49 protein-coding genes (2 of these 49 running past the window's edge) are annotated in these 57671 nt (G+C 40.2%); 25 read left to right on the top strand and 24 right to left on the bottom strand.

The genetic code is table 11. The annotated features are described in order from the left end of the window. Both IM797_RS08355 and IM797_RS08350 read right to left on the bottom strand, forming a co-directional pair. On the bottom strand, positions 1 to 145 hold the start of the coding sequence (locus IM797_RS08355; RefSeq protein WP_194126638.1) for an NAD(P)-dependent oxidoreductase. 506 nt of this gene lie to the left of the window's left edge; 145 of the gene's 651 nt are visible here — the first part of the coding sequence; it begins with the start codon at positions 143 to 145; its stop codon lies off the left edge, out of view. Between the two features lie 81 nt (positions 146 to 226). Then, entirely contained in the window at positions 227 to 637 is a 411-nt protein-coding gene (locus IM797_RS08350) for an Rrf2 family transcriptional regulator (RefSeq protein ID WP_194126637.1), read from the bottom strand. A gap of 208 nt (positions 638 to 845) precedes the next feature. Here IM797_RS08350 and IM797_RS08345 point away from each other — a divergent pair, with 208 nt between their 5' ends. From IM797_RS08345 to IM797_RS08310, 8 genes are all read left to right on the top strand, one after another. After that, entirely contained in the window at positions 846 to 2015 is a 1170-nt protein-coding gene (locus IM797_RS08345) for a FecR family protein (protein WP_194126636.1), read from the top strand. 91 nt (positions 2016 to 2106) lie between these two features. Next, the gene (locus tag IM797_RS08340; RefSeq protein ID WP_194126635.1) at positions 2107 to 2673 is read left to right on the top strand and encodes an RNA polymerase sigma factor; all 567 of its coding nucleotides are present in this window, start codon (positions 2107 to 2109) and stop codon (positions 2671 to 2673) included. 325 nt (positions 2674 to 2998) lie between these two features. After that, positions 2999 to 6394, top strand: a complete 3396-nt coding sequence (locus tag IM797_RS08335; protein WP_194126634.1) for a SusC/RagA family TonB-linked outer membrane protein — start codon at positions 2999 to 3001, stop codon at positions 6392 to 6394. A 29-nt stretch (positions 6395 to 6423) separates the two neighbouring features. Then, positions 6424 to 7905, top strand: coding sequence for a RagB/SusD family nutrient uptake outer membrane protein (locus IM797_RS08330; protein ID WP_194126633.1), 1482 nt, complete (start codon positions 6424 to 6426; stop codon positions 7903 to 7905). Positions 7906 to 7912: 7 nt separating this feature from the next. Then, positions 7913 to 8833 (top strand): DUF4465 domain-containing protein, encoded by a 921-nt coding sequence (locus IM797_RS08325; protein WP_194126632.1) that lies wholly within the window; start codon positions 7913 to 7915, stop codon positions 8831 to 8833. 24 nt (positions 8834 to 8857) lie between these two features. After that, positions 8858 to 10063 carry a TlpA disulfide reductase family protein gene (locus tag IM797_RS08320; protein ID WP_194126631.1) on the top strand — a complete coding sequence of 402 codons (1206 nt, stop codon included), beginning with the start codon at positions 8858 to 8860 and terminating at the stop codon, positions 10061 to 10063. A 104-nt stretch (positions 10064 to 10167) separates the two neighbouring features. After that, the gene (locus IM797_RS08315) at positions 10168 to 11214 is read left to right on the top strand and encodes a hypothetical protein (protein ID WP_194126630.1); all 1047 of its coding nucleotides are present in this window, start codon (positions 10168 to 10170) and stop codon (positions 11212 to 11214) included. Continuing rightward, on the top strand, positions 11144 to 13417 hold the full coding sequence (locus IM797_RS08310; protein ID WP_194126629.1) for a hypothetical protein: 2274 nt from the start codon (positions 11144 to 11146) through the stop codon (positions 13415 to 13417). The genes IM797_RS08315 and IM797_RS08310 overlap by 71 nt, the downstream gene beginning before the upstream one ends. A gap of 3 nt (positions 13418 to 13420) precedes the next feature. On the opposite strand, the gene IM797_RS08305 is transcribed toward IM797_RS08310, so the two are convergent. Beyond that, a complete protein-coding gene (locus IM797_RS08305) occupies positions 13421 to 14389 on the bottom strand; it encodes a FecR family protein (RefSeq protein WP_194126628.1) in 969 nt (322 codons plus the stop codon). A 157-nt stretch (positions 14390 to 14546) separates the two neighbouring features. Here IM797_RS08305 and IM797_RS08300 point away from each other — a divergent pair, with 157 nt between their 5' ends. Together IM797_RS08300 and IM797_RS08295 are read left to right on the top strand one after the other, a co-directional pair. After that, complete coding sequence (locus tag IM797_RS08300; RefSeq protein WP_194126627.1) at positions 14547 to 15410, top strand: methylated-DNA--[protein]-cysteine S-methyltransferase; 864 nt, start codon at positions 14547 to 14549, stop codon at positions 15408 to 15410. Next, entirely contained in the window at positions 15407 to 15898 is a 492-nt protein-coding gene (locus tag IM797_RS08295; RefSeq protein ID WP_194126626.1) for a hypothetical protein, read from the top strand. The genes IM797_RS08300 and IM797_RS08295 overlap by 4 nt, the downstream gene beginning before the upstream one ends. Before the next feature lie 13 nt (positions 15899 to 15911). Here the strand turns inward: IM797_RS08295 and IM797_RS08290 are convergent, their stop codons facing one another. Continuing rightward, a complete protein-coding gene (locus IM797_RS08290) occupies positions 15912 to 16598 on the bottom strand; it encodes an RluA family pseudouridine synthase (RefSeq protein ID WP_194126625.1) in 687 nt (228 codons plus the stop codon). Further along, the gene (gene panB, locus IM797_RS08285) at positions 16598 to 17413 is read right to left on the bottom strand and encodes a 3-methyl-2-oxobutanoate hydroxymethyltransferase (protein ID WP_194126624.1); all 816 of its coding nucleotides are present in this window, start codon (positions 17411 to 17413) and stop codon (positions 16598 to 16600) included. The genes IM797_RS08290 and panB overlap by 1 nt, the downstream gene beginning before the upstream one ends. A gap of 317 nt (positions 17414 to 17730) precedes the next feature. Here panB and carA point away from each other — a divergent pair, with 317 nt between their 5' ends. The 5 genes from carA to IM797_RS08260 all read left to right on the top strand — a co-directional run bounded on the left by carA (position 17731) and on the right by IM797_RS08260 (position 23004). Continuing rightward, positions 17731 to 18843 carry a glutamine-hydrolyzing carbamoyl-phosphate synthase small subunit gene (gene carA / locus IM797_RS08280; protein WP_194126623.1) on the top strand — a complete coding sequence of 371 codons (1113 nt, stop codon included), beginning with the start codon at positions 17731 to 17733 and terminating at the stop codon, positions 18841 to 18843. A 99-nt stretch (positions 18844 to 18942) separates the two neighbouring features. Continuing rightward, positions 18943 to 19710: an ABC transporter ATP-binding protein gene (locus tag IM797_RS08275; RefSeq protein WP_194126622.1), complete on the top strand. Its 768-nt coding sequence runs from the start codon at positions 18943 to 18945 to the stop codon at positions 19708 to 19710. Positions 19711 to 19721: 11 nt separating this feature from the next. After that, positions 19722 to 20813, top strand: a complete 1092-nt coding sequence (locus tag IM797_RS08270; protein WP_194126621.1) for an ABC transporter permease — start codon at positions 19722 to 19724, stop codon at positions 20811 to 20813. Between the two features lie 462 nt (positions 20814 to 21275). After that, positions 21276 to 22571, top strand: a complete 1296-nt coding sequence (gene eno / locus IM797_RS08265) for a phosphopyruvate hydratase (RefSeq protein WP_194126620.1) — start codon at positions 21276 to 21278, stop codon at positions 22569 to 22571. Between the two features lie 133 nt (positions 22572 to 22704). Next, positions 22705 to 23004 carry a septum formation initiator family protein gene (locus IM797_RS08260; protein ID WP_194126619.1) on the top strand — a complete coding sequence of 100 codons (300 nt, stop codon included), beginning with the start codon at positions 22705 to 22707 and terminating at the stop codon, positions 23002 to 23004. Here the strand turns inward: IM797_RS08260 and IM797_RS08255 are convergent. After that, positions 23001 to 23612, bottom strand: a complete 612-nt coding sequence (locus IM797_RS08255) for a trimeric intracellular cation channel family protein (protein WP_194126618.1) — start codon at positions 23610 to 23612, stop codon at positions 23001 to 23003. The two genes, IM797_RS08260 and IM797_RS08255, sit on opposite strands and share 4 nt — an antisense overlap. Before the next feature lie 16 nt (positions 23613 to 23628). Continuing rightward, a complete protein-coding gene (locus IM797_RS08250) occupies positions 23629 to 25713 on the bottom strand; it encodes a vWA domain-containing protein (protein ID WP_194126617.1) in 2085 nt (694 codons plus the stop codon). Positions 25714 to 25763: 50 nt separating this feature from the next. Between IM797_RS08250 and IM797_RS08245 the strand changes: the two genes are divergently transcribed. Beyond that, a complete protein-coding gene (locus IM797_RS08245; RefSeq protein ID WP_228098760.1) occupies positions 25764 to 26525 on the top strand; it encodes a murein L,D-transpeptidase family protein in 762 nt (253 codons plus the stop codon). Between the two features lie 59 nt (positions 26526 to 26584). Here the strand turns inward: IM797_RS08245 and fabG are convergent, their stop codons facing one another. The 8 genes from fabG to IM797_RS08205 all read right to left on the bottom strand — a co-directional run bounded on the left by fabG (position 26585) and on the right by IM797_RS08205 (position 34592). After that, positions 26585 to 27328 (bottom strand): 3-oxoacyl-[acyl-carrier-protein] reductase, encoded by a 744-nt coding sequence (gene fabG / locus IM797_RS08240; protein WP_194126616.1) that lies wholly within the window; start codon positions 27326 to 27328, stop codon positions 26585 to 26587. A gap of 25 nt (positions 27329 to 27353) precedes the next feature. Further along, positions 27354 to 28424, bottom strand: a complete 1071-nt coding sequence (locus tag IM797_RS08235) for an agmatine/peptidylarginine deiminase (RefSeq protein ID WP_194126615.1) — start codon at positions 28422 to 28424, stop codon at positions 27354 to 27356. 21 nt (positions 28425 to 28445) lie between these two features. Then, positions 28446 to 29321, bottom strand: coding sequence for a carbon-nitrogen hydrolase (locus IM797_RS08230; protein ID WP_194126614.1), 876 nt, complete (start codon positions 29319 to 29321; stop codon positions 28446 to 28448). A gap of 87 nt (positions 29322 to 29408) precedes the next feature. Next, positions 29409 to 29612, bottom strand: a complete 204-nt coding sequence (locus IM797_RS08225) for a cysteine-rich CWC family protein (RefSeq protein WP_194126613.1) — start codon at positions 29610 to 29612, stop codon at positions 29409 to 29411. Between the two features lie 120 nt (positions 29613 to 29732). Continuing rightward, positions 29733 to 32111, bottom strand: coding sequence for a ribonucleoside-diphosphate reductase subunit alpha (locus IM797_RS08220; protein ID WP_194126612.1), 2379 nt, complete (start codon positions 32109 to 32111; stop codon positions 29733 to 29735). Between the two features lie 105 nt (positions 32112 to 32216). After that, a complete protein-coding gene (locus tag IM797_RS08215) occupies positions 32217 to 33191 on the bottom strand; it encodes a ribonucleoside-diphosphate reductase small subunit (RefSeq protein ID WP_194126611.1) in 975 nt (324 codons plus the stop codon). 386 nt (positions 33192 to 33577) lie between these two features. Continuing rightward, positions 33578 to 34012 carry a septal ring lytic transglycosylase RlpA family protein gene (locus IM797_RS08210; protein ID WP_194126610.1) on the bottom strand — a complete coding sequence of 145 codons (435 nt, stop codon included), beginning with the start codon at positions 34010 to 34012 and terminating at the stop codon, positions 33578 to 33580. Positions 34013 to 34121: 109 nt separating this feature from the next. Continuing rightward, positions 34122 to 34592 (bottom strand): methionine-R-sulfoxide reductase, encoded by a 471-nt coding sequence (locus IM797_RS08205; RefSeq protein WP_194126609.1) that lies wholly within the window; start codon positions 34590 to 34592, stop codon positions 34122 to 34124. Between the two features lie 96 nt (positions 34593 to 34688). Between IM797_RS08205 and IM797_RS08200 the strand changes: the two genes are divergently transcribed. Beyond that, on the top strand, positions 34689 to 35366 hold the full coding sequence (locus IM797_RS08200) for a glycosyltransferase family 32 protein (RefSeq protein WP_228098759.1): 678 nt from the start codon (positions 34689 to 34691) through the stop codon (positions 35364 to 35366). Positions 35367 to 35440: 74 nt separating this feature from the next. On the opposite strand, the gene sucD is transcribed toward IM797_RS08200, so the two are convergent. Both sucD and IM797_RS08190 read right to left on the bottom strand, forming a co-directional pair. Then, entirely contained in the window at positions 35441 to 36313 is an 873-nt protein-coding gene (sucD, locus tag IM797_RS08195) for a succinate--CoA ligase subunit alpha (protein ID WP_194126608.1), read from the bottom strand. Between the two features lie 87 nt (positions 36314 to 36400). Then, a complete protein-coding gene (locus tag IM797_RS08190) occupies positions 36401 to 36985 on the bottom strand; it encodes a TMEM175 family protein (protein ID WP_194126607.1) in 585 nt (194 codons plus the stop codon). 58 nt (positions 36986 to 37043) lie between these two features. Between IM797_RS08190 and IM797_RS08185 the strand changes: the two genes are divergently transcribed. Further along, entirely contained in the window at positions 37044 to 37475 is a 432-nt protein-coding gene (locus tag IM797_RS08185; protein ID WP_194126606.1) for a hypothetical protein, read from the top strand. Here IM797_RS08185 and IM797_RS08180 read toward each other — a convergent pair. The 7 genes from IM797_RS08180 to IM797_RS08150 all read right to left on the bottom strand — a co-directional run bounded on the left by IM797_RS08180 (position 37472) and on the right by IM797_RS08150 (position 48170). After that, complete coding sequence (locus tag IM797_RS08180) at positions 37472 to 38158, bottom strand: ABC transporter substrate-binding protein (protein ID WP_194126605.1); 687 nt, start codon at positions 38156 to 38158, stop codon at positions 37472 to 37474. The two genes, IM797_RS08185 and IM797_RS08180, sit on opposite strands and share 4 nt — an antisense overlap. Positions 38159 to 38420: 262 nt before the next feature. Continuing rightward, entirely contained in the window at positions 38421 to 39737 is a 1317-nt protein-coding gene (locus IM797_RS08175) for a DUF4302 domain-containing protein (RefSeq protein WP_194126604.1), read from the bottom strand. A gap of 2 nt (positions 39738 to 39739) precedes the next feature. Then, positions 39740 to 41068, bottom strand: a complete 1329-nt coding sequence (locus tag IM797_RS08170) for a putative zinc-binding metallopeptidase (RefSeq protein WP_194126603.1) — start codon at positions 41066 to 41068, stop codon at positions 39740 to 39742. A gap of 46 nt (positions 41069 to 41114) precedes the next feature. Further along, positions 41115 to 42590 (bottom strand): RagB/SusD family nutrient uptake outer membrane protein, encoded by a 1476-nt coding sequence (locus IM797_RS08165; RefSeq protein WP_194126602.1) that lies wholly within the window; start codon positions 42588 to 42590, stop codon positions 41115 to 41117. Between the two features lie 12 nt (positions 42591 to 42602). Next, entirely contained in the window at positions 42603 to 46205 is a 3603-nt protein-coding gene (locus tag IM797_RS08160; RefSeq protein ID WP_194126601.1) for a SusC/RagA family TonB-linked outer membrane protein, read from the bottom strand. 138 nt (positions 46206 to 46343) lie between these two features. Next, positions 46344 to 47492 (bottom strand): FecR domain-containing protein, encoded by a 1149-nt coding sequence (locus IM797_RS08155; RefSeq protein ID WP_194126600.1) that lies wholly within the window; start codon positions 47490 to 47492, stop codon positions 46344 to 46346. Between the two features lie 90 nt (positions 47493 to 47582). Beyond that, a complete protein-coding gene (locus IM797_RS08150; protein WP_194126599.1) occupies positions 47583 to 48170 on the bottom strand; it encodes an RNA polymerase sigma-70 factor in 588 nt (195 codons plus the stop codon). Between the two features lie 197 nt (positions 48171 to 48367). Here IM797_RS08150 and IM797_RS08145 point away from each other — a divergent pair, with 197 nt between their 5' ends. The 7 genes from IM797_RS08145 to IM797_RS08115 form a co-directional block, all read left to right on the top strand. Continuing rightward, positions 48368 to 48970, top strand: coding sequence for an RNA polymerase sigma factor (locus IM797_RS08145; protein WP_228098758.1), 603 nt, complete (start codon positions 48368 to 48370; stop codon positions 48968 to 48970). 73 nt (positions 48971 to 49043) lie between these two features. Then, positions 49044 to 50201 (top strand): FecR family protein, encoded by a 1158-nt coding sequence (locus IM797_RS08140; RefSeq protein ID WP_194126598.1) that lies wholly within the window; start codon positions 49044 to 49046, stop codon positions 50199 to 50201. A 190-nt stretch (positions 50202 to 50391) separates the two neighbouring features. Further along, positions 50392 to 53775, top strand: coding sequence for a SusC/RagA family TonB-linked outer membrane protein (locus IM797_RS08135; RefSeq protein WP_194126597.1), 3384 nt, complete (start codon positions 50392 to 50394; stop codon positions 53773 to 53775). Positions 53776 to 53877: 102 nt separating this feature from the next. Further along, positions 53878 to 55296: a RagB/SusD family nutrient uptake outer membrane protein gene (locus IM797_RS08130; RefSeq protein ID WP_194126596.1), complete on the top strand. Its 1419-nt coding sequence runs from the start codon at positions 53878 to 53880 to the stop codon at positions 55294 to 55296. A 34-nt stretch (positions 55297 to 55330) separates the two neighbouring features. Then, a complete protein-coding gene (locus IM797_RS08125) occupies positions 55331 to 56125 on the top strand; it encodes a DUF4843 domain-containing protein (protein ID WP_194126595.1) in 795 nt (264 codons plus the stop codon). 6 nt (positions 56126 to 56131) lie between these two features. Next, complete coding sequence (locus IM797_RS08120) at positions 56132 to 57643, top strand: PKD-like family lipoprotein (protein ID WP_194126594.1); 1512 nt, start codon at positions 56132 to 56134, stop codon at positions 57641 to 57643. 2 nt (positions 57644 to 57645) lie between these two features. Beyond that, positions 57646 to 57671 carry the 5' portion of a TlpA disulfide reductase family protein gene (locus IM797_RS08115; protein ID WP_194126593.1) on the top strand. Its footprint extends 1168 nt past the window's final position, so only the first 26 of its 1194 coding nucleotides appear in the window; the start codon lies at positions 57646 to 57648; its stop codon lies off the right edge, out of view.

The following is a 57671-nucleotide window of genomic DNA, read 5'->3' as shown; positions in this document are numbered from 1 at the left end:
GTGTTTTAACCGTTAACTTTTCATCTTCAACTTTTATTTTGTCTGCATCCCTTACTATGGCTGTTACCTCATGGCCACGGTTTAATAATTCTGTTAAAACACTGGCCCCTACAAAGCCACTTGCTCCAATGAGTGCTGTTTTCATAGTTATTCTTATTTATATTTATAGTAATCGTTTACACCTTTATATTGTAATATATTTTATTACAGTTTTAACTAAAAAAAATCAATCAAATTTCATGCTAAATTCGGCCAGGCTTTTTCCAGAAAGTTCTTTAATCAAGGCCGCCTCTGTAGCTTCGTATAAATTATTCAAATGAGTATTGATCTGCTTACCTACCGGACAATGTGGATTGGGTGTGTTTTTAGAAGTACCCAAAAGATTATTTTGCCTGACCGACAAATAAACAGCTGACAATAAGATACTATGCGCAGGTTTAGCCAAATAACTCCCTCCATTTTTACCTTCTTTGCTAGCCACAAAACCATGGTTCCGTAAATTACTGAGTTCTTTACGTACCAGTACCGGATTGATATTGATACTCCCTGCAATATAATCAGAAGACAACAGTTCTTCCTTTGCTTTATCAAGCAGGGTAAGGATGTGGAGTGATATGGCAAATCTTGCGTTGTTCATTCTGTAATTATTTTTATTACAGTACAAAGGTAATGCCATTATTTTAATATTTCAAAGAAAGCGAACTTATTTCTTCCATAAATCCCAGCTTAGTGCCAGCACAGATCGAAATAATTTGACATTGATAAAATATCTTTATATTTTACTACTACCTGAGCCCTATTCAGCCGACTTATTAGTAAACAAGTCTGACGCGTTTAAAATATTTATGACCAAACATATTGCTAAAGAGCTATTAGAAAAATACCTTCAAGGAAGCTGTACCGGAGAGGAACAGGCAATTGTAGAAAGCTGGCATCTTAATAATTTAGAAAAAAGCACTTCTGAGCCTGGTAAAGAACAGATAGCGGAAGCCTCTCAAACCATATGGAATTCCATCACAGCTAAAGTTGAGCTGCAAAAAAGAGCAAATCAAACAAAAAGTAAAATTTACCGCTATACGTCTGCAGCAATTTTATTTATTGTCCTGTCAATAGGGTTATTGTTCTTAACTAAAAAACTAACAAAACATCCGTCAATTTCCGATCAACTTGCAAAAACAGGTAAAGATTTTATTCCTGGCGGAAACAAAGCTATTCTTACCCTGGCCGATGGAACTAAAATTTCTTTAACAGATGCAATCAATGGAAAAATTAGTCAGCAAGCGCAGATCACAATTACAAAAACTGAAGATGGACAGATCATTTATAGCGTTGACGATCACGTTTCAGCAAATTCTGAAGCTGTAGGCAAACAACAACTCCTGAATACCATCGCTACCCCGCGGGGTGGAAAATATCAAATCATTTTACCTGATGGAACAACCGTCTGGCTAAACGCGCAATCTTCGTTAACCTATCCAATGACTTTTAATGATTCAAAACGAAAGGTAGAACTGACAGGAGAAGCTTATTTTGAGGTTACCAAAAACCATAAACCTTTTGTTGTAGTGACAGCCAATCAGGAAGTTGAGGTATTGGGAACTCATTTTAACATCAACAGTTATGCAGATGAGCGCAGTACAAAAACAACTTTATTAGAGGGCGCTGTTAAAGTACGGCAAAGCTCAACGGGCAATTTTAAAATCTTAAAACCGGGAGAACAAGCGCAAGTTAATGCCACCCAGGCTGCCCCAGTAGTATCGTCAGTAGATCTTGAGAGCGAAATGGCCTGGAAAAATGACCTTTTTATTTTCAAAAATGAAAAAATAGAAAGTATTGCCCGTAAACTGTCCAGATGGTACGATGTAGACATTACATTTGAGGGAAATCCTTCCAATCTATCTCTGGTTGGTGTAGTATCCCGTACCAAGAATATATCCAGCGTGCTTAAATTAATAGAAGAAACCGGCAATGTTCATTTCAAAGTTGAGGGCAAAAAAATCATAATCGTCAACTAATACGTTCTGGTGCATTTGTCTGCATAGGTATGTAATCACCAAAAATTAATACTTTGTAATTAATTGTTATATTCGCCTTGGGGATAACGCCATGTCAGCTTACACCAAATTTTCAGATCATGATCTACTTCGTTTGCTCAGCTCCGGAGAAAAGGATGCATTTAACGAGATTTACGAGCGTTATGTTGGCTTACTGTATGTTTACGCCTTCAAGCTGACAAACGACAATGAAGATGCCAATGACATTGTACAGGAAGTATTCTTATCCCTGCTTACTAAAACAAATCTCCAGATTAAGAAGACGCTCTCTTCCTATTTATATTCAGCCATTCGCTATAAGGTATTTGATCTTTTTAGTCATAAAAAAGTAAGGGCAGGATATCTAGAATCTTTTCAGGAGTTTATTGACAAAGGGGAACACCTGACAGATAATTACATCCGCGAGAAAGAGCTAGCGGCTCTTGTTGAAAAAGAAATCGGCTTATTGCCTCCTAAAATGCGGCAGATATTCGAATCCAGCAGAAAAGCCGCTTTATCACAAAAACAAATCGCTGAAAAATTCAACATCTCTGAAAAAACAGTTAAAAAACAGATCAACAACTCCATTAAAATATTGAAGTTAAAACTAGACAAACTGATTTTTTTCCTATTTATTTAATTTTCTCTTTTTTCTTCTACTACCTGGCTAATTCTGTGCCGACATATTAGTATACACCCCCTGATAAGGGATGTAGTTGGAACCACTGTACATATTAAAAGCAAAAGAAAGGAGAACCACAATTATGACCTAAAACTACGTAACTGTAATCCAAAAAAAACCAGGTACCGATTCGAGCCGGTCCCTGGAAAAAAGCCTGGGTTACAATAAATTATTGCGGACACAACAAATATCAACAACCCAAAACCCAAACAAATGTATGAAATTTCACCATTTATTTAAGTCTGGCCCAAGTGCGCGCAGACTAAATCAAATACGGCGTATTATGAAGCTAACCATCATCATAATCACCACCTTCCTCTTACAAGTCAGTGCAGCAGGCTTCGCTCAAAAGATTACCTTAAGTGAAACCAATGTATCATTAGAAAAAATCGTAGACGAGATCAGAAAACAAAGTGGCTACGATTTTATAGTCAATGCCAAATCCCTAAAAGAAGCCAAATTAGTAAGCATTCATGTAAAGGCTGTGAGCTTGCAACAGGCACTGGATCTCTGTTTTTTAAACCAGCCTTTAACTTACAGGCTGGATGAGATGACAGTCGTGATCAAAGACAAGCCGCGAACATTCATAGAGCGTATTGCAGAGCTGATCTATGCCACTGACATCAGAGGAAAAGTAGTGGATGAAAAAGGAAACGCCCTGGCTGGTGTGACCATAACTGAAAAAGGAACAAACAACCGCAGCTTTAGCCGTGACAATGGAGAGTTCATCTTGCGAAATGTCAGAGAAAATGCAACCCTCATTTACTCTTTTGTTGGCTATAAAACCCGGGAAATAAAAATCGGTTCAAAAACTGTTTTCAGCATTTCGCTGGAACAGGATATTCCAAGTCTGGATCAACTGGTTGTAACAGCCTATGGTACAGCCAAAGTTAAAGACATCACCGGCTCTGTAAGTCGACTGGGAGAAAAAGACATCAAAAATTCGCCAATGGGCGCAACCATCCAAAGTCTACTTCAGGGTAAGGCTTCCGGAGTAAATGTTGCGATCCAATCGGCTTCCCCTACCTCGCCTATTAGTGTAATTATCCGCGGCGCTTCCTCATTATCTGGCAATAACCAGCCACTATGGGTAATTGATGGGGTTCCGGACTACTCCACATCAACCACAGGCAACATCCAGAATTCCCTGTACAACCTGAACCTGAACGACGTAGAAAGTGTCGACATCCTGAAAGACGCTTCTGCTACCGCATTATATGGCTCCCGTGCGGCCAATGGTGTAGTCATTGTAACGACAAAAAGAGGGGTAATCGGACAAAAGCCGACCATCGAAATCTCCAGTCGGTTAGGTTATATGCAACAGGATTTTAACGGCTACAAATACATGGAGGCACCAGAATACATCCGGTTTGCAGATGCTGCGGCCAGAGAGGAAGCCTACAGAGCAGGTACTTTCGACTATTTTACCCGTCTCTACCTGGATGAGCAGGCGTTTTTCAAACTCAATACCAGTGAAATTAACCGCAATTCTTTTAAAATACTGCCTGGAGCCTATTATGAAGGTAATACCAACTGGCTGAAAGAAATGACCCAAAACCCATTAACCCAACAACATGATATTTCTTTGAGGGGTGGCACGGAAAACATCGCCTACTATGTGTCTTTAAACAATACCAATAACCAGGGCATTGTTAAAACAGGTAGTAGTAAAGTATATGGAGGAAGGGTGAATCTGGAAGCCAATATCCGCAAAAGTTTAAAATTCGGACTCAATCTGAGCGGATCTTCACGCAAAACGGATGACAAGGATTACATGCTAACAGTATTGAAGCAAATCCGTCCCGATATTCCCGTATACAATCCTGACGGTTCACTCTTTACCAGAGATGCTTATACGGAAAATCCTTACACAACCCTGTTAAATACACAAACAGCAAATGGACAGATTTTCAATGGCACAGGTTATCTGGAATATGCCATCATACAGGGCCTGGTTCTCAAAACCGCTTATACTGCCAATTACAACAATTCACAAAGCCTGACTTACAAACGTAAGGGCAGCACATTTAACACCACAGGAAGCCGGACCTGGAGCAACCCGAAAATCCAGACCAATGTATGGGAAAACACACTCACATATGCAAAAAACTTTGGTAAGCACGACATTACTGCCCTTGTTGGCTACTCCATGGAAAAAAACAATGCTTTAACGTATAGCATGAACGCTACCAATTTTCCTGATGACGATATCCTAAATGACTTTTCATCAGGTGCTACCCGTGGTGCGCTGGGAGAAACATTTTCAGAAAATGCATTGATCTCTGAATTTGCACGTGCCCATTACAAATACAACAACAGATACATCATTTCCGGTACCATTAGGAAAGACGGTTCATCACGTTTCGGACCCGACAAACGTTGGGGTACTTTTCCTTCGGGAGCTATCGCCTGGCTGCTTTCTGAAGAAGACTTCATGCAAGGGAAGAAACTAAAAAAGATCGTCAATTATATCAAAATCAGGGCATCCATTGGTAAAGCAGGATCACAGAATCTTGGAAATTACGACTGGATCACCCGCGTTGGTTCTTCCCGATACAATGAAAATCCGGCCATTGCGCCCAGTTCTATTGGCAACTATGGACTGCAATGGGAACAGACTTTAATGAAAGATGCGGGAATTGATTTCGGCCTATGGGATGACAGGATCAGGGGTAGTTTCGGACTTTATCAAAAAAACACCGATCACCTGATCTATAACCTGCCACTGCCTCCAAGTTCTTCACTTAGCAACATCAGTGCAAACGTTGCTTCCTTGAAAAACAGAGGTGTCGAATTCGACATCAGAGTAGACGTAGTCCGTAAAAATGACCTCACCTTTACTGTTGATTTCAATGCATCAAATAACGTGAACAAGATTTTAAAAATCAACGGAATTACCAAACAGCTCAATTTCCCAGACGATTATTCGCCGTTTATGACGGTTAAAGAGGGACAACGAACTGGCGAATGGTTTGGTTTTCAAACTGCAAGGCGGTTATTTGTAACACCAGAAGAAATCATTGCCCTGCAAAAAACAAATCCTGCTACGGGTGCGAAAGTGTACTACCGGACAGCTACTGAAAACGTCGGTGATCTTTATTTCATCGATCAGAATGGTGATGGTGTAATTAACAATGACGATAAGGTGAAGCTCGGTAGTGCCGATCCAAAAATTTATGGTGGTTTTGGAATGAGCCTTTATTACAAAAACTTCATGATCAATACCACCTTTACCTATTCTTATGGAAATACAAGGTTGTGGAAAATGCCTCTGGATGATGTAGGCTATGTCGGCAATTACAACCACAGTAACCTGATTGCAGGACAAAGCGCCACCTTACTTAGCCCCTATGAGGCCAGTATCCCACGAATGACCCATTACGGTGACGGAGACAACGGTACATTTTCTGATTTCTTTTTGTATGATGCATCCTATATCCGCCTAAATGCCCTGAACATCAGTTACCGCATTCCCGATCATATTTTCAAGAACAACCTGATCCAGGGTATTAACCTGACTTTCCAGGCTACCAATCTTTTCACGCTCACCAAATACCCAGGTTTCGATCCTCAGGGCAATTGGTCCAGCAGTGCGATTGGAACAGGAATGGGGGTAGACAACAGTTATTACCCCTCTGCCAGGATATACAACCTGGGGGTTAAGTTCACTTTTAAATAATGGTTATGAATCACAACAACCGCATAAACATGAAAAAGACCATATACACCCTAATATTTTTAAGCAGTTTATTCACCCTATCCTGCAAAAATTACCTGGATATCCAGCCCATCCATAACCTAACGGATGCCAATGCCATTAAAGATCAGGCTACTGCCAAAGCTTCACTTGGCGGTATCTATGCCAGCTTTCAGAACGACGAATGGTCGGGCGCCCTTTATGCTGCCCAGGCTTCAAAAGCTGGCTTCGTTCGTTTCAGCGTTCCGGAGTATGACATGTCCTACAACCAGACAACCATTAGTGCCACTGCCTGGACAGCTTATTATAAAAGTTTGAATGCTGCCAATTTCGCTATCGCAGGGATCAGTAAATTACCAGAAGCAGCCTTAAGCACCAGCGATAAAAATCTGCTCATCGCCGAAGCACGCTGCTTAAGAGGCTGGATCAATGCGAACCTGCTCTGGAACTACACACATTGGTGGGCAGACGATGCCGATCCTTCTGGATTACTTTACAGAGACGAGGTAGTAAGCCTGGATAACATCAGGAAAGCCAGGATCTCTGTAGGTGACAGTTATAAAAAAATATATGAGGACCTCGATTTTGCCATAACCAACCTATCTGATCTGAGCAGCCCGCGTTATGTATCCAAACAATTCGCCAAAGCGCTGAAGGCTAAATTACTGCTTTACCGTGCCGGGTATAAAGGTTCTGTCCCCGATCTTCAAACTGCACTTGTTCTGGTAAATGATGTAATCAGTAACCACCCATCCAGTTTTAATATGGAGGCCAATCTCTCAGATGTCTATGCCAATTCCTGGGATTCCAAAGAAAACCTGTTCGTACGATATCTTGAAAATGATGGTACACGATCAACCAAAGGCGGATATTTTTATACCTATTACCTTTCCCAGATTGGAGGCAATGCACTTCCACTTCCTACAGGCGGAGTAGCTACCGCAGGTCTGGTTGCGGGACTAGACTGGTTTAGTACAGATCCCAGATGGCCGGTGGTTACGGGTCCGGTACGTGGAGCAGAAACCTGGGACAATACCATGCGTTTTACTTTTAAGAAGCTGGCAAGATTGGGCAGGTATGCCGGACAAATTGCCAGCCCGCCCGACGAGAAGTATGCAGCCTATTACTTCCGCTTTCCGGAACTCTACATCATGAAAGCAGAACTATTGGCCCGTACCGGTGCTTCGATAAGCCAGTCTATTGCTCCAATCAATGAAATGCGCGCAAAAAGGGTTACCCCGGTACTTCCAGCACTAAACCCTACCAATGCCGACGAGCTGATGGACCTCATCTTCAAAGAACTGGTTACTGAAACTTTTATGGAGAACGGAAGTGAGTTTTTTGCATCCCTGCGATTTAAAAAGAACGGTCAGCCATGGATTGTAAACCTGAAAAACGGGAAAATATTAGAAGAAAACAAGTTGTGCAGACCAATACCGAACTCCGAAATCGTAAACAATCCACTCATGGAACAAAACCCTGATTTAAAATAGTATAATTATGAATAAATACATCCTCTTTTTGATGCTGGCCATGAACAGCATCATTTTCTATTCCTGCAAAAAAGACAGTAAAATACTCATTCCGTACCCGGAAGACATTACTTTTGAAGATCAGCAACTGACTGATTTTACATTCAAAATCCCAACGGCCCCTTTTAAATCGGGTGATAATAAATCGGGAATACTCACTTTTAATGTAAAGAACAATCCAGATGGGTCTTTTTCTGGCTTTGCAGTATCCAACAAAAACTGGCGCTCTTTTCCCTGGAGCCTGAGCCCGGACTTTCCCCCCGCAGGTGGCCTTACCCCGGCAAAGACCAAGTCTTGCATAGACTCCTGTATTTTCAGTGTTTACAGCACCAAACCCAATCAGACCAACAATTTCCTGGTGGCCGCTGTAAAAGACGAAGATGCATCTTTTAGCATAGATAAACCTACAGTAGTTGAGCATATACTGGTAGCCAATACCACCTATAACTTTCTATTGGAAACTTACGGTTCGGTATACTCAGGTACATTGAATGCGACTACCCAGCAATATGACATTAACGGCGCTAAGGTTAAAAACATCAATATAGCGAATCCTTCGACTGCACTTTATGGAAGATTTACACTGCCGGGCCCTGGTGGACAAAACCTGACAAAATTAACCACAGGTTATGTAAAACTTACAGTAAAGGGCTATAATGGGAGCTCGGCGACTGGCTCAGTCGACTATTATCTGGCCATTCGTCCCACTGCAGACCCAGCCAATCCTACCGCCAGTTACATCTTGCCAAACTGGGATAAGGTAGACTTAACTGCACTCGGTCCCATAACCCGTGTGGTTTTCAGTTTATCATCTTCCTATCAGGATGGTACAGGAAAAATGCTTGTTCCACCCTACTTCTGCCTGGATGGCATCAGATTAAAAAAATAGACCATTCATTCAAAATATACAATCATGAAAAAAGCAACTATCATCTGTATTCTTTTTACTGTACTAAACCAATTTAAAGGATACAGCCAGACAAAAAACAGTTTTACCATTCAAGGAACCGTTACCGGAATCGCCGAAGGGCGAAAAGCTTACCTGATTGCTGACGAAACATCAGCTAAGCCACAGGACAGCACCGTTGTTAAAAATGGGACATTTGAATTTAAAGGTAGTGTACCCTACCCCCAATATTACACCATTGTTTTTGACAGACTTCCCAAACAAAGGTTCAGGTCAGCCATTCCCTTGTTTATAGAAAATAAAAACATCAGTGTGCATGCCCCTATAGACAGTAACCTGTCCGAGCTGGAACTTAACTATTCTGGCGGTTATCCTTACGAAAAAGTAAAAGTGAAAGGCTCGGCCGCACAGGATCTGTTTTTAAAATACATCAATGGTTATGAACCTTTAAAGAAACTAAACAGCACGGCCTTTGATGCATATATCAGTTATCTGAATCCTGGAAAGGACAAACCGAAGGCGCCCATATCAGTAGGAATCAAACTAGTGGATGCCATTGATGTAACTAAAGAAAATTTACTTGTTTACGTACGTAATTTCATCAAACAGAACAATGCAAGTCCTGTTGCACTATATGTTGCGAAAAAGAACATTGGCTCTTTTAATGCAAAGCAAATAGACGAAACCCTGGCTACGCTTTCGCCTCAACTTAGAAGCACTGCAGGTGGTAAAAACCTGGTTGAAAAAGCAACCGCAATTAAAAAAACTGCGGTAGGTTCAAAATTTGTTGATTTTGCTTTCCAGGACAAAGATGGTAACCCGGTAAAATTATCAGATCATGCCGGCAAAGGAAAGTATACGCTGTTAGAATTCTGGGCTTCCTGGTGCGGGCCATGCAGGGCAGACATTCCGCATTTAAAAGAAGCTTATGAACTGTACCATCCTGCGGGGTTTGAAGTGATCAGCATCTCAATGGACGATGATAAAGCCAAATGGCTAAAGGCCGTTGCAGATGAACAGATGACCTGGTTACAGGTATCCGATTTAAAAGCATTTACAGGTGATTTCTCTAAAATCTACAATTTCAATGGCATTCCAACCTGTGTATTACTTAACCCTAATGGAGAAATTGTGACGAGAAATATGAGGGGACTTTGGATGGATAAAAAACTGATCGAACTTTACGGAAATAAATTCGGAGCAAAATTTTAAGGATTACATTTATTTATAGCAAGATAGCAAAGGGGTGGTTTACAGCTGCCCCTTTGTCATTGTTAAAGACTTAAACTTGGCGGAATTATTGAACACCTTAAAACATGTCCAATAATTTGCCATGTTTACGCCATCTCAAGATCATCTGTCTCATTTCATTGACAGTATTTTGCGATTCCTGTACAAAAAACAGCCAATCTAACACGGCATACTATTATTGGAAACAAAATTTCAAACTCAACGCCGCACAAACAGAACTCCTGGAAAAAACCGGAAACAACAAACTCTATATCCGTTTTTTTGACATCAAATGGAATACAAAAACCAAGCTTCCTTATCCCGAAGCAATTGTTAATTTCCAGACCACTACCCCGGGTCGTCACATTACACCCGTAATTTTCATTACCAACCAAACCTTTGAAAAGCTTAGCCCGGCAGGCATCGACAGCCTGGTGCGCAATAGCAACCAATTATTGGAACAGTTGGCCCGCAAAAACCATATCGTATATCAGGCTATTCAAATCGATTGTGACTGGACGTTAAGCACCAAAGCAACATACTTTAGCTTTTTAAAACAGTTGCGTACAATTAGTAAAAAGAAACTGGAAGCAACCATCCGTTTACACCAGATCAAGTACCAGTTTAAGACTGGTGTACCGCCTGTAGACCGTGGAACATTGATGTTTTACAACATGGGAAAATTATCTGCCGATCCTAAAACACCAAATTCCATTTACAATACAAAAGATGCAGCTGCCTATATTGGCACGCTAAATCAATACCTACTCCCCCTGGATGTTGCACTACCTGTATTTTCCTGGTCATTACAAATCCGTTCCGGAAAAATCATACAGGTATATGCTAAGATCGGCGTGGCAGAACTGGAAAACAAAATGCGTTACAAACCCACGGTCAATGAAAATGTTTATGAGGCAATTGATAACTTTTTTACAGCTGGGGTTTACGTAAAAACAGGCGACCTCTTTAAACTGGAAGAAAGCACACCGCAATTGTTACAACAGGCAGCGCAACAATTATCTACTCATTTAAATACAGATACAACAAGAACAATTATCTATTATGAACTCGGCAACCTCAATTTATCAGCATTTAAAGCAAAAGATTTCCAGGAAATTTCTGCTCGTTTTTAGCTTTTGCTCCCTATCTGTTGGAGGAATAGTATGGGCATGTGCCGACTATGGATACGATTACCAGTACTCTAGCTTTAGTCCGGAGGCCTTTGTTTCTCCGGAGTACACTCCTTTTTTTTATGCAGAATATATCAGTTATTACGGTGGCGGTTACGATTCACCTTATGACAAAAATACGGAACGTTACAATGATCAGGTGGTGAGCGACTGGTATAGCTACTTCGATAAAAAAGTAGACTCGGGCATTCTGAACCATTTACTGTTAAAAGCATCCGCAGCCGGTATAGATTCAGCCTATCAATCCAATAGTTTAAAAGCAGACAAGAAAAAATTAAAAGCCTTTTTTGATTATTTGTCGCTAGCCAAATCTGCCGAGAAATTCGCCGCTACCGATGTGATGTACTCCTGGGAGCCTCAACCTGCCGTAAAGCCTCCTGTTGAATTTGAAGCGAGCCTGGTTAAAAGCTTCAAAAAATCAAAAGATGCCTTTATCAAACAACGCCTATGGTTTCAATTGGTACGGTATTATTATTTTTCAGAAAAAAGTGACTCGACCTTACTACCTGAGGCTTCAAAAACCTTGAAAACGTTTGAGGCCAGTAAAAACAGCTTCCCGCAAAACATGATGCATTACAGAACATTAGGTTACGTGGCGGGTTGGCATTATCAACATAAAAACTATGCAGTTTCCAATTACCTGAACAGCCTGTGTTACAATTACTCCGTGGAAGCCAAAATCCCAAGTGAATGGAGTTTTCATCCCCAGGAAGAGGCAGACTGGAATAAGACACTCACCTTAGCTAAAACCAATGAAGAACGTGCCACCTTGTGGCATATGCTGGGTATCAATTACGACCCATTAAGGGCTATTGGTCAAATTGAAGCGCTAGATCCAAAATCAGACAAGTTAGACTTACTGCTGGCTAGAATTATTAACATTACTGAATATCACATTAGTGGAGGCAATGGTTTAAGCTCTTTAGATAGTGCTGAAAAGAGAGAGTTGAAACAAAATACTACAGCGATCAGCAATATTGCTTTAAAAAACAACACGGCCAAGCCTTATTTCTGGAACCTGGCTGCCGGGTATCTCAATTACCTATCGCACAATTATACCGCAGCAAAGACATTTTATCAGGCTGCAAAACCCCAGTTACCTCCAGGCGATAAATTGGTTATGGCCCAATATCAGATTCTGGACTGGGTTCTGTACGTAAAAGAACTTAAAAAAATAGATCCTGAAGTTGAAGCAAAAATGGTAGCGCCATTAAATTGGTTTGCAGATCTCAAAACCGGTAAAGACACCATATCTTCTTTACGTTTTGCTTATGCACTAGATTCCAGTTTACACCAGATTGCAGGTATTTATAAAAAACAGGGAGAATTGGTCAAAGCCAATGCCCTGGAAAACTACACGGATTTCTACATTCAGAACAACAATATAGAACAAATGAAAACGCTCTTGCAGAAGCCCAACAAAACAGCTTTTGAAAAAACCATGCTGCGTTATTATCCATTTGATTTGCAGGATCTCTATTACCACCAGGCACAGGTATTGGCGTATCAGGATAAAATTGACGAAGCCATTGCCATGATGACAAAAAGTGAAAGCGAGGGTGACAAAATGCTGGCCAATCCCTTTACGATGCGGATTAACGATTGTCACGATTGTGACCATCAGCGGAAACAAAGTAAAGAAATATATTCCATGGATGTGCTCAAGACCATACAACTGATGAAATCGCAAATCAAAAAGGGAACAAATGTATATGAAAATGCCATCCTGATTGCCAATGCCTTTTATAACATGAGTTTTTACGGAAATTCCAGAATATTCTATTCAGGAGAAGTGATGCAGTCTGGTGGAAACACCCCATTCGAAATTCCTATAGCTTTCAGAAGCATGTTACTTTCCAACAAAATTGCAGAAAAGTATTATTTAATCGCGCTACGTGCTGCCAAAACAAACGAACAAAAGGCCCGTTGTACTTTTATGGCCAGTAAGTGCGAGAAAAATGAGAGCTACAATCTGGTTTATACTAAACCTGAGAACAGCAATGGCAACGAATGGACCGTAACTATTGAACCGGTGTTTTATGGAGCATACTTTTCCATTTTAAACAATGAATACGACAATACCAAGTTTTACCAGGAAATCATCAAGGAGTGTGGGTATTTTAAGAGTTATGTAAACGAACATTAGATTTTAAAGTCCGGTTGCCAAAATCCGCCCTTCTTCTATTTGAAAATGTACACCGCCAGACAATTCCAATTGTTTTAAGACTGTCGATACATTTTCAGCGCATGGGGCGGTCGCGGTATACAACTTGTTCTTATCAATATTCATGTAAACTACATCCACATCATACCAACGGGAGATTTCTTTCATGATGCTTTCCAGAGGAGCTTCTTTGAAAACAAAGATTCCATTTTTCCAGGCTAAAACATCGGCTAAATCAATGTTGAGCAGTTGAATAGTTCCCTGATTAACAATAGCCTGCTGACCAGGAACAAGGGTGACCGGCTGGGAAGTTGTGAGGCCAACCTTTGCTGATCCTTTAAAGAGTGTTACTTTTGCCCACGTCTCGTCAAGGTAGCCGTTGATGTTAAAATGTGCCTCATTAACATGTACTTCGCCTCGGTTTGTCATCACCTTAAAAGCCCTGGCTCCGTCTGATACGATCTCAAAATAAGCTTCACCACTTAAAGTTACGCGTCTTTCCTTCATGCCATAAAATGATGTCGGGAAAGACAACTTCGATGCCGCATTGAGCCATACCCGGCTACCATCCGGCAAAGTAAGCTGATAAGTACCTCCATTTGGCGTGGCAATCGTATTCATCACGCCAGTCTGTACGGGAATATCAGCCTCCTTATGAAAGGTTAATTCACCATGACCAGTTTTAGTGACCTCAACTCCGGATTGATCAGCTAACTTCCCATTAGGCACTTCATTTAGTGTAATGGTTTTCCCATCTTCCAATGTCAAAACGGCCTTGTTACCACCGGGAGGAACATCATGAGTAACCAGCTGATCAGGGAAGTTTTTAATCTTACTACCAGGCTGGTTGTTGTGAAACATTGCAGCTATGCCTGTAAAAATCAAGGCAGCGCAAGCTATGCTGAGATAAATAAAGGCGCTTCTCTTATAAAATGGAGTTTGCGGAATTTGCATGTATAATAACCAGTTATAATTATTTTAGATAAGATTAGTAGACAACGATCGTCCCATCAATTTATATATAATTTCTCAAATATGCGTAATAGTTCGCAAGTTTCGGGTTTTATCCCTTCATTTGCCGGGCTAAATTTGTTGAACGATACATCGCTATATGGAACCTTTTAATCTGACCGACTACAACAGAATTGCAGCAGCCATTGCTTATTTAAAACAACATTTTAAAAACCAGCCTTCCTTAGCTGAAGTTGCTGCCCAGGTAAATCTGAGCCCTTTTCATTTCCAACGCATGTTCAGCGAATGGGCTGGGATCAGTCCCAAAAAGTTTGTCCAGTACTTAAGTATCGAATATGCAAAAAACATATTGAAAGATCAGCGAGCTACATTATTTGATGTGGCTTACGAAACGGGCTTATCCGGCACCAGCAGGTTACACGATTTGTTCATCAATATAGAGGGGATGACTCCTGGTGAATATAAAAATGGAGGCGAACACTTACAAATCAATTATAGCTTTGCAGAAAGCCCTTTTGGAATGCTTCTGGTAGCTACAACCGCCAAAGGGATTTGTCACCTTTCATTTGCCGACGATCAGCTAGAAGCCCTGAACCAGTTGAAAAGGACTTTTCCCAATGCCCATTACCATCAAATGCTGGACATGTTACAACAAAATGCCCTTTATGTTTTTACGCAGGACTGGAACCAGCTCGGTGAGATCAAACTGCACCTCAAGGGAACAGCTTTCCAATTGAAAGTCTGGGAAACCCTGATGAAGGTTCCCATGGGTAGATTAACTACCTACGGTACTATTGCTTCAAAATTAGGTAATGAGGGCGCCAGTCGTGCCGTTGGCACAGCAATTGGCAACAATCCGGTTGCTTTTTTAATTCCTTGTCACCGGGTAATTAAATCAACAGGTTTAATTGGGGAATACCATTGGGGTAGTACCAGAAAAGCCGCAATGATTGGTTGGGAAGCGGCAAAACAAAACATTCCGGAAATTGTTAAGAAAGCATGAGACATCAAATTTTAATTCCTGTTTTGTTGGCCGGCTTTGTGATATCCTGCAACAGTGAAAATGCGAATAAAACAACGGGAGATAGTACAGCAATTGTTAAAACAGACACCACCACTATGCCGACTAAGACAGTGGTTAATACGTCCGATTGCTATGGGTACACCAAGAACAGAGATACCGCATCCCTAAAATTAAATATTGCCGGGGATGAACTGACGGGTGAACTGAGCTACAAGCTTTTTGAGAAAGACAGCAATAAAGGAAAAATTGCCGGTGAATTAAGAGGCGACACCATCATTGCAGAATACACTTTCGATTCGGAAGGAATGAGATCTGTACGGGAAGTTGTTTTTGTAAAAAAAGCAGATGGGAAACTTTATGAAGGTACAGGCGAAGTTGAAGAAAAAGGTGGCAAAACACGATTCAAAAACAAATCTGCTTTAAAGTTTGATCAATCGATCGTTTTCTCTAAAGCAGACTGTAAATAATATTTAAGACCGGTTAAAATCCTTCAAATTTTTCCCAGAAGCCATCCACTGGCAACCTGGCAAAAATGTTTACAGGTTCTTTTTTTACCGGATGTAAAAATTGCAATCTGCGGGCATGTAAACAAATGCTCCCTTTGCGGCTGCCACGGGGATAGCCGTATTTGTTATCGCCTACAATTGGACAGCCCAGCGTTGACAGTTGTACACGAATCTGGTGTGATCTGCCCGTGAGGGGATCTACTTCAATCAGGTAGTAACCGTTCAGTTCGCCGATCAGCCTATAGCTCAATTCAGAACGCTGACTCCCCGGCACCTCAGTATTGTAAGGTGTAACCACATTTTTTTGCGGATTTTTAATTAACCAGTGGACCAATGTTCCAGATGGTTTCGCAGGCTTATTGCGTACAACAGCCCAATATGTTTTTTTGACTTCCCTGTTTTTAAATAGGGCATTTACCCTTTCCAGGGCTTTACTCGTTTTGGCAAAAAGAATAACGCCACTTACAGGCCTGTCCAAACGATGAACTACGCCTAAAAAGGCACTGTTCGGTTTATTATATTTAATAGCCAGGTATTTTTTTACCTGCTCATCTAAAGGCTCATCACCGGTTTCATCGACCTGAACAATGTCTCCTGCACGTTTCATTACCGCAATCAGGTGATTGTCTTCGTATAATATATCTTTATCAGTTACCGGCATTAATACTGCTCCTTTTCATTTGGAAAATCATTCCCTTTCACATCTTTGATATAAGACTGCGCAGCCGCTTTTATGCCTTCATACAAATCAAGGTATTGCCTTAAAAAACGTGGCTTAAATCCTTTGGTTAAGCCAATCATATCGTTAACAACCAATACTTGTCCGTCGCAGGATGGGCCGGCCCCGATTCCTATAGTGGGGATCAACAGGCTCTCAGAAACTTCCTTACCCAGTTTGGCAGGAATTTTTTCAAGCACAACAGCAAAACATCCGGCATCTTGCAAAGCCTGGGCATCAATTTTCAATTTATCGGCTTCTGCTTCATCTTTGGCCCTAACGGTATAAGTTCCAAATTTGTAAATAGACTGAGGTGTTAGCCCCAAATGTCCCATTACAGGAATACCAGCAGTTATGATGCGTTGTATCGAATCAACGATCTCTGTGCCACCTTCCATTTTCACACCATGTGCACCGGATTCTTTCATGATACGTATCGCAGAATTCAAAGCTTCTTTGGAGTTCCCCTGGTATGAACCGAAAGGAAGATCAACGACTACAAAAGACCGTGCGGCACCTCTAACTACACCTTGCGCATGATAAATCATTTGATCTAACGTAATTGGCAATGTTGTTTCATGACCAGCCATTACATTCGAAGCCGAATCACCAACCAGTAATACGTCTAGTCCGGCATCATCTAAAATGGTTGCCATAGAATAATCATAAGCCGTTAACATGCTTATTTTTTCTCCGCGCTGCTTCATTTCCTGAAGGATGTGGGTCGTTATCCGTTTTACTTCTTTATTTACAGACATGCTTAAATCGTTTTGTTCGAAACAAAATTAGTTTTTACATTCGAAATAACGGGATTTTTATTGTTTTTGTGACACAATACCTTTGATCTCCACGATGGAAATCTGTAAACTTTATTGTCCTCATTTTAAGTATGAACCTATTCTAATAATTTTCTTAAAAAAGTCTTGAATAGAACCTTACAAAATCCTATCTTTGTACCCCGAAATGAAGGGTTTAATTAACAGCACATTTGTTAAAAACATAATCGGTGTAAATACCGCAGATAAATCCTCATTTTTTCTAATTTTCACACCCATAATTTCTCATTATAATTACCATGACTAACTACACCAAGTTACCTGCTATCTTGTTATTGGCTGATGGAACTGTATACTATGGCAAAGCTGCCGGAAAGATAGGTACAACTACCGGCGAAATTTGTTTTAATACCGGAATGACAGGATATCAAGAGATTTTTACAGATCCTTCTTATTTTGGTCAAATCATGGTAACCACCAATGCACACATTGGAAATTACGGTATACACCGTGAAGAAATTGAATCAGACAGCATCAAAATTGCCGGATTGGTTTGTAAAAACTACAACATTGGCTATAGCCGTAAAGAGGCTTCTGAATCGATCCAGGATTACTTCCAAAACGAAAACATTGTTGGTATTTCAGATATTGATACCCGTGCTTTGGTACGTCACATCAGAAATAAAGGCGCAATGAATGCCATCATTTCGTCTGAAATCACAGATTTGGAAGAACTGAAAAGTAAATTGGCCGAAGTACCATCTATGGATGGCCTGGAGCTTTCTTCACAGGTATCAACCAAAACACCTTACTTTTATGGCTCTGCTGATGCGACTATTAAAGTAGCGGCTTTAGACCTGGGTATTAAGAAAAACATTTTACGTAATTTCTCTGACCGCGATGTCTACGTGCAAGTATTCCCTGCAAAAACTACTTTTGAAGAAATGGAAAAATGGGGTGCTGATGGCTACTTCATTTCTAATGGCCCTGGCGACCCTTCAGCCATGCCATATGCGATTGAAACTGTTAAAAAAGTATTGGCCGCCGACAAACCCATGTTTGGGATCTGTTTAGGACACCAGTTACTTGCCGAAGCCAACGGAATTGGTACCATGAAAATGTTCAATGGTCACAGGGGATTGAATCATCCGGTAAAAAATATCATCAAAAACCATTGTGAAGTAACTTCACAAAACCATGGCTTTGGTGTAATTCCTGATGAAGTTAAAAAATCAGATAAAGTAGAGATCACACACATCAACTTAAACGACCAGTCGATTGAAGGAATCCGTGTAAAAGGCAAGAAGGCATTTTCGGTACAATACCACCCGGAATCTTCTCCTGGCCCGCACGATTCACGTTATCTGTTTGATGATTTTATTACGATGATCAAAACAGAGCTTGCCTGGTAAATTACAGTTTCGTCTGTTTTAACATCATCTCACCGACATATATTAAGGTTTAGCGGGAAATCACTTTCGATTCCTTCTAAACCTTATTACATTTATAACATGGATAGAAATAACGCCATTATCAGTGTAAAAAACCTGGTAAAAAAATACGATGACTTTACGGCTGTACATGGAATCAGCTTTGATGTTTATGAAAATGAGATCTTTGGACTTCTTGGGCCTAATGGCGCCGGAAAAACAACTACACTGGAAATCATCGAAACGCTGCGTGAGAAAACTTCCGGAGAGATTTTGGTGAATGGTTATTCTGTAGACAAAGATTCGAATAAGATCAAAGGAATTATCGGGGTTCAGTTGCAGACAGCAGGTTATTATCCAAACCTAAATCTGGTTGAACTGATGGAGCTCTTTTCTGGTTTATATGGCTCTGATGTTAAGCCCATGGAAATGTTGGAAAAAGTAAATCTTCAGGATAAAGCCAAGGCGAAATACAAAGCCCTTTCTGGTGGGCAAAAACAACGTTTCTCTATTGCAACAACCTTAATTAATTCACCAAAAATCATTTTTTTAGATGAACCTACCACCGGTCTGGATCCCCAGGCGCGGAGAAATCTATGGGACCTGATTACCGAGATCCGGAATAATGGCACCACAGTGGTCATCACGACACATTATATGGACGAGGCTGAACAATTGTGTGACCGGGTCGCTTTTGTAGAGCATGGCCGGATCATCGCACTCGATACACCAGACAATTTGATCGACAAACTTATCAGCAGTGGTTTTGAAAGAACAAAAGAAGTTAAAAAAGCGAATCTGGAAGATGTTTTCATCAACCTGACCGGTAAAGAATGGCGCGAAGGATAATAAATACAAAAATGAGCAAACCTTATAATCATACAAAAGCTACCCTGGCCCTTGCAAAAGCAAGTTTCCGTTCCATCATGCGTAGCCCATCGGCTGTTGTTTTTACCCTGGCCTTTCCTTTAATTTTCATCCTGGTATTTGGCTTTCTCGGTGGTGGTGGCATCAAGGTAAAACTGGCAGTTGATCCACAATCAGATGTTCAAAACCCGATCATTGCTGCGCTTTCCCATAATCCGGTCGTTAATCTGGTAAAAGATAAAGATCAGGGGGAGATCAAAACTGGTTTGGAAAAAGGAAATATCGATGCCCTGATTAACATTAAAAAGAATGAAGCGGGTAAGCCTGCCTATATCGCAAATGTTCAATACACTTCTGCCTCGATTGACAAAGGAAGTATCTTGAAATCCGTTTTAAACAACCTGATGTATACGTTAAATACCAGGGACATCGTGCCTACTGTGGCGGAGATTAAAGAAAGTACTGTAGAAGGCAGAACCTACCGGACCATTGATTTCATTTTACCTGGCCAATTGGGCTTCTCTTTACTAAGTACAGGTGTATTTGGTACTGCATTTGTGTTTTTCAGCTTGCGACAGACCCTGGTGATCAAACGTTTTTTTGCCACCCCGGTAAGAAGATCGAGCATTGTTTTTGGGGAGGGTATAGCCAGAATTGGATTTGCCTTACTTGGCGCCATCTTCATCATCCTGATCGGACATTTCTTTTTTCATTTTACTTTAATTAATGGAGTAGTCACCATTTTAAACATGCTGGTACTGGCCATTATCGGCCTCATTGTCTTTATGGGATTTGGATTTGTGGTTTCAGGTATCGCCAAAAGTGAAAGTACCATTCCTCCGATTTCCAATATCATTACACTGCCCCAGTTTTTGTTATCAGGCACCTTCTTTTCTATCGATGCCTTTCCTACCTGGCTACAGCCAATCAGCAGGGCTTTACCACTAACTTACCTGAACGATGCCATGAGAAAAGTAGCATTTGAAGGCGCCGGACTTTGGGATGTCAAACACCAGATCCTGATTATGATCATCTGGGGAATTGGCATCTATGCGGTAGCGGTTAAGGTGTTCAAGTGGGAATAAAAAATCAAATCAGATGGCACCAAATTATTTTAAGGATTTGGGGCCTGACATGCAGCTTTGTATGAGCCTTTAGCAGAGTCGAATGTTAGCCTGACTTTCTCCGACTCTCCTCCTACTCTTGTTCGACAAAACTAAACCAATAGTTATACAAAAGCAGGAGCATATTCAGACTATTTTCGGGCGTGCCATTAGCTCACTCACAGATCCCATAAAATTACCGGAGTTCTAAGATCTTTGCTGTAATTAAATAAAGTATTTAAATTAAAAAACGTGAAAACACAAAAAATTTGTTTAGACCCATCAGCACTCATTTTTTAACACGTAACTGTATCTTAACTAAGGCTTAATTCAAAAAAAATCATTATCAATCCCTAAAATTTAAAATTTATTATAACTTTGAGTATCGCTTAGTAATTGTAAATTTTACACTAAGCTAATTTCACTAAAAACCAATATTAAAAAATGAGTTTAATAATCGATGTTCATGCGCGTCAAATACTTGACTCCCGCGGTAATCCTACAATTGAAGTAGATGTAATGACAGAAAATGGTGTCCTGGGTCGCGCTGCCGTACCATCAGGTGCTTCAACTGGCATACACGAGGCTGTAGAGCTTCGCGACAATGACAAATCTGTATATATGGGTAAAGGTGTTTTAAAAGCAGTTGCCAATGTAAATGATAAGATTGCTGATGAATTGAGAGGAATTGATGTATTTGAACAAAATGCGATTGATAGCTTATTGATTAAATTGGACGGAACAGAAAACAAAGGTAATTTAGGTGCCAATGCCATCCTTGGTGTATCTTTGGCTGTAGCTAAAGCTGCTGCACAAGAAAGCCGCCAACCTTTATACCGCTATATTGGTGGTGTAAATGCAAACATCCTTCCAATCCCAATGATGAACATCGTTAACGGTGGTTCCCACTCGGATGCTCCGATTGCTTTTCAGGAATTTATGATCATGCCTGTTGGCGCATCTTCTTTCTCTGAAGCATTAAGATGGGGTACCGAAGTATTTCATAACCTGAAAGCCATTTTGCATGACAGGGGTTTATCTACTGCAGTAGGTGATGAAGGTGGTTTTGCACCAACATTTGACGGTACTGAAGATGCTGTTGAAACCATTATTAAAGCGATTGAAAAGGCAGGTTACAAAGCTGGTGAGCAAATCTTTTTAGCATTTGATTGTGCTGCTTCTGAATTTTACAAAGACGGCAAATACGACTATACTAAGTTTGAAGGCGAAAAAGGAGCGATCCGTACCAGTGCAGAACAAGCTGAATACCTGGCTCAGTTAACTCAAAAATATCCTATCATTTCTATTGAAGACGGAATGGGTGAAGATGACTGGGATGGCTGGAAATTGTTAACGGAGAAAATTGGTGATAAAGTTCAATTGGTTGGTGATGATTTGTTCGTAACAAATGTAAAAAGATTACAAACCGGTATTGACAACAATACAGCAAACTCAATTTTGGTGAAAGTGAACCAGATCGGTTCATTGACTGAAACCATCAATGCGGTATCCCTGGCACAAACCAATGGCTATACTTCAGTAATGAGTCATAGAAGTGGAGAAACAGAAGATACAACTATTGCTGATTTAGCCGTTGCATTAAACTGTGGTCAGATCAAAACCGGTTCAGCTTCCCGCTCAGACAGGATCGCTAAATACAATCAATTGCTGCGTATTGAAGAAGAATTGGGTTCTGCTGCACGCTTTATTGGCAAAGACTTTAAATTTTTGAAGAAATAACCGGTATCCAAAGGAACCATAAAGACCAGGCGGAATCATAATGATTCCGCCTTTTTTTGTACAGGCATTTTCTGATTCAATAAGAACATACAGCCTTGTGCAGATATCAGTTTTTTTCCTATATATTTGTATCATGAATCGCGTATTAGATCTTGTCCGCAATAAATACTTCCTATCCGTAGCTGCTTTTGCAGTATGGATGTTGTTTTTTGACAGGAACGACATGATTTCTCAATATGAATTCCGGTCGCAGGTAAATAAGTTACAGGAAGAAAAGGATTTTTATACCAGGGAAACTGCCCAGGTAAAGAAAGACCTGAATGAGCTGAGTACCAATTTAAACACGGCTGAGAAATTTGCACGGGAAAAGTACTTCATGAAGAAAGATAATGAAGATGTCTTTGTCATTATAAAAGAAGCACCTAAAAACTAATATCCAAATTTAGGTAAGGTAAGCTTATACTTAACCACAACAACCCTCAAGGTAAATATGAAGGCGATCACAATAATGGTTGCTACATCCTGCTTTAAATTAAAATATTGAAGGCTAAAGTAAAGTATCCCGCCCAGAATACAGGCTGTTGCATAAATTTCCTTGTGGAAAATTAAAGGAATTGTATTCAGTAAAGTATCCCTGATTACACCTCCAAAACAGCCGGTAATGGTTCCCAATGCAACGCAAATACCCGGACTTAAACCAAACATAATTCCTTTTTGGATGCCCAGCATGGTAAACAAGCCCAGGCCCATAGAATCAAACAAGAATAAGGTGACTTTAAACTTTTTAACGTGTGTTTTAAAAAATATGGTTCCCAAGGAAGTCAGTAAGATCAGCAAACAATAATTTACGTCGCGCATCCAGGCTACAGGTGTATCGCCAAGTAACATATCACGTACCGTACCACCGCCAATGGAGGTTACAAATGCAATGATGAGCACTCCAAAAGGATCCAGTCGGCGCTGCATGGCCGCAAAAGTGCCAGAAACAGCAAAGGAAATGGTTCCAAGCGTCTCGATAGTCTCCATGGTACTGATCTGCATCTTCGTTTAATTTAAATTACATTTCGCCGTTCCGCTTTCTGAAAAACCATTCTGTAGTTAACAGTACCATAATCAAAGCAAACAGCCATTTGAAGTTAATCAATTCCTGGTATTTTCGGTCTTCATAACTTACGGTTTTAATTTGTTCATTGTTTTTGATTACCTCAGCCAGTTTACTTATGTCCTGAGGCATATACATGGCAGCATTGGTTTGTTTGGAAATGGTATTTAACAACTGATGGTTGGCGGCCGTTTGCTGATATTCTGCGATCAGTGCATGAACATAAAACATACCCTTTGCGGTGTATTTTTGATTGCCAAAAGTTGTGCTTGCCATATAAGAATAGCTACCTGAAGGTAAGGCTCCCGCATTAAGTTGATAGGCATTTTCTGTTCTGGAGCATAAAAAATTATAGGTTTTACCGTCCTGACTTTTGATCTGAACAGCTACATCAGGTGTATTTACAGGTACGTAACTATCGGTATACAATACCGCATTGATCAGTATTGGTTCATTTTCATCGAAAGCATTTTTGGTTGTATATGCCTTGAACTTACGCTTATCGTCTTTTACGGAAAGATATTGGATGCTTTTAGAAATCAGATCGTTAAAAACAGAGGTTTCTTTTTGTGTCTCTGCTTCTGAGAGTTTCCACCTCCATAAACCCTCTCCTATCAGATAACCGGTTTTACGTCCATTGTCTGACATAAAAAACAACTGAGGGTTCTCTGTATCGATTTTACCAATTCGCTGATTTAAAACCACCATAGCATTTCCATTGAACTGCACCTTTCCGAAAGGCATGAGTAAGGGATCATAAGCCTCGATTTGCTTTACAGCCTGATCATCTAGATTGAAGGCTGTAAAGCCAGTATTTACGTGACTATAGGCCTCTTGTAATGGAGCATTGGCATTTACGATATGAACCTCTTTTTGAATTTGATTGAACGCATTGAAATTACTTTGAGCACCTAAAATATGCCAGATGGAGACATTCGTAAGTTGTAACTTGTTCAAAAAACCTGTAGCATCATAGCTAACTGATGGCAATTGATACAAAACAACCAAACCGTAGTCTTTAAGATTAACCGAATTCAGATCATCGGCCAAAGCAATTTTCACTTCGTAATTTTTATTTTGTGCAATCACCTGCTTTAAAGCAGAAATATCTGGATGCGGGCCCGCTGCCGCAATCAGAATTTTTTGCCTGGCATCTATAACTTCTATAAAAACACTTTGGGTATTGTTCTTCTCCGAAACCTCATGCGCAAGCGGGCTAAGGTTGATGGTATATTTTTGAAGTCCCAGCTTACTTGCTTTTAACTTAACCTGTATATTTTTAACGAAAGCATTTTCATTGATCTGCACCTGTTCTTCAAATACATTACGGCCGTTATCAAGCACCGACAAAGTAGTATGCATCCCTTTACTGTCAAATGCCTGTACCTGGATAGACAAGATGAATTCATTATTGAGATAAACCAGGTCATTGTAATTTATACTGGCGATCATGAGGTCTTTTTTAGCTACTGAATCGCCTAAGGCAATGGTATATACCGGAGCTTTTAATTTGTTCACCTCATACAAAGGTGTCCCGCCACGGTTAAAAATGCCATCAGTTGCTAAAATTACGGCTCCTATATTCCGGTTTAAATACGCATCATTTAACTGAGTGATCAGCTGAGATGCATTGGTTAATTTACCCTTGTAGCTGAAATCAAAACCCGGACTAACCACATCACTAAAATTATAGACTTTTACCTCATAGTCATCTTCCAGTTGTTTCGCCAGGTCTTTGAGGTTTTTTTCATATTGCTGCTTGTTAAACCCTGCAGGTTCAATGTTTCCTGCCGAAATGGAATTGTCTTGTGCAATCAGGATGATTGGCTTTTCTAGGTTGTATGAAACACTTCTGATTAAAGGAAAAGCAAGCAGACAGCCGATCAGACCAAGAGCAACGGTCCGGATGGCAAACAACGCATATCTTAAGCGTCGATCTAAATGCTCCGTTTTTCTGTACAGCAACCAGGCCAACAGTAAAGCTACCCCAAAACAGGCAACTAAAGATAAGGCCGTATACACTGTAAAGGAATCGCTCATACGCATTTGGGTAAAGATGCTAAATTTTAAAAAAATAAGCCTAATTTCAGATGCAAAACATTTTTTTTCCGACAAATATGAAAACCTGGACCAAAACCTTGTTAATCAGCATCATGACATTACCAGCATTTGCTCAATCCGGATTTAAAGCTCAACAACTGAAATTCGACCGCGTAAAAACAGCCTATGATGAAAAATGGTCTGGCTTGCAGAAGGAATTGAAGGCTGCAAAATTCCCGGAAAATTTCAGCCTGTTTCTGGCTGCGTATAAAACCGAGGGTAAATTGGAGGTTTGGCTCAAAGCCGCTGATCAGGATGAATATAAACTGTTTAAAACGTATAATTTCTGCGCACACTCCGGCACTTTGGGACCAAAAATTAAAGAAGGAGACTTACAAACTCCTGAAGGGTACTATGTCATCAATGCATTCAACCCCCAGAGCAACTTTCACCTTTCTTTAGGGATAAACTACCCGAATAAAATAGATCTGCTCAGGAGCGGCTCGCAAAGGCCTGGAGGAGACATCTATATTCATGGCAATTGTGTAACCGTAGGTTGCATACCACTCACAGATGATAAAATCAAAGAGCTATATCCAATCGCAGTAGAAGCAAAAAACAACGGACAACAACAGATTCAGGTTTATATTTTTCCATTTAAAATGACTGTAGCCAATGTGACGAAATACACCAAACAATTTCCTCAGCAAGAAGTATTTTGGCGTAACCTGAAATCAGGTTATGATTATTTTGAAAAACACAAAACACTACCAGTGGTTACACAAAAAGGCACACAATATGCCTTTAAATAATAAAGCTTGTATCAAAGTAAATTGATACAAGCTTTATTTATCAGTTTAAATCTGTTTTCTTATAGCATACCACCGCAAACCGACAAAACCTGTCCGGTCACATAAGCACTCATTTCTGAAGCTAGGAAGACACAAACATTTGCTACATCTTCAGTTTCACCAGCTCTTTTCAGTGGAATACCTTCTTCCCAACCTTTAACTACTTTAGGATCCAGTACATCTGTCATTTCCGTACGGATAAAACCCGGGGCAACTACATTGGTACGGATGTTACGAGATCCCAGTTCTTTCGCTAAAGATTTAGAGAAACCGATAATACCGGCTTTTGAAGCTGCATAATTGGCTTGTCCAGCATTTCCCTGTACACCAACTACTGAACTCATATTGATGATAGAACCTTTACGCGCCTTCATCATTACCTTAGAAGCAGCCTTACATACGTTGAAAACGGATTTCAGGTTGACATTGATCACCTCATCCCAATTCTCTTCACTCATGCGCATCAATAAACCATCTTTCGTAATTCCCGCGTTGTTAACTACAATGTCCAGGCTACCAAAATCGGCGACAATGTTATTGATCAATTGCTCAGCTTCATCAAATTTAGAAGCGTCAGAGCGATAGCCTTTCACCTGAGTACCGAACGACTGCAACTCCTGCTCCAGGGCCAGACCTTTTTCAACAGAAGATAGATAAGTAAAAGCAACATTAGCTCCCTGTTCTGCAAACTTCTCCGCAATTTTACGCCCTATTCCTTTAGAAGCACCAGTGATCAGTGCTGTTTTTCCTTCTAATAATTTCATTATATCGTATTGTTTGGTTATTGATCTATTTAATTAATGCTGGCTCCTGCTGACTTAAGCAATGAAAACTTCCCAATCCCCAGATGATGTCTGTAGAATCGATTCCAACTACTTTTCTATCAGGAAAAACGTCTTGTATTATTTTCAAGGCTTTTTCATCATTTACATCTCTGAAAGTTGGCACAACGACCGCAGCATTAGCGATATAAAAATTGGCATAAGATGCTGGTAAGCGCGTGTCTTCATGAATTACCGGTGAGGGCATTGGCAGTTTAACAATATTTAAAGCCTTACCATTTGGCAGACGCATCTGTTTAAGTGCTTCCAGGTTTTCCTGTAGCAGGATATAATTTTCATCCAGAGGATTACTTTCTACTACAGTAAGCACAGTATCTTCATTAACAAAGCGGGTGATGTCATCGATGTGTCCGTCTGTATCATCACCTACAATGCCATCTCCCAGCCAGAGGATCTGTTCCGCACCATAAAACTGCAATAAATAATTTTCTATTTGTTCTTTATTGAGATGTGGATTACGGTTTTCATTTAATAAACAAGCGGTAGTGGTTAAGATTGTACCTGCACCATTGAATTCAACAGATCCACCTTCCATCACGATATCAGGCGTATACAAGGGCAAGTCAAAATGTTGTGCTATTTTAGTCGGGATCACATCGTCCAGATCAAAAGGTGGGTATTTACCACCCCATGCATTATAGCCCCAATCCACAACAGATTTTTGGGTACCATCAGCATTCAATAAAAATGCAGGGCCGTGATCGCGGCACCAGGCATCATTGGTTGGATTCAGATAAAACTCTACATTAGCCAGGTCTGCCCCAACTTTCTCCAGCTCTTGTATGGCAAAAGCTTTAGTTTCATCGTCGTTGATATTGATTCGTACCTTTTCGCCTTCAGCTACAATTTTTATAAACTGGCAATAAGGTTCGTATATGGTTTCAATTTTACCTGGCCAGGAAGCTTCTTTATGAGGCCAGCTTAACCAGGTTGCTTCGTGTTTAGCCCATTCCGCTGGAAAAGCATAGCCTGCTTTTTTTGGCGTATGGTTAAATATTACTTCGTTAAATGATGACATGCTCAAATCTTAAACGTTCTCTTAATCTTCGTCAATAAACCTTTTGGTGATCGGCTGATAAGAGTCTATTCTGCGATCTCTTAAGAAGGGCCAGTGTTTGCGGAAAAAATCAGATTCAGATAAATCCAGCTCTACAACTTTCGTCTCTTCCTCATCGTGTGAACCCAGGTAAAGTAACCTGCCCTGCGCATTGGTGGCAAAACTTCCGCCCCAAAATTTCATCGCTCCGTTCTGCTCAAGACCAACACGGTTTACACTTACCACTGGCACCCCATTAGCTACCGCATGTGAACGCTGAATGGTTTGCCACGCATTGTATTGGTCTTTATTTGTTTCTTCGTCCTGATCTGTTGCCCAACCAATTGCCGTTGGATAAAACATGATCTCGGCACCCATTAAGGCAGTTATACGCGATGCCTCAGGATACCATTGATCCCAGCAGATCAAAATCCCGATTTTGGCAAATTTTGTCTGAAAAACCTTATACCCCAAATCACCAGGGGTAAAATAGAATTTCTCATAAAAAGCAGGATCGTCCGGAATATGCATTTTACGGTACTTACCCAAATAGGTACCATCAGCATCTAAGACGGCAGTGGTATTGTGGTACAAACCAGCTGTGCGTTTCTCAAACAAGGAAGCAATGATCACTACGCCCAATTCTTTTGCAATAACCTGTAAGGCATCGGTGGATGGGCCAGGGATAGCCTCAGCCAAATTGAAGTTTTCGTAATCTTCAACATCGCAAAAGTATAAAGAAGTAAAGAGCTCCTGTAGACACACAATTTGTGCTCCTTTTGCCGCTGCTTCCCTAATTTTAACGATTGCTTTATCTAAATTTTCTTGTTTATTATTGGTACAACTCATTTGTACCAATCCAACTTGTACTTTAGCCATTCTCTATCAACAAATAATTTGCTGCAAAGTTAGCCAAAAAAAATAAAAGATTGTCCGGGAATCAGGATTGTCCTCTTAAAGGGCTGTCTAGGAAGCGATGCCATCGCGATACTCCTGCTGCAATTCAAACAGACATTTGGCGCAAAGGCAGCCTTCATACAGCTCGCTAATGTATTGCACTTCATTTAAATCCAAATGAACCACACTACACTGGCATTTGGTATAGGAATTGGCTTTACACTCTATTGGTGTGCCGCATCGCTCGCAAGGTATGATTTCGTGTTTAGCCATCGAACTACAAATATACTAGAACTCAAAGAACCCCATTTCACAAATAAGTAAAATATTGTGCATTAAAAAAGGGAGTAAGAACTTAATCTTACTCCCTCAATATGTATCTGATTCCGGTAATTAACCTGAACAGCTAATGCAACCTTCTTCCATTGAACAAACTGGTCCTTCAACGATTTCTTCTGCACTTTGCTCAATATGCTCCGGAATTACCGGCTCCATATTTTTTCCAGCCTGATTCTCTACCGTAAATTTCACGGCCTGAGAAGCTGCTTGTGTACGCAAATAATACATACCTGTTTTCAAACCTTTTTTCCACGCATAGAAATGCATTGAGGTTAGTTTCGATGTATTTGGTGCATTGATAAATAAATTCAAAGATTGAGATTGACAGATATAAGCGCCACGGTCAGCAGCCATATCAATAATGCTACGCATTTTAATTTCCCAAACTGTTTTATACAATTCTTTGATGTAATCAGGTATTTCAGCAATATCCTGGATGGAACCATTAGCCAGGATAATTCTGTCCTTCATTGCTGGAGTCCACAACCCTAAAGCTACTAAATCCTTTAACAAGTGTTTATTTACCACAATAAACTCACCACTCAACACCCTTCTGGTATAAATATTAGAAGTATATGGTTCGAAACATTCGTTGTTGCCTAATATTTGAGAAGTAGATGCGGTTGGCATCGGTGCAACCAATAAAGAATTGTACACACCATCTTTAACCACTTTTTCACGCAGACTTTCCCAGTCCCAACGACCGCTATCAGGTTGTACATTCCAAAGATCAAACTGGAATTTACCTTTAGATAAAGGCGAACCTTCAAAAGTTTCGTACGGACCATGTTTAACTGCAAGATCATGCGAAGCAGTCATGGCTGCAAAATAAATGGTTTCAAATATTTCTTTATTCAGAATACGGGCACCTTCACTTTCGAAAGGCAAACGCATTAAAATAAAGGCATCGGCTAATCCTTGTACACCCAAACCTACTGGTCTGTGACGCATGTTGGAGTTTTTGGCTTCTTCTACCGGATAATAGTTGTAGTCAATGATCTTATTTAGGTTTACTGTAGCCTGGTAGGTTACATCGTATAATCTTTGGTGATCAAACTCCCCATTGATCACGTACCTTGGTAATGCCAATGAAGCTAAGTTACACACTGCAACTTCGTCCTTAGCGGTATACTCGATTATTTCAGTACACAGGTTAGAACTTTTAATGGTACCCAGGTTTTGTTGGTTTGATTTGCTGTTGGCAGCATCTTTATACAACAAATAAGGGGTACCTGTTTCAATCTGCGAATCCAGAATTGCAAACCAAAGTTCTTGTGCTTTAATGGTTTTACGGGCACGACCTTCTTTTTCGTAACGCTCATATAGCGCTTCAAATTCTTCACCAAAGCAATCTGCCAATCCAGGAGCTTCATGCGGACAGAATAAACTCCAATCCTCATTTGCTTCTACACGTTTCATGAACAAATCACAAACCCAAAGTGCATAGAACAAATCACGTGCACGCAATTCTTCCTTACCATGGTTTTTACGCAAATCCAGGAAGCTGAATACATCAGCATGCCATGGCTCTAAATAAATGGCAAAAGCACCTTTACGTTTACCTCCGCCCTGATCTACATAACGTGCAGTATCATTAAACACTTTAAGCATCGGTACAATTCCATTACTGGTACCATTTGTACCGCCAATATAAGAACCTGTAGCTCTGATATTGTGTATGCTTAACCCAATACCACCGGCACTCTGCGAAATTTTAGCCGTTTGTTTCAGGGTATCATAAATACCTTCGATACTATCGTCCTGCATGGTCAACAAAAAGCAGGATGACATTTGAGGTTTAGGCGTTGCTGCGTTAAACAAGGTTGGTGTAGCATGTGTAAACCAACGTTCGCTCATTAAATTGTAAGTTGCAATTGCACTTTCAATATCACCTTTATGGATACCAACAGAAACGCGCATAAACAAATGCTGGGGACGTTCTACAATTTGACCTTCCACTTTTAACAAGTATGATTTCTCCAATGTTTTGAAACCGAAATAATCAAAACCGAAATCTCTGTCATATATAATGGTACTGTCTAAAATATCAGCATTCTTTTCAATGACTTCCCAGACATCATCAGCAATTAATGACGCTGGTTTACCTGTTTTGGCATCGATATAGTTGTAAAGCATTTCCATCGTTTTTGAAAACGATTTGGTGGTGTTTTTATGTAGGTTTGATACCGCGATGCGGGATGCAAGCAAGGCATAATCTGGATGCTTGGTAGTTAAAGAGGCTGCTGTTTCTGCAGCAAGATTGTCCAATTCAGAGGTTGTAACACCATCATACAAACCTTCAATTACCTTCTTGGCAACATCAATCGGATCTACAAGTTCAGCGTTAAAACCGTAGCACAGCTTTTCAATGCGCGCTGTTATCTTGTCAAATCTCACCGCTTCTTTGCGGCCATCTCTTTTTATTACAAACATATTTCTTAGGTATTTAGGTGCATATTATCTACAGTATAAGATAGCATCGGCACCAGTTATTCAAATATTTATCTATTTACGCCGGCCAGGGTATGGCCTGAAGCACTAAAAATCATCATCCAATGAAAAAGCTGCGGCTTTGTCTTCCGTAGAAGTCAGCACACCGCTTTTCTGATAATCCCCTACTCTTTTTTCAAAGAAATTGGTCTTACCTTGTAAAGAGATCATTTCCATAAAGTCAAATGGATTGGTTGCATTGTATATTTTTGCATAACCAAGCTCCTGCAACCACCTGTCGGCCACAAATTCAATATATTGTGACATCAATTTCGCATTCATGCCTATCAAAGCAACAGGTAATGCATCAGTAACAAATTCCTTTTCAATTTCAACAGCATCGCTGATGATGCCATGAACCTGCTCCTGGCTCAGTTTGTTTTTCAACATACCATACAGCAGACAGGCAAACTCACAATGCGAACCTTCATCTCTTGAGATCAGCTCATTGCTAAAAGTTAAGCCGGGCATCAGGCCACGTTTTTTCAACCAGAAAATGGAACAGAAACTGCCGCTAAAAAAGATACCCTCAACTGCAGCAAAAGCGACAAGGCGCTCTGCAAAGTTACCGTTGTCGATCCATCGCAAAGCCCACTCTGCTTTTCTTTTTACTGCAGGTACAGTATCGATGGCATGAAACAATCTGTCTTTTTCTTCAGGGTCTTTAATATAGGTATCAATCAGTAATGCATAGGTCTCGGCATGGATATTTTCCATCATGATCTGGAATCCATAAAAACAACGTGCTTCCGGAAGCTGAACCTCACTCATGAAATTCACTGCCAGATTCTCGTTTACAATACCATCACTTGCAGAGAAGAATGCGAGAATATGAGAAATAAAGTGTCTTTCACCGTCATTTAAATTGTCCCAGTGTTTTTGATCGTCCGAAAGATCGATTTCTTCCGCAGTCCAGAAACTGGCTTCAGTCTTCTTATACATCTCCCAGATTTCAGGGTATTTAATCGGCAAAAGAACAAAACGATCTTTATTTTCTTTTAGTAATACTTCTTCTTCTTGCATAAGCATCTATTTAAGGTGGTAAATGTATATTGATTTAATAAAGCTTTAATAAATTCCAGTCGCTACGCAATCCATACCTAGTTAAACCTTTTGAAAGAACCGAAATTCTGACCGGCACTTTAAACAACTAAATATTAAATACTTAACAAAAAAACTGAGACTGTTTTATTAAAGAACTTTATGTAAACAAATATAAAGTCTGCACCCCGGATATGTAAACAATAGTTGTTAACAAGCTGGCGTTTTTATCAACACCAAAAGGAGAAATTGACACATTAATTACGCTCAAAAGTTGGTATTTATTTCTTTTACGCGCTAGGAAAATTAAAGAATTGGTGTTAATAAATTCAAGAAACTGACTATAACGGAGTTAAAGTTAAAAAAGACTAATCGGCATCCAGATGATAGCTGATTTCTACTTTGGAATGTCCTTTTCTATAAAATCCAAGTTCCTTTGCCGCTCCTTCAGAGAGATCAATGATATATTTTCTGGAATGTGGGCCCCTATCGTTTACTTCTACATCAACTGATTTTCCATTGTCAAGATTGGTTACCGTAACAATAGTACCAAAAGGTAATTTCAGGTGTGCAGCAGTCATTTTTTTCCCCCGGTAACGAACCCCGCTAGTTGTTCTTCGGCCTTCAAATTTCTTAGCGTAGTAAGTGGCATAACCGGTTTTTGTAATTTCTCTGGCTGAGGTAGTAACAGCAGATTTTGTATTTGTACTGGCGTATGTTTCTGGATTTTCTTCCGAGGATGGATTTTGGGCAAAAACCCCAAAAGACATCAACATACTACATAACAATAAACAATACTTCATATTTACCCAAGTTGGTGAACGGACAAACATAAGTAAACTAAGTAGTTAAAAACAAGAAGTGCCTAGTAAAATATCACCAGGCACTATACTTATATCACTGATAAATAAATTATTTCTTATCAGGCACAAAACTCATGGAGATGGAGTTCACACAGTTACGTGTATTTTTTTCTGTGAAGCCTTCACCAATAAACACATGCCCTAAATGTGCCTTACAATTTGAACATACAATTTCGGTACGCATGCCGTCAGCATCTGGTATTCTTTCCACAGCGCCTTTAATTTCATCGTCAAAACTTGGCCAACCGCAATGCGATTCAAATTTAGATTCAGAGCGGTATAAAGGAGCGTTACAACGCCTGCAGATATAGGTTCCCGCTTCCTTATTATTGAGTAATTTTCCCGTACCAGGATATTCGGTTCCTTTGCGTACAATTACATCTTCTTCTTCCTTAGTTAATTTATTCCAGTCCATCTTCTTTGTTGTTTTTGTTGTATTCTCTTTTTTGGGCTGTTGCGCACAAGCCATCAAACTGCTCAAAGCTAACAAGCCGGCAAACATAAATGTTTTAGTCTTCATTTACTGTAGATTATTTAAGCAATATACGCTGCAATATTGAGTTTGGTTTGCCTAAACCTAAAAATCAACATCATTGTATTGTAAAACCTATTAACTTTGGGCAGCACAACCGTGACTGATATGGCCATACCTAAAGTTATTTATCAAACATTTAAAACAAACAAATTACCATTAATTAACAAAATCGCTGTTAGATGGTTGAAGTTTAGAAATAAAGATTACCAATACGAGTTTTACGATGACAACCGCATCGTCCAGTTTCTAAAAGAAGCATACGAGCCTGAAATACTCCAGGCTTATGAACGGCTAAACATCGGAGCTGCGAAGGCTGATTTTTTCCGGTATGCCATATTATACAAAAAAGGAGGTGTTTACCTGGATATCGATGCCTACGCACTTGGCTCCCTCGACCAGATCGTCCGACCAGATGATGCAGCTGTCATTTCTAAAGAAAAATTCCCCAATATTTATGTGCAGTGGGCATTAATTTTTGAAGCAGGACATCCATTTCTGAAAAAAACACTGGACCTGATTATGTATAATATCCGCGAAAATACTTATCCACATAGTGTACATGGAATGACCGGCCCTACGGCTTACTCCCAGGCCCTACTTGAGTGCATTGCGGCAGACCCCCGGGTAAAATACCGAATCTTCGGGCAGGATTACAATAAGAAGATTAAACCCCGGCTCCCCTTTAGTAAAATGCTGTACAAAGATTCGCAACATTGGAAGAAGATGGAAAAGACCACCACAGTACTCAAACCCCTATAGTGCACAAATAAAAAACTCCGATGAACGAATTCACCGGAGTTTTTAAATTATACAAGAAGATCTTTGTAATGTTCTTATTTTTTCAATAGTGCGGCCATCGCTTCACCGATTTCAGCAGGACTTTCTACTACACGGATACCGCACTCAGCCATGATTTTCATTTTAGCGGCAGCAGTATCATCTGCACCACCAACAATAGCACCAGCATGTCCCATTCTACGTCCCGGAGGCGCAGTCTGTCCAGCGATAAAGCCAACCACCGGCTTAGTACCATTTTCTTTGATCCAAAGCGCTGCTTCAGCTTCCATTCCACCACCAATTTCACCAATCATGATGATACCTTCAGTTTCAGGATCGTTCATCAACAGTTCAACCGCTTCTTTAGTAGTAGTTCCGATAATTGGATCACCGCCGATACCGATTGCAGTTGTGATACCTAAACCTGCTTTTACAACCTGATCAACAGCTTCGTAAGTTAAGGTGCCAGATTTAGAAACCACACCAACTGTACCTCTTTTGAAGATAAAACCTGGCATGATACCAATTTTAGCTTCATCAGCAGTAATTACACCCGGACAGTTCGGACCGATTAAACGACAGTCTTTATCAGAGATATATTCTTTAACCTGAATCATATCCTTGGTCGGGATACCTTCAGTGATACAAACGATAACTTTAATTCCAGCTTCTGCAGCTTCCATAATTGCGTCAGCAGCAAATGCAGGTGGAACAAAAATGATAGATACATTGGCGCCGGCTTGATCAACCGCATCCTTTACCGTATTAAATACTGGTTTTTCTAAGTGAGTCTGACCACCTTTGCCTGGAGTAACACCACCAACAACATTAGTACCGTACGCTATCATTTGAGAAGCATGATAAGTACCCTCATTTCCAGTAAAACCCTGAACAATAACTTTTGAATCTTTATTTACTAAAACACTCATGTATCTTTATTTTTTTGTGCAAACTTAGATAAAATTGTTTTTAAATACAATTATATCGGAGGTCCGTTGTCATAAAAAACACAATTATTACACTTGGTCTTTTTTAACGATGTGCTCTACCCTTGTGTCGGGTATAAACCACATGATTGCAACAATCACATAACAGGCAATACCGATCCAGGGATTGATGAAACTTCCACCTATTGCACATAGGTAAATCGCAGCAGAGGCTTTACCTTTTACATCCGCACCGTAGGCCCTGGCCACAGCAGAATCCGGCCCGTGCAACTGGGTCAACTTACGGATCAGAATAAAATAAGCTACAGAGGCCATCAACAAAATCACCCCATAAACGGCCACTGGCCAGGTTTCATAATGATTTTCGCCCATCCAGGCTGTGGCAAAAGGAAACAGCGATAACCAAAAGAGCAGATGAAGGTTTGCCCAAAGCACCTTACCATTCACATTTTTCACAATCTGCATCATGTGGTGGTGGTTGTTCCAATAAATGCCAACATAGATAAAGCTCAATACATAACTCATAAAAGTAGGTATGATCGGAATTAAGGCTTCTAAACTGGTTCCATGCGGAACTTTAAGTTCCAGTACCATAATGGTTAATATAATGGCCAATACACCATCACTAAAAGCTTCGAGTCTATTTTTATTCATAAATTAAAGATAATATATCATTGGATTACTTTGGTTAAATATTCATTTCTTTGTATACATGGAGCCACTCAAAATTTATTTTAAAATAACAAAAATTGGTAATGGTAAATTTTTAAAAACCAGGGATGAAGTCAACAACCTCATTGTTGAGGTGATTGACAAAAACCCTAGCAAAACAGCTTCTGTCCTTCGGGAATTAGCACTGGAGTCTTTCAAAAATGAAGATAAAGCTCAAAAAGCCATGCAAATCAACAATTTTTTCTTCATTAGTAAAATCGAAGACATCGAAATTATCGTGACCTTCTTACCCAATGAACGTTTGCTTCAGGAGCAGTTTTATACGCAGTGGCGATATGTACAGATCTCCGAACCGTACAGACTGGTTCAATACTTAGATGAACACAAGCTGATTGTGTATAGTGAAAAGACGAAGGTGCTACACATGATTAAACTGGATAAGGATGTCGTTGTAGTGGTTGCTGACGATTAGAGCTGGCTATCGCTAAACCATTTTTTATAAATAGACTGGTAAGTCCCGTTTTCTTTGAGCAAAGCAATCACCTCGTTAAACTGGGCTTTCAATTTCACATCACCTTTCTTCATTGCAACGGCATAGGATGAATCTGTTTTTGGCAGGAACATACCTATTTTAAGTTTTTTGTTCTTTTGTAAAAATCCACCTGCTATTGGCGAATCATCCACCAGAATATCAATCTTACCTGCCTGCAGTTTTCTATAGAGTTCTTTGTTGGTTACTGCGTAAACAATATTGTTTGCAGGAAACTGATCCATGACATAGCGCTCAGCTACTGTAGCTTCTCGTACACCAATAGATTTATTCTTAAAATCGTTCAGATCGTTCAAAGTATCCTGCTGATTGATTACGGCACATAAACGAAAATAAAGATATGGATTGCTAAACTCCAGGATGTGCTGACGGGAAGGGGTTACCGTGACAGCCGAACAAATCAAATCCAATTCGCCTTTGAACAATTGTTCAAGGATGGTAGACCACAACGAAACCTCATACTGAATTTCAAGGCCCAGTTGCTCGGTGATGGCCTTTAGCAAATCGACTTCAAATCCCTCAAATTTTTCGGAATTATAATCCGAATGCATTGGAAAAGGAGCTGCAGAATCCAATCCGACTTTTAGTATTTTTTTATGAGCCATATTAAAATAAGCGTTTAAACTTCCGTCGTCAGATTTCAAAATCCTCATTGATCTGGAAAATCAACCGCAAATTACGACAAAAAAATCAAATCGAGAACGATTAGCACAACACACGAGACACTTTATAGTAAAAACAAAGAAAAATTATACAAAAGAAGAAGCATAACTAAACATGAAGACCAAAACAGCAGAATATCTAAATAAATGTCAATAAAAAAAGGCATCCGGCTAGCCGGATGCCTTCCAAATTCAACAGAACAACCTACTTCAGCTCGCCTGTTGTGTAAAAATTAACATCATTTACGCTAGATATGCGTCCAACCTGACCCTGAACAGGATCCAAAATGTAATCAAGTGTAAATTTATGATCAGCGAATATTTTGGTTAGCGGCAACACAGCATTTAAAATCACTGCTGTACGCTCTTCCGTATTTACAAATTCAAAATCATAAACACCATCAGCAGTCTTGGTATAGGTATAAACAAATTCAGAAACTGTTGGTAAAATGCTTCTAAACGTAGTAACCATAATTTTCATTTCTTTAGTTTCATCATTGAACAAGAAATTGATATTTCCCAATCTTCTGGTATTGAGCGTTAAACTCCTGGCCATGGCTGCGCGCATATCAACGAAACCTGTAGACCAGGTTTGAAGCGCCTGAGAAGCTACAGTAATGGATTTAAAGCGGTCTGTACCCATTAGAATGTGTAATGGAATAATTGGCAAATCGCCTCTCAATATTTCAATCTTGCTACCAGAAGTGGTGCTGGCTATCAGCACATTTTTAGCTTTATCCCATTCAATTGTTTGAATTGCTATATTTTTAAAGGTCAAAGGTTTATTGAACACCATTCCGTTCATTTTAAAAGCAAAAGGAGCTTCAGCGGTTTTAACAACTCCATTTTCTACCCAGGTAAAAAATGCTTTTTTCACATTTAAAGCCATGTTAATAGAAAACTGAACTTTGGCGACCTCCTCATTCCCTTTGATATAAAGGTTTTTATTGGTACCGAAATAAGTGGTCATATCGGCAACCAGTGTTTTAAAGCCCCCTTTTAAATAGTATTCCTGTTGCTGTGCATTTAATTTCACCAACAACAAATCACTTCTTCTTTTCTTACCGCTGAGTTGAATCGTATCTCCCTTTATACCATAAAATTCAAATTCAAAATCAGACTTAAAACCTACACCTGATGTTCCACCGATCACATCTGTATTCGGATCAGCCAGCAAATGCAGGTAACCGTAAGTATCAAAAAGCAGTGAAGGTCCCATTATAGCTTTTAACCGATAGGTGCTTTCCATAAGGTCCGTTGCTGTGCCTGCATCGATCTCAGCAAGCATTTTAACCCGGTCCTGATTGTTGAAATCCATATAAAAGCCATAACCGCCACCACCTTCTGTGAACAGGAAAGCTTCCCATCCATATTTTGCTGCTATGAGCTGATCGCCGTACAATTTCAAACTTTCCTGCGACCTCATTTCCGGAGTCTGGCCATCAACCAGCAAATCCGATTCCTTTTTACAACTAGTCAGAGCCAGGGCCAAAAAGAGTATTGTTAATATCTTAGTATTCATAATTATCTGATAAGTGATCCATAATAATAGCTTGAAGTGTTTGTAACACCTTTAAAGCCGCCTTTTGTTAAGTTTGCCGGCGTTAAAAACTCAGCTGTCAACGGTTGTTCAATGATATCCAACAAAGGTTTCAACTGAGGCCTGTACTTTGTTCCTTTATCCGTTTCTACCCCGGTAATGCTATTGTCCAGCACGAAAGTCACTTTATCCCCAACAACTGTGACTTTGTAATTGTAAAACCACTCTTCATTTACACTACCATTTTTAACAGTCATCACCAGGGTTGCCACTGGCTTTCCAACCACAGTACCAAATCTCAACTCAAACTGCTCTGCTAAAGTAAAAGCAGCGCTTGCTGTTTTAACAGCCGCAGCGGCCATAGTATAGGCTGTGGTAAATGCGGCTGACTGACTTTCGTCAGCTTTTGCTACCGTCATTTTACTGTAGGTATTTCTGGCAAGGTTTACTGCGAATGTTGTGTTACGTCCGGTTTCTTTATCAAATGCCCCCCTTACCTCGGCTTGTAACTTTCTAAAATTGATGTTATAAGCTGTTTTGAAATAGTTCACGATCATTTGTTCTTTTTGTCTTAACCGGCCTTTTCCCAAATCACCTGCTGTATTCACATAGGCATCAAACCAATCCTGTCCTTCAACCAGTAAAAAAGCAATCATCTCTACAAAATCCTCATTGTCATTGCTCCGCGAATACCTGGACACAAAACCGAGTCTCTTGGCTTCATTGGCGGTATTTACGCTGGCAGTCCAATTGGCGGCATATTCCGGAGATATTTTTGGAAATTCTTCAGGAATCGGAGAATTCTGATGGAGAATATGACCAAATTCATGATGAATGGTATGCATCATTTGCTCCACGTTGGCTGTATTCGATTTTGCAAAACTGTTGATGATGAAAAGGTTGATCCTTCTACCTGCATCAGCAGTTCCCAGGGTAATTGTACCGTCGTTATTATACTCTGCACTACCGATTAATACAATTTGTTTTGGTGCATAGGGCTTTATAAACTCTTTGCCGGCAATATTCAGATACGGACTAAGCCAAATGGACTTCACTGTTTCCAGTGCAGGAATGACCTTGTTCTCCAGCGGCGGAACCAGATCTTTACCTAATGACAGCTGATAACGATCCCAACGGTATAAAACCTCAATATTGAACGGATCAAGGTATTCTTTTTTCAACCATTCGTCTGTGGGTCCGCTTTTATAAGTGTCCATATTAAAGTTGTCCATGTTCGCATTTAAAGGCCCATCTTTTTTACATGATGCCAAAAGCAAACACAGAACAGCCATATAATTTATCAATGTTTTCATTGGATTATAAATTTATCTTTCAGTATTATTAATTCTATATCTGTTTTTAACGTGGATTTTGAGCTACCCCAGACAATACGACTTCCTTAGGCAACTGGAATAACCTACGCGGATCACCTGGAGCCAGTTCAATTACCTTTTCCTTCCCATTAATGTCGAGTATATTGTGTTTTACGGTCAGCTTATGTCTCAATATATCAAACCAACGCATCCCTTCAGTGATGAATTCCATCTTTTTAAAATCAAGAATGGTTTTGATCAACACCTCTTTATCATTGGTACTTCTGTAAAAACCTTTCATTTTATCTATGGTCAGTGCATCGCTTACCGGATTGTAATTCAAAATTCTGGTACTGATAAAACTATTCAGATCCTTTAAAGCCAGTTCATGATTACCCAGACTCACATAAGCCTCGGCCCGGTTTAACAAAGCCTCATCGGCAGTAAATGCCGGTAAAATTGTATAACCGATACCTGAGCTTGAATTTACACTGGTCAGAGAGAAATGTTCTTTCCATTTGGCAAGTGTATATTGTGGTGCTCCGCCAAATGTATACAACTTATGTCCCCATACTCTACCTGTGGCATTGCTACGGTTAAAAATTTCATCGGCCAGCTTTTGTCCAAAGCCATACCGCTGAGAACCTCTTCTTGCCCACCAGGATACGGTTTCGATCAGTAAAAGATTTGATTTCTCACCAGTTTGAGAGAAGCGCGCGCGCAGATCCTGTGGCGTTAATGCAAAATAATCAGTACTCCAGGGGCGTAGGCTGTTTTCTACCAGTTCTCCTGTAAACACATTATCTGCATGACTGATTACCTTATTATAATCTCCCTTAAACAAGTAAAATCGGGTAGCAAAGGCATTGGCCGCAGCAATGTTAAAATGGTACTTCTGTACTTTATAAGCTGTGTTTTTGATCAGGGGAAGTCCCTCTTCCAAATCTTTCTGGATCTGCTCGTATACAGACTTAACTGTTCCCCTGTTGTATTTTTCAAACACAACAGTTTCGGGAGCAGTAACGTAAGGTACACCTGGTGCATCATTTGCACCATTGATATCATATGCAGTTGCATATAAAGTAACCAGCATGAAATGTGCATAAGCACGCGCAAGCAGCGCCTCACCTTTATAAGGACGGATCTGCGGATCTTGCATGTTTTTATCGATGTAACTCAGAGCCTCATTTGCAGCGGCAATTGCCGTATAACAGGCATTCCAATAAAAATCGGTCGATCCCTGTGCCCGGTCCTTAACTTCCTGCCATAAGTAGGGATCGGTATTTGTCGGGTCTTCAGTGCCTTCACCCGGGCCTTTATCTTCCGCATTATCAGAAGCAGGCTCTGTAAAGCTGATGTATTCTGCTTTTGGATAAGCTGAGGTTAACAATTCTGCCACCTTTTCGACAGAATTCAATTCAGAACGCATATCTGGCACCGTATCCAGGTATTTTTCACAACCTGTAGCAGAAAGTGCAAAGGTAGCCAGCAGTAAATATTTGATGTTTTTATTTAAATTCATGATAAGCCGTGTTTAGAAACCTAATTTTAATGAAACCGTAAATTGACGCGGAACCGGTAAGGAAACCCCTCCAGAAGTATAAAACTCAGGATCCTGGCCATTTAACCTTTTGTCTGAGTACAATAAAGCAATATTATTACCCACCAAACTCAACGAGGCATTGGTTGCACCAATTTTTTCCGACAGCAGTTTAGGTAAGTTATAACTTAACATGATTTGCTTTAAGCGGATAAAACCACCATCAGCTACCCGCACATCGGTATAGTTATACACATTGTAAGGATAATCTGAGCCCAGGTTACTATTGACGAATTTATCGACAATAGAAGGAATATTCGTTTTAAGTTCATCACCTGTAGCCATCCATCTGCCGACAAAGTCATTGGACATGGAAGACAAATCGTTATAACCGGCCGAAAAGGAAGGATTTAAACGAACTTTGTTTCCTGCACTAAAAGTAAGCAAAGTACTTAAGCTAAAATTCTTATAAGAGAATGTATTGAAGAAACCTCCATTCATTAAAGGATCTGCCGGCCCCTCATATTTCAGGTGAGATATGTTGTCATCCTGCAAATAAACATTACTGACATGACGCTCTCCATTTACGCCAACAAAAGTCGGAACCCCAGTTTGCGGATTCAGTCCATCAAATTGAACGGAAAACAATCCCCGTTGTGGATATCCTTCTAATGCATCACCTCCCGGGGAAATCAGGTTCCAGATCAGCGGCACACTTTCCAGCTTGGTGATCTTACCTTTATGGTATCCAAAGTTCAATTGAGAACGCCATTTGAAGATACTGCCATTCAACACTTGTGCACCGGCAGTTACCTCTATACCTTTAGATTTCATATCGGCGTAATTGGCATATTTGATAAACTGTCCGCCAATACCAGAAGTTCTAACCGCACCGATCAGATCGTAACCGTTTCTTTGGTATAAATCAACAGTCAGACTTAAACGATCATGTAAAAAGCCCAGGTCAAAACCGATATTGGTTTCCAATTGTTTTTCCCAGGTCAATTCAGAATTTTTGAGTCCACCTATAACCAAAGCAGTTTCGATATCACTTAAAAAGGGCCTTTTTGTACTTTGGTTATTTAAAATTAAGCTTGCATTTGTTGCCGGCCCCATACTTGCTGTTAAGCCATAAGTACCTCTGACAGTTGCACGGCTCAGAACATTCTGTTTTTCAAAGAAGTCCTCAGTATCCATATTCCAGGCACCACTGATGTTCCATGTAGGCAACCATCTGGCTGTAGTTGTTCCACCAAGCAGGTTAGAACCATCATACCTCATGGTACCGTTTATACTATATTTGCCTTTATAAGAATAAGCCAATCTGCCCAGGTAAGAAAGATACCGCTCCTTCATGGTGTTCATGTTGTAATAGAAGAAATTACTTTCGACACTTTTCTTGAAATAATCAGGATCGATAAAGGGTACCCCACCACGGTCGTACTGGTAACCAACACCGTCAAAGGCCCGGCGTTGTCTGTCAGTAAAACGCATCTCGGTTGATAAAAATGCATTCAATAAATGTGTATTGTCAACTTCCTTGTTCCACTCCAATGAATTTCTCATGTAATAATTGTCCATATTGTCGCTATTTACATTGTAAAAGCCACCTGAAGGCAAAATTACCCTTGGCAATGCATTTGGATTATCCGGATCCTTGTATAAAAATTTATTGTTTGCAATGACATAGGAATCGCCAGCGGCCCTGTAAGCCATTGGCATATTAGACTTGTCGTTAATCCGGTGCTCATTGTCGCTTTTCACATAGCGGTAAGCCGCATCAAAGGAGTATTTTAAACCATCGATAATTTTATATTTTAAACCTCCCTGAATTTTGAAATCCAACATTTTTAGTTGCATGGTGTTGTTTTCCAATTCATGCAGAATATTGAAAGGTGCGAAGTTCTGCACAAAGAACTCTCTGTTTCCCTCTTCATCATAGGCAGTCAGGGTACGACTGGTACTTAAGGCATAGGTATAAGGGTTGATGTCAAATTCCCTGGTAAACTGACCACTCACAGCATTGCTTCTTCTGCCCAAAGAACCCGGCGTAAACTGATTACGGATTGAGCCCTGGGTAATCAATTCAATGCTTAATCTTTTAGACAGGTCAAAATTACCCCTTACGTTCCCCGTAAACCTTTTTACACTGTTACCAACTGTCCAGCCGTCATCACCCAAATAACTTGTAGAGATGTAAAATTTAGATTTCTCGGTTCCGCTGTTTACGCTTAATGCATGTTCCTGCATAAATGAATTTTTAAACAAAAGGTCGAACCAATCGGTATTGGCATTGGCGTAACGTCTTAAAAATTCCTTTCTGCTGGGTGCATCGTTCCTCAAATTGAATTGATCGGTAGCGCCGTCATATTCATACATTTTATTGTACATTTTATAGAAAACACCACCACTGGCACCTCTGGATACCTCAGAGTGGTTTAACCAGCCTTTGTTGGCCATTTCTGCAAATACGGACATCTGATCGGCAGAATTCATGATATCGTACTGACTGTAAGAAGGCTTCAAATACGTAGTAAAATTACCTGTATAAGAAAGTAAAGGTTTACCTTCAGTTTTCTTACCTTTTTTAGTCGTTACCACAATTACACCATTCATTGCACGCGCTCCATACATGGCCGTTGCAGAAGCATCCTTTAAAATCTCAAAGCTTTCAATATCATCCGGGTTTAAGCCTGCTACTGAAGAGCCCACCAATGTACTTGGATCTCCTGTTGACAATTGTTCATTGGAGATATTAACCACATCTTCCAATATAATTCCGTCTACCACCCATAAAGGTTTGTTTTCACCATTGATAGAGGTTGCACCCCTAACCCTGATTTTTGGTGCTGCACCAAAGGTTCCGGAAACATTTTGAACTGAAACACCAGCTACCTGCCCTTCAAGCATCCGGCTGACATCCGGTACACCTGCACGTTCAGCGTCAGAAGCTTTAACTTTTTTGGAAGCCCCGGTAAATAACCTTTTATTCAGGTCCTGATAGCCTGTAGTTACAATGTTTACCTCATCCAGCCTGCTGGTTAAATCCATCATTTTAATGGTCTTCAAGTCTCTTGCCGCCTTAAGTTCCATAACTTCATAACCGATGTAAGAAATTGCCAACCATGCATTTTCATCTACATTGACTAAAACAAACTCACCATTTGCATTGGTTTTTGTGGCTATGCCAGAGCCCTTTACGGCAACTGTTGCACCGGCAAGTGCTTCATTATTTTCGCCTACAATTTTTCCCCTAACCTCTATGGCGACAAATCTGTCTATGATGCGGTCGATAAACGTAGGTTGGTTTTCTTTAATAACTACTGTTTTCTTCTCAATGGTATATTTCAGATTCTTGCCTTTCAGCAAAACATCCATGACCTGTTCAAGCGGGGCATTGTTAAACTTAACGTCTACGCGTTCCGTACTTTTCACATTTTTGGAAATTAACAATACGTCATAGCCTGTTTGCTTTCTGATCTGTCTGAAGATCTCGTCAAAAGACACCTTATTCTGGTTCATGGTGAAGTTTTGAGCAAAAGAGGCTGCGCTGACCTGGAGCAGCGTAGTAACTATTAAGATAGCTGTTAACCTCATAATTAATCGTAATTTGTGTATGCAGCGCGGATGCCTGCATAAAATTTTGGTATAAATCTTATACATTTTTAATCTGTTAATTCTTGATAATTTGTGTGTGTGGTTGGTTGGTTTTTATTGGTTTATATACTGGTGTGTTTATTTTCTCAATACAATTATTTTGTTTCCTACGACCTCAAATTTTACAGTTTCGGTTAGTTCTAATAGATTTAGCACATCGGCAATGCTGCTGAAACGGCTTAAAGACCCATAAACATTTTTACGTTTAATGCTTTCGTCCTGATACTCAATTTGCACATTATACCAACGTGCAATTTTATTCATGGCCTGTTCCAGCGTTTCATCATTGAATCTGAAATAACCATTTTTCCAGGCAATGGCATCTTCTGCTTTCACCTGGTTTACATAGATTTTGCTGGCCTGGATATAAGCCTGCTGTCCTGGCTTGATGACAATCCCGGCGTTGGCTTTACCGGATAAGAGACCAATATGCACTGATCCTTCAAGCAAGGTCGTCTTTGTTGCCAGCTCATCCCGGTAGGAGTTCACATTGAAATGGGTGCCCAAAACCTGGATTTCCTGATCCATCGTACGTACAATAAAAGGGTGTGCCGCATCCTTTGCTACTTCAAAGTATGCTTCACCACTTAACTCCACTCTACGCTCATTCAGTTCGGCAAAAGACGCCGGGTAACTTAAGGACGAAGCGGCGTTAAGATATACCGTAGACTGATCTGGAAGGGTAATCACATAGGTTTCCCCTTTCTCTGTGGATAGTGTATTTATTTTATCCTTTGCAGATTTTCCACCTTTAATCTCATAAAGAATCTGCCCGTCTTTAGTTTTAGAAATACGTACCCCGGCCTCATTGGCAAGTTCCCCTTGAGTTGCAGCATCCAGCCTGATCTTGCGGCCATCGGCTAAAGTCAATATTGCACCATTTCCCCCTGGCTTAATCTGTTTCAGGTAAGCATTGGTCTGTTCTGTTTTTTGATGTTGTTTAAAGGTGTAAAACAGTCCTGCACCGGCAATCAGGAGTATGGATGCAGCAATGGCTATACGCGGCCAAAGTTGTACCTTCCTTGTTTTAGGAACCGGTAAATTTGCAGCCTCTGCGATATTTTTAAACATGCGTTGCGCCAAAGCATCCTCATTCTGGTCAGAATTTACGGTAACACTAACATCCTCATAGGTAGTATACCATTCATTAAACTCTGCCAGCTCCGCTTCATTAACCGTTCCTTTAACGATCTTGTCAGAAAGCATATTTATTTTATCCTCATTCATTTTTAGGCCAGTTTAGAACATAGTACCGCGAATGGCACCATACCCTACCATTTATTTTTATTTTTTTATTGATTACAGTTGTTATTCCATTCAGCTCAGGAACAAGATGAATATGAGCGACAGGCCAAGCTTGGATTTCAATACTTTAAGCGCCTGTGTAACATGTTTTTCTACTGCTTTTTCAGAGATACCCAATTCAGCTGCAATTTTTTTATTGGTATAGTTTTCATCTCTGCTCATGTTAAACACCAGTTTGCATTTTGGGGGGAGCATGTCAACGATGTTGCTCAGGCGTTTTTGGAGTTCATCCAGATCATATTGGCTCCAGTCATAGTTTTGACTTTGAAAATGCTCCAGTTCAGCCTCAGTCCCCAATTGCTGTTCAATCACAGATCTACGCAAGCGTTTGGCCCGTCTTTTAATGATCTGAAACTTAACCGCCACAGCCAGATAATTTTCAAAATTCACTTTGAGCCGAAAGCTTTCCCTGTTTTTCCAGAGATCCAGGAAGATGTCCTGAACCGCTTCTTCCGCTTCTGCGGGATCATTTAATTTCTTAGAGGCTACAAAATAAAGTTTACTCCAATAACGGTCGTAAATAATTTTGAACACAGTTTCATTACCATTCCTTAAAAGGTCTGCCAGCTCCTGATCAGAAAGTGTAACATAGCTTGCCATTTTTCTTTCCCCAAGCTGCAAGTTTACAGAAATTTAATAGTTTTTTAAAACAAGCTGAGGGCGATACCATTTAAAATTCTTAATGTTGGAATCAAGGTATTTTAATCTTAGCACCTATAACCAGATTATGACTTAAAAATAACATATTTGATTAATTCTTCTCTAGTCAAATAATATATAAATTTGTTTTGGCAAAAATGTCAGGCAAGGGAATTACAACAATGACCGATTATCAAAGTTTTACCGATCAGGAGCTTACGACGCTATTGAAAAATAGTGACCATGCCGCGTTTACTGAAATTTACCATCGGTATAAACGGCTGCTTTACACCCACGCTTATCAACGCCTTAGAAATGAAGAAGAGGTGGACGATATTATTCACGAATTGTTTACCGCACTTTGGTTAAAACGGGATATCATTCAATTCAACACCAATTTAGCAGGATACTTATATACCGCAGTCAGGAACCGCGTACTGGATTATGTTGCCCATCAGAAAGTTGAGTCCACTTACCTCTCCTCTTTTGGCACATTTATAAATCAATCCGAAAACTTTACCGATTTCCTGTTGCGTGAGAAACAGCTATCTGCATTGATTGACCGCGAAATTGCAGCATTGCCGCCAAAAATGAGGGCTGTTTTTGAATTGAGCAGAAAAGAAAATCTAAGTCATGAAGAGATTTCGATACGCCTGGGCATCACTAAAAAAACAGTTAAAAGCCAGGTAAATAATGCATTAAAGATACTAAGGGCCCGACTTAGCGTCATTGCCTGGATCTACCTCATTCTTTTTTATTAATTTTTTGCATTTTTTTCTCGGCCCTGCGCTCAAGTTAACCGTCTTACTTATAATTAGCCCTCATTAGGATAAGATGGAAAACAAATTTGCCAAATCATTATTAGAGAAATACATTGCCGGTACGTGCAGTGAAGAGGAATGCGCCACTGTAGAAGCCTGGTATGCGCAATGGAATGAAGGTTCGGCAGTATTGCCAGAAGAAAAGCTGGAATTGGCGATGAAGAGAATTCAGGAACGCCTGCCAACAGCGCAAGATGAAAGCAGAACCCTTACTGCGCATCACAAAGAAAACTACCCTGTAAAAATCAACTGGATCAGTTGGGCAGCTGCAGCTGCAATTATACTCAGCACCAGTTTTGGCATTTGGTTTTACAACAACAACCAACTGGATAAAGTATCAATAGCCAAAAACACAGGGGCCAAGGACATTTTACCTGGCAAAAACACAGCTGTATTGACCTTATCAAATGGCAAAAGCATTAAACTCAGCGATGCAAAATCTGGTATCGTCATCGATGCGAACCAATTGAGCTATAATGACGGAGCCGTCGTAGATTCGTCATTGCGAGGAGTCACAACGCCACAATCCCACACCAACGAACTACTCACGGCCACCACACCCCGTGGCGGACAATACCAATTTACCTTACCCGACGGTACCCGTGTCTGGCTGAATGCGGCATCAACCCTCAAGTTCCCATCCAATTTCAAATCAGAATCTACCAGGACGGTTAAACTGATCGGCGAAGGCTATTTTGAGGTAGCAAAAGACAAAAGCAAACCTTTCATCGTAGAAACGGAACAACAACAGGTAAAAGTTCTGGGTACCCATTTCAACGTCAACAGCTACAGTGATGAACACAGCATTAAGACTACCCTGCTTGAAGGAAGTGTGCAGTTAAACGCAGGAACCCATCAACTGACTTTAAAACCAGGAGAACAAGCTGCACTGTCAGGAACAAAAATAGACTTGCAACAGGTAGATACCGAAGATGCTATCGCCTGGAAAAATGGAATTTTCGTATTAAACGATGAAGATCTCGAAAGCATTATGCGAAAAGTAGCCAGATGGTATGATGTAGAAGTTTACTATCAGAACAAACCACCAAAAATGTCATTTCTTGGCGCTTTATCGCGTTCAAAAAACCTATCTGTCCTTTTAAAAGTACTGGAAGAATCCGGACAGGTCCATTTTAAAGTCGAAGGAAGGAGGATTACCGTTATGCGTTAACTTATACTTTCTATAATGGTAATTTTAAAAAACCGGATTCCGACGCCAATCGAAACCCGGCAAATATTGGATTGACCATTCTAATATCGCTTCTAAACAACATTCAACCCAACTAAACAAATGTATGAAATTTTACCATCTATATAGGCCAGATCATGGTAGCTATATACCTACTCAATTATTGCGTATTATGAAACTAACCTTACTCATAATCACCACATTCTTATTGCAGATCAGCGCCGCAACCAAGGCCCAGACTGTGACGCTTAATGAAAAGAATGCATCACTTGAAAAAATCATTAAACTAATCAGGATGCAAAGCGGCTATGATTTCATTGGAGATACCAGGCTAATCAGAAATGCCAGGCCAATTACAATCAATGTAAAAAAGGGTAGTATAAGCGAAGTACTAAAACTGTGTTTTCGTGAGCAAGAACTCACCTATTCTGTTGATGAGAAAACAATTATTATTAAATCTACGCCCATAGAAAACCGACCATCCACCAATCAACAGATGAGGATTATTGAAGGTACTGTTATGGCCGAAGATGGAGAATTACCATTGGTAAATGCAACAGTATCGGCAGTTGAAACAGGTATAAAAACCTATACCAATAAAGAGGGTAATTTCAGCATTAAGGTACCTGAATCGGTTAAAACGCTACGTTTCAATTTTATCGGCTACGAACAAAAAGACATGAAGATCGATGCAAAAGATAAAAAAATCATTGTCAGACTGGTTACCAAAAGCAATGCACTAAGTGAGGTAGTCGTAACGACGGGAATTTATAAACGTCCGGTAGAAAACTTTACAGGATCGGCAAAAACCATTACAGCAGAAGAACTAAAACGTGTTGCCCCTTCCAACATACTGGCTGCGATAGGAATACTTGACCCCTCATTCAGGATGCCAGAGAACATCAGTTTTGGTTCAGATCCAAACCGATTGCCAGATATAGAATTGCGAGGTCAAAATAATTTCCCCGACCAGAATATAGACCCAAACTCTTCTGCAACCTTAAGAAATGTATATGGGGATAAACCCAATGCACCTTTATTTGTATTGGATGGATTTCAGGTTACCCTGCAACGGATCTTTGACCTGGACATGAACCGGGTTGAACGCATTACCATTTTAAAGGATGCTGCTGCAACTTCTATTTATGGCTCAAGGGCCAGTAATGGTGTGGTGGTTATAGATACACGCCAGCCAAAAGAAGGTTCAGTAAGAATATCATACAGAGGCGGTATTACCGTAACTGCCCCCGACCTGAGCAGTTACGACCTGTTAAATGCTTCTGAAAAATTAGCCTTTGAAAAAGAAGTTGGCTTTTATAAAGATAGCGGCACATGGCCTTATCTACAAACCGTACGTGATGCAGAATACAACGAGAGATTAAAAGCGGTAACGAGCGGTGTAGATACTTACTGGCTATCTCAACCGCTTCAAACTGGCTACGGCAATAGCCATTCCCTTTATCTTGAAGGCGGTGATCAGGTGGTTAGATACGGTATCAATCTGAGCAGCCAGAATGATGTGGCCGTCATGAAAGGTTCTGGCCGTGACCGTATGAGTGGAGGTGTAACACTTACCTACCGCAATTCAAAACTTCTATTTGCAAACGATTTGAGCATCAACAAAGTAAAGGCTACAAATAGCCCGTATGGCAATTTTAGTGACTATACGAAGCTCAATCAATACTGGTCACCATATGATGAAAATGGGGAATTCGTCAAATTTCTGGGTCAACCCAGAAGAAACAGCTCAGGTGTACTTTATGCCAATTATGGAAACCCACTTTACAATGCGGTATTACCAAGCAAAAATTTCAATGAGCAACTGGGCTTTACAAACAATTTCAGATTTGAATGGTCTGTCTTGAACTGGTTACGTTTTATAGGTGGTGTTGGTTATACACATAACAATACCTCTTCAGATTATTATTTATCAGCTAGAAATACAGCATTTGAATCACTACCGATCACTGAGCGTGGCAAATACACCAAAGGCACAGGAAAAACTGACCTAATAGATGCTAATTTCGGTTTTGACATCCGCAAAACATGGGGAAAAAACCTGGTATTTGTTACAGGAAGTATGAATGCCAATCAAGGTAAAGAAGAGAGTTTCAATACTTCAGTAATTGGCTTTCCAAATGAAAAAGTAGCGGAACTGATTTTCGCCAGCAAATACGATCCAAATACACTCAAACCATCCGGAAGCCAGGGAATTAGCCGCCTGATCAGCGGTAGGATGAATACCAACTATGCCTACGACAATAAGTACTTATTTGACTTTTCTGTCAGCCTCGATGCTTCTTCTCAATTTGGGAAAGACCGAAGTGCAGCACCATTCTGGTCGGCAGGTATAGGTTGGAACATCCACAGGGAGAAATTTATGGAAGATGTAAAATTTGTCAATTTCCTTAAGATCCGTGGTTCTGTGGGTACCACTGGCGACCAGAACTTCCCTCCTTACATGGCTTTAAGTACCTATAACTATTACGCTGATCAGTTTTACCTGAACCAATTGAGTGCATACCTCGTTGGATATGGTAATTCTGCGCTGGGATGGCAAAAAAGCTTAAAACGAGGTGCCGGTCTTGATGCTACGCTATGGAACAACAGGATCAGCTTATCGGGAGACTTTTACTACAACACCACCAACGACTTGATCCTTGACATTACCACTCCACCTTCATTGGGATTTAGTAGTTATAAAGAAAATGCCGGTGCATTGAGAAATATTGGATGGCAGGGTAGTGTAAACATAAACCTGATCCAGAATAGTAAAAAGGCATTTTATTGGCGAGCTGGCCTGTCAGCCTATGGAAATACAAATACCATTACTAAAATCTCAAACTCGCTGCGGAAGTTAAATGATGCTGCAAATACAATTGATCAGACTGTAAATGATCCAAACAGGAAAAAGCCCAAGAGTTATTATCAGGAAGGTCAGTCGCTTACCGCATTATATGTAGTAAGAAGTCTTGGTATTGATCCTGCAAATGGACAGGAGATCTTTATTGATAGAAATGGCAACTCCACCTATGTTTGGAACTCTAATGATAAAGTTTCAGTGGGTGATACCAGACCAAGGGTTTCCGGTACGCTGAGTACTGGTGTAGACTACAAAGGTTTCGGTTTTAATATTTATATGTCTTATCGTCTGGGTGCTGATCTCTACAACCAGACACTGGTAGACCGTATAGAAAATGCAGACATCACTTTTAATGTTGACCGCCGGGTTTCCAGCGATAGGTGGAAAAAGCCGGGAGATCAAACTTTCTTCAAGGGCATCATAGGTAGTGCTGACGGTAAGGCTGTGGTAGAAAGTACGCTTGCGACTTCAAGGTTTGTACAAAAAGAATATGTGCTGGAAGCTTCCAGGGTATCATTCACTTACCAGTTTCCCGAAAGCATGAAATGGCTGAAACAAGCAAGGCTTTCTAACACAAGGCTTGAACTATATGTTGCCAATCCTTTCCAGATCTCTAGCATTAAACGAGAACGCGGACTGGATTATCCCTTCGCACACAGTTTCACATTCAACATATCCACAAGTATATTTTAATTAAAACTACAGCTTTATGAAACCATCACGATCTTTCAAATCACACCATAGAATGTTAAGATCATGATAGCTGCATCACAAATAACGATAAATTATAAACAGATGAAAAAGCCTTTATATATTTTATTAATCTGCCTTCTTGCTTCGGGATTCTCTTCCTGCAAGAAATGGCTGGATGTAAAACCAGGAACCCAGGTACTACAGGATGAAATGTTTAGTACCGAAGCGGGTTTCAACCAGGCCTTGCTGGGCTCTTATCTGCAAATGGGTACCGGACTTTATGCTGATAACCTGACCATGACCACCATTAGTGCCATGGGGCAGAACTATCAAACTACTTCTACCGGGCATCCACTTCTTGAACATGCCAAATACAACTATGCTGCCCCCACCGTCAAAGCAAGCATTGCTACCATATGGAGCAATATGTACAAAGCCATAGGTGGAATAAACAACATCCTTGCCCATGTTGATCAGGCTAAAGGGATATTTTTCAAAAACCACTATAACCTGGTCAAAGGTGAAGCACTTGGATTAAGGGCATATATGCATTTCGACCTGCTCCGTATGTTTGGCCCTGTACCGATAAATAACGGTTCTGTAAATGCAATTCCCTATGTCACAACGTTTGACAAACAGGTAACACTGATGAGCAATACCAATCAGGTAATTGAATTGTGTTTAAAAGACCTCGACGAAGCCGAACAGCTACTTTCTGTATACCAGGACATTGCGTACAATACCGGAGACAATGTAGATGAATTCACCAACTACACGCGTAACCATTTTAACTACTGGGCCGTAAAAGCGCTAAAAGCGAGAATTTATCTATATGCTGCAAATAAAGCCAAAGCTTACCAGTATGCCAAAGAAGTAATTGCCTCAGCGAAGTTCCCTTTTGTAGACCGCAGCACGTTCAACCTAAGTTCTAACCAGGATCGCACTTTCTCAACCGAACATGTTTTTGCCTTAAATTTACCGCTAATAAAGGCGCTTGTTGACATCCGATTCCGCCTGGACGGAAATACCAGTTTCCAGACTCAAACTTTTTACCTGACAAGTGCAACCATGAATACGCTATTTGATGTGGCTACAGGAGGATCTACAGATTATCGGTACCTGTACAATATCAAAACATCCAATGGATATTCTTATAGCACCAAGTTTTGGCAGGATGGCATTTCTAGTCTCCAACTTAGTAATCAGGTACCCTTAATCAGGCTTTCAGAAATGTACTACATTGCTGCAGAATCAACGCCAAACCTCACAGAAGCACTGGAACTGGTAAATAAAATAAGAACTCAAAGAGCACTGACAGCAATTGTTACTCCATTTAACGAGACCACACGCATGCAGGAGATTGCAAAAGAATACGTCAAAGAATTTTACGCAGAAGGGCAATTATTTTTCTACTACAAGCGGTTGGGAACATTACCAGTTCCAAGATCCGCGGTTGTAATGACAGAAAAAACCTATGTATTCCCACTGCCTGATAATGAAATCGAATTTGGCAACAGATAAATTCTAACAATCATTCAATCAAAATTATTTGAAGATGAAAACTATAATTAAAAGTCATAAAATCAATTGCCTGATGTGCCTTGTCACTCTTGTTATTGGCATCACATCCTGCAGCAAAGAACTGGTTTATAAAAATATGCCGGGAATTTACATCGATAAGGAAAAACTAACGGCCAGAGATAGTACCGCATACTCTTTCGCTGAAAAATCAGCGGCTTTAATGCTCGACACGATTTACATTCCTATAAAAATTTCAGGGGAAATGTCAAATACAGACCGTGCCGTACCACTACAAGCCAATGCAGCAAGAACTAATGCCATTGCAGGTACACATTATCAAATATTAAGCTCAGTAGTTAAAGCAAATGAGTTAACTGCCAGGGCAGCAGTTTTGGTAAAAAGAACACCCGACCTAAAAACCAGGCAACTGCGGATTTTACTGGAAATTGTACCCAGTGCTGATTTTCCTCTGACCATCACAAATACAAAAACAAACAGCACTTACAACGGAGAACCTTCGGCCTCTTATAATCCCGGTTATTTAATTAAGCTCACAGATCAGTTACTGAAACCAGATACCTGGGATGGTTCGGGTTCATGGTTTAAGTACTATTTCGGAGCTTATAGTGCTGTGAAATTTAAATTTATTATAGAGGTTACCGGCAGAACAGTTTGGGGCGATAGGGCCAGATACGGACCTGATGCACCTACATCTGCAGAATTACAAATCTATTATACAAAACTGATTACAGCTTTGTACGAATATGAGAAAATAAACGGACCAATGATAGATGAGACAGGTAATCAGGTAACCTTCCCTAAACTTTAAAAAACAATGAAAACATATAGACAAGCTATATTAGGCATTTCTGTCGTTTGCCTGATGCTATTCAGCTGCAACAAGGACAAAGGAAACTACGACTTGAAACCTATTCATGAAATCGTGGTGGATCAACTTAACGATGGGAAAGAAATTGAAATTCTGAGTGGTGATGTTTTAAAACTGACCCCTGGTGTAAAACAGGAGAATACAACAAATGGAACTTACAAATATCGTTGGTACATGTATGGCGATAATTACACCCCTGCAATTGAACTTTCAGATAAAAAAGATCTGGATATAAAAATCACCGCGCCTATTGGCGGATATACACTGATGTATGTGGTAACCGACGTTTCAACGGGCATCACATCCACTCAACAGCGTCACATGACCATAACGTCAAAATACGCAAGCGGTCTGCTTGTATTGGATGAAAAGGCTTCAGGCGGAGACATTAGTCAAATTTCGTTAAACGGAGATATCTATAAAGATCTGTATAGTGCAGCCAATGGAGGCAATCACATTACCACACCAGGGAGTAAACTCGTTGGATTTTTTTACAAGCGTGGATTAGACATCCAGAAGCCCATTTTTATTTTCATTTCATCACCAGGAAAAAACACAGTAGAGATCGATCCTGAGAGCTATAAAGAAAGCGGAGCCTTCTCAAGCCTACTGGCAACACCACCACAAAGTCCTGTACAACTTTCAGACATTACAGGTATGTCAAGTGGAGATCCGGTGTATGCAATTGTGAATGGCAAACTGCAGTTCAGTACAGGCGGAACCTCAACCCCTTTATTCCAGGGTGCATTGCTTGGTGACTATGATCTTGCCCCCTATATTATAACGACCACAGCAGGAGGCAGGGAAAATATACCATCTCAAACGTACCTGATTACTTACGATCAGAAAAACGGACGTTTTCTCTGGTTCGCCGGGTTCAACGTCGGCTCATTTAACACTTATAGTACCGACATGACAAACCCGGGTGCATTTGACCCGAACAATATCAAAAAACAGTGTGTTTTTTCCTGTTATTCCAATCAGTATGCCTATTACAATTGGCTAATGAAAGATGCAGCGGGCAAAATGTATTTCTATCAGATGTTCCCGATATCTACACAGAAAGCTGCATCAGTTTACCTGGAAATCACAGCTGCGCCTGAGATGAGCCAGGCAACAATATTTGCTGGTTCTACAAAACTTCCACAGATTTATTATGTAGCAGACAATCGCATTTATCTCTATGATTACAAAGCCAACAGCGCCAGAATGATCTACACATTTGCGGCCGGCGAACAAATTACGGATATGAAATTTGCAGTAGGCCGTGTGCCGGCATATGAAACCGAATACAGGGTACTCCGTACATTGGATAAAATTTACATTGCAACCTATAATGGAACTGAAGGAAAAGTTAATGAATTTGATGTTTCTGCTACAGGAGACATCGGAACCCCAGTAAAAACTTACGGCGGCTTCGGAAAAATAACAAGTATGTTTTACAAAGAAAAAAGATAAATATGAAAAGCATCAATATATGTTCCAT

Origin of the sequence: Pedobacter sp. MC2016-24, from assembly GCF_015223055.1 — a bacterium.
GTDB lineage: Bacteria > Bacteroidota > Bacteroidia > Sphingobacteriales > Sphingobacteriaceae > Pedobacter.
The sequence above is the reverse complement of the archived record's forward strand: the minus strand, read 5'-3'. Positions and strand labels throughout refer to the sequence as shown.

Bases quoted from the DNA above. Each gene is read 5' to 3' on its own strand.
- IM797_RS08350 (WP_194126637.1), bottom strand. From the start codon at position 637: ATGAACAACGCAAGATTTGCCATATCACTCCACATCCTTACCCTGCTT.
- IM797_RS08345 (WP_194126636.1), top strand. From the start codon at position 846: ATGACCAAACATATTGCTAAAGAGCTATTAGAAAAATACCTTCAAGGA.
- IM797_RS08340 (WP_194126635.1), top strand. From the start codon at position 2,107: ATGTCAGCTTACACCAAATTTTCAGATCATGATCTACTTCGTTTGCTC.
- IM797_RS08335 (WP_194126634.1), top strand. From the start codon at position 2,999: ATGAAGCTAACCATCATCATAATCACCACCTTCCTCTTACAAGTCAGT.
- IM797_RS08330 (WP_194126633.1), top strand. From the start codon at position 6,424: ATGAAAAAGACCATATACACCCTAATATTTTTAAGCAGTTTATTCACC.
- IM797_RS08325 (WP_194126632.1), top strand. From the start codon at position 7,913: ATGAATAAATACATCCTCTTTTTGATGCTGGCCATGAACAGCATCATT.
- IM797_RS08320 (WP_194126631.1), top strand. From the start codon at position 8,858: ATGAAAAAAGCAACTATCATCTGTATTCTTTTTACTGTACTAAACCAA.
- IM797_RS08315 (WP_194126630.1), top strand. From the start codon at position 10,168: ATGTCCAATAATTTGCCATGTTTACGCCATCTCAAGATCATCTGTCTC.
- IM797_RS08310 (WP_194126629.1), top strand. From the start codon at position 11,144: ATGAACTCGGCAACCTCAATTTATCAGCATTTAAAGCAAAAGATTTCC.
- IM797_RS08305 (WP_194126628.1), bottom strand. From the start codon at position 14,389: ATGCAAATTCCGCAAACTCCATTTTATAAGAGAAGCGCCTTTATTTAT.
- IM797_RS08300 (WP_194126627.1), top strand. From the start codon at position 14,547: ATGGAACCTTTTAATCTGACCGACTACAACAGAATTGCAGCAGCCATT.
- IM797_RS08295 (WP_194126626.1), top strand. From the start codon at position 15,407: ATGAGACATCAAATTTTAATTCCTGTTTTGTTGGCCGGCTTTGTGATA.
- IM797_RS08290 (WP_194126625.1), bottom strand. From the start codon at position 16,598: ATGCCGGTAACTGATAAAGATATATTATACGAAGACAATCACCTGATT.
- panB (WP_194126624.1), bottom strand. From the start codon at position 17,413: ATGTCTGTAAATAAAGAAGTAAAACGGATAACGACCCACATCCTTCAG.
- carA (WP_194126623.1), top strand. From the start codon at position 17,731: ATGACTAACTACACCAAGTTACCTGCTATCTTGTTATTGGCTGATGGA.
- IM797_RS08275 (WP_194126622.1), top strand. From the start codon at position 18,943: ATGGATAGAAATAACGCCATTATCAGTGTAAAAAACCTGGTAAAAAAA.
- IM797_RS08270 (WP_194126621.1), top strand. From the start codon at position 19,722: ATGAGCAAACCTTATAATCATACAAAAGCTACCCTGGCCCTTGCAAAA.
- eno (WP_194126620.1), top strand. From the start codon at position 21,276: ATGAGTTTAATAATCGATGTTCATGCGCGTCAAATACTTGACTCCCGC.
- IM797_RS08260 (WP_194126619.1), top strand. From the start codon at position 22,705: ATGAATCGCGTATTAGATCTTGTCCGCAATAAATACTTCCTATCCGTA.
- IM797_RS08255 (WP_194126618.1), bottom strand. From the start codon at position 23,612: ATGCAGATCAGTACCATGGAGACTATCGAGACGCTTGGAACCATTTCC.
- IM797_RS08250 (WP_194126617.1), bottom strand. From the start codon at position 25,713: ATGAGCGATTCCTTTACAGTGTATACGGCCTTATCTTTAGTTGCCTGT.
- IM797_RS08245 (WP_228098760.1), top strand. From the start codon at position 25,764: ATGCAAAACATTTTTTTTCCGACAAATATGAAAACCTGGACCAAAACC.
- fabG (WP_194126616.1), bottom strand. From the start codon at position 27,328: ATGAAATTATTAGAAGGAAAAACAGCACTGATCACTGGTGCTTCTAAA.
- IM797_RS08235 (WP_194126615.1), bottom strand. From the start codon at position 28,424: ATGTCATCATTTAACGAAGTAATATTTAACCATACGCCAAAAAAAGCA.
- IM797_RS08230 (WP_194126614.1), bottom strand. From the start codon at position 29,321: ATGGCTAAAGTACAAGTTGGATTGGTACAAATGAGTTGTACCAATAAT.
- IM797_RS08225 (WP_194126613.1), bottom strand. From the start codon at position 29,612: ATGGCTAAACACGAAATCATACCTTGCGAGCGATGCGGCACACCAATA.
- IM797_RS08220 (WP_194126612.1), bottom strand. From the start codon at position 32,111: ATGTTTGTAATAAAAAGAGATGGCCGCAAAGAAGCGGTGAGATTTGAC.
- IM797_RS08215 (WP_194126611.1), bottom strand. From the start codon at position 33,191: ATGCAAGAAGAAGAAGTATTACTAAAAGAAAATAAAGATCGTTTTGTT.
- IM797_RS08210 (WP_194126610.1), bottom strand. From the start codon at position 34,012: ATGAAGTATTGTTTATTGTTATGTAGTATGTTGATGTCTTTTGGGGTT.
- IM797_RS08205 (WP_194126609.1), bottom strand. From the start codon at position 34,592: ATGAAGACTAAAACATTTATGTTTGCCGGCTTGTTAGCTTTGAGCAGT.
- sucD (WP_194126608.1), bottom strand. From the start codon at position 36,313: ATGAGTGTTTTAGTAAATAAAGATTCAAAAGTTATTGTTCAGGGTTTT.
- IM797_RS08190 (WP_194126607.1), bottom strand. From the start codon at position 36,985: ATGAATAAAAATAGACTCGAAGCTTTTAGTGATGGTGTATTGGCCATT.
- IM797_RS08185 (WP_194126606.1), top strand. From the start codon at position 37,044: ATGGAGCCACTCAAAATTTATTTTAAAATAACAAAAATTGGTAATGGT.
- IM797_RS08180 (WP_194126605.1), bottom strand. From the start codon at position 38,158: ATGGCTCATAAAAAAATACTAAAAGTCGGATTGGATTCTGCAGCTCCT.
- IM797_RS08175 (WP_194126604.1), bottom strand. From the start codon at position 39,737: ATGAATACTAAGATATTAACAATACTCTTTTTGGCCCTGGCTCTGACT.
- IM797_RS08170 (WP_194126603.1), bottom strand. From the start codon at position 41,068: ATGAAAACATTGATAAATTATATGGCTGTTCTGTGTTTGCTTTTGGCA.
- IM797_RS08165 (WP_194126602.1), bottom strand. From the start codon at position 42,590: ATGAATTTAAATAAAAACATCAAATATTTACTGCTGGCTACCTTTGCA.
- IM797_RS08160 (WP_194126601.1), bottom strand. From the start codon at position 46,205: ATGAGGTTAACAGCTATCTTAATAGTTACTACGCTGCTCCAGGTCAGC.
- IM797_RS08155 (WP_194126600.1), bottom strand. From the start codon at position 47,492: ATGAATGAGGATAAAATAAATATGCTTTCTGACAAGATCGTTAAAGGA.
- IM797_RS08150 (WP_194126599.1), bottom strand. From the start codon at position 48,170: ATGGCAAGCTATGTTACACTTTCTGATCAGGAGCTGGCAGACCTTTTA.
- IM797_RS08145 (WP_228098758.1), top strand. From the start codon at position 48,368: ATGTCAGGCAAGGGAATTACAACAATGACCGATTATCAAAGTTTTACC.
- IM797_RS08140 (WP_194126598.1), top strand. From the start codon at position 49,044: ATGGAAAACAAATTTGCCAAATCATTATTAGAGAAATACATTGCCGGT.
- IM797_RS08135 (WP_194126597.1), top strand. From the start codon at position 50,392: ATGAAACTAACCTTACTCATAATCACCACATTCTTATTGCAGATCAGC.
- IM797_RS08130 (WP_194126596.1), top strand. From the start codon at position 53,878: ATGAAAAAGCCTTTATATATTTTATTAATCTGCCTTCTTGCTTCGGGA.
- IM797_RS08125 (WP_194126595.1), top strand. From the start codon at position 55,331: ATGAAAACTATAATTAAAAGTCATAAAATCAATTGCCTGATGTGCCTT.
- IM797_RS08120 (WP_194126594.1), top strand. From the start codon at position 56,132: ATGAAAACATATAGACAAGCTATATTAGGCATTTCTGTCGTTTGCCTG.